The organism is Nocardioides sp. IC4_145 (assembly GCF_011250565.1).
Lineage (GTDB): Bacteria > Actinomycetota > Actinomycetes > Propionibacteriales > Nocardioidaceae > Nocardioides.
Window position 1 is genome coordinate 170,423 of the sequence record NZ_JAANMS010000002.1, and the last position, 55,361, is coordinate 225,783.

54 protein-coding genes, 1 tRNA gene and 1 pseudogene are annotated in these 55,361 nt (G+C 74.0%); 30 read left to right on the top strand and 26 right to left on the bottom strand.

Annotation, left to right across the window (positions count from 1 at the left end):
* Positions 1 to 162 precede the first annotated feature (162 nt).
* The 6 genes from G6553_RS21980 to G6553_RS02110 all read left to right on the top strand — a co-directional run bounded on the left by G6553_RS21980 (position 163) and on the right by G6553_RS02110 (position 6,197).
* The gene (locus G6553_RS21980) at positions 163 to 717 is read left to right on the top strand and encodes a VanZ family protein (protein ID WP_166188723.1); all 555 of its coding nucleotides are present in this window, start codon (positions 163 to 165) and stop codon (positions 715 to 717) included.
* Positions 718 to 727: 10 nt separating this feature from the next.
* A complete protein-coding gene (gene hisC / locus G6553_RS02090; protein ID WP_166188724.1) occupies positions 728 to 1,798 on the top strand; it encodes a histidinol-phosphate transaminase in 1,071 nt (356 codons plus the stop codon).
* Between the two features lie 78 nt (positions 1,799 to 1,876).
* Positions 1,877 to 3,562, top strand: coding sequence for a ribonuclease J (locus tag G6553_RS02095; RefSeq protein WP_347565446.1), 1,686 nt, complete (start codon positions 1,877 to 1,879; stop codon positions 3,560 to 3,562).
* 74 nt (positions 3,563 to 3,636) lie between these two features.
* Complete coding sequence (locus G6553_RS02100) at positions 3,637 to 4,659, top strand: glutathione S-transferase C-terminal domain-containing protein (protein WP_166188726.1); 1,023 nt, start codon at positions 3,637 to 3,639, stop codon at positions 4,657 to 4,659.
* 16 nt (positions 4,660 to 4,675) lie between these two features.
* The gene (locus tag G6553_RS02105) at positions 4,676 to 5,605 is read left to right on the top strand and encodes a cation diffusion facilitator family transporter (protein WP_166188728.1); all 930 of its coding nucleotides are present in this window, start codon (positions 4,676 to 4,678) and stop codon (positions 5,603 to 5,605) included.
* 76 nt (positions 5,606 to 5,681) lie between these two features.
* Positions 5,682 to 6,197, top strand: coding sequence for a DUF1360 domain-containing protein (locus G6553_RS02110; protein ID WP_166188730.1), 516 nt, complete (start codon positions 5,682 to 5,684; stop codon positions 6,195 to 6,197).
* 29 nt (positions 6,198 to 6,226) lie between these two features.
* On the opposite strand, the gene G6553_RS02115 is transcribed toward G6553_RS02110, so the two are convergent.
* Positions 6,227 to 6,700 carry an SRPBCC family protein gene (locus tag G6553_RS02115; RefSeq protein WP_242679875.1) on the bottom strand — a complete coding sequence of 158 codons (474 nt, stop codon included), beginning with the start codon at positions 6,698 to 6,700 and terminating at the stop codon, positions 6,227 to 6,229.
* 230 nt (positions 6,701 to 6,930) lie between these two features.
* On the opposite strand from G6553_RS02115, the gene pdhA reads away from it, so the two are divergent.
* From pdhA to G6553_RS02130, 3 genes are read left to right on the top strand one after another with little or no spacing between them, the layout of a single operon-like run.
* A complete protein-coding gene (pdhA, locus tag G6553_RS02120) occupies positions 6,931 to 8,058 on the top strand; it encodes a pyruvate dehydrogenase (acetyl-transferring) E1 component subunit alpha (protein ID WP_166188839.1) in 1,128 nt (375 codons plus the stop codon).
* Position 8,059: 1 nt separating this feature from the next.
* On the top strand, positions 8,060 to 9,064 hold the full coding sequence (locus tag G6553_RS02125) for an alpha-ketoacid dehydrogenase subunit beta (protein ID WP_166188731.1): 1,005 nt from the start codon (positions 8,060 to 8,062) through the stop codon (positions 9,062 to 9,064).
* Positions 9,065 to 9,073: 9 nt separating this feature from the next.
* Complete coding sequence (locus G6553_RS02130; RefSeq protein WP_166188733.1) at positions 9,074 to 10,504, top strand: dihydrolipoamide acetyltransferase family protein; 1,431 nt, start codon at positions 9,074 to 9,076, stop codon at positions 10,502 to 10,504.
* Here G6553_RS02130 and G6553_RS02135 read toward each other — a convergent pair.
* Positions 10,501 to 11,790, bottom strand: a complete 1,290-nt coding sequence (locus G6553_RS02135; protein WP_166188735.1) for an ArgE/DapE family deacylase — start codon at positions 11,788 to 11,790, stop codon at positions 10,501 to 10,503. The two genes, G6553_RS02130 and G6553_RS02135, sit on opposite strands and share 4 nt — an antisense overlap.
* 107 nt (positions 11,791 to 11,897) lie before the next feature.
* Here G6553_RS02135 and G6553_RS02140 point away from each other — a divergent pair, with 107 nt between their 5' ends.
* Positions 11,898 to 13,202, top strand: coding sequence for a serine/threonine-protein kinase (locus tag G6553_RS02140; RefSeq protein WP_166188736.1), 1,305 nt, complete (start codon positions 11,898 to 11,900; stop codon positions 13,200 to 13,202).
* Between the two features lie 18 nt (positions 13,203 to 13,220).
* Here the strand turns inward: G6553_RS02140 and G6553_RS02145 are convergent, their stop codons facing one another.
* From G6553_RS02145 to G6553_RS02160, 4 genes are all read right to left on the bottom strand, one after another.
* Positions 13,221 to 14,711 (bottom strand): carboxyl transferase domain-containing protein, encoded by a 1,491-nt coding sequence (locus G6553_RS02145; RefSeq protein ID WP_166188738.1) that lies wholly within the window; start codon positions 14,709 to 14,711, stop codon positions 13,221 to 13,223.
* 95 nt (positions 14,712 to 14,806) lie between these two features.
* Positions 14,807 to 15,805: an NAD-dependent epimerase/dehydratase family protein gene (locus G6553_RS02150; RefSeq protein ID WP_166188740.1), complete on the bottom strand. Its 999-nt coding sequence runs from the start codon at positions 15,803 to 15,805 to the stop codon at positions 14,807 to 14,809.
* A gap of 14 nt (positions 15,806 to 15,819) precedes the next feature.
* Entirely contained in the window at positions 15,820 to 17,280 is a 1,461-nt protein-coding gene (locus G6553_RS02155) for a M1 family metallopeptidase (RefSeq protein WP_166188742.1), read from the bottom strand.
* Between the two features lie 9 nt (positions 17,281 to 17,289).
* Positions 17,290 to 17,847, bottom strand: coding sequence for an RNA polymerase sigma factor (locus G6553_RS02160; protein WP_166188744.1), 558 nt, complete (start codon positions 17,845 to 17,847; stop codon positions 17,290 to 17,292).
* Between the two features lie 46 nt (positions 17,848 to 17,893).
* On the opposite strand from G6553_RS02160, the gene G6553_RS02165 reads away from it, so the two are divergent.
* A complete protein-coding gene (locus G6553_RS02165) occupies positions 17,894 to 19,375 on the top strand; it encodes a serine/threonine-protein kinase (protein WP_242679910.1) in 1,482 nt (493 codons plus the stop codon).
* Positions 19,376 to 19,390: 15 nt separating this feature from the next.
* Here G6553_RS02165 and G6553_RS02170 read toward each other — a convergent pair whose 3' ends face one another.
* Positions 19,391 to 20,044, bottom strand: coding sequence for a hypothetical protein (locus tag G6553_RS02170; RefSeq protein WP_166188747.1), 654 nt, complete (start codon positions 20,042 to 20,044; stop codon positions 19,391 to 19,393).
* Between the two features lie 47 nt (positions 20,045 to 20,091).
* Here G6553_RS02170 and G6553_RS02175 point away from each other — a divergent pair, with 47 nt between their 5' ends.
* Positions 20,092 to 21,606 carry an amidohydrolase family protein gene (locus tag G6553_RS02175; protein WP_166188749.1) on the top strand — a complete coding sequence of 505 codons (1,515 nt, stop codon included), beginning with the start codon at positions 20,092 to 20,094 and terminating at the stop codon, positions 21,604 to 21,606.
* A 12-nt stretch (positions 21,607 to 21,618) separates the two neighbouring features.
* Here G6553_RS02175 and G6553_RS02180 read toward each other — a convergent pair whose 3' ends face one another.
* The 3 genes from G6553_RS02180 to G6553_RS02190 form a co-directional block, all read right to left on the bottom strand.
* Positions 21,619 to 22,590 (bottom strand): SGNH/GDSL hydrolase family protein, encoded by a 972-nt coding sequence (locus G6553_RS02180; RefSeq protein WP_166188751.1) that lies wholly within the window; start codon positions 22,588 to 22,590, stop codon positions 21,619 to 21,621.
* A 121-nt stretch (positions 22,591 to 22,711) separates the two neighbouring features.
* The gene (locus G6553_RS02185) at positions 22,712 to 23,350 is read right to left on the bottom strand and encodes a fasciclin domain-containing protein (protein WP_166188752.1); all 639 of its coding nucleotides are present in this window, start codon (positions 23,348 to 23,350) and stop codon (positions 22,712 to 22,714) included.
* An 83-nt stretch (positions 23,351 to 23,433) separates the two neighbouring features.
* The gene (locus G6553_RS02190; protein ID WP_347565447.1) at positions 23,434 to 24,630 is read right to left on the bottom strand and encodes a helix-turn-helix domain-containing protein; all 1,197 of its coding nucleotides are present in this window, start codon (positions 24,628 to 24,630) and stop codon (positions 23,434 to 23,436) included.
* Between the two features lie 127 nt (positions 24,631 to 24,757).
* Here G6553_RS02190 and G6553_RS02195 point away from each other — a divergent pair, with 127 nt between their 5' ends.
* Both G6553_RS02195 and G6553_RS02200 read left to right on the top strand, forming a co-directional pair.
* A complete protein-coding gene (locus G6553_RS02195; protein WP_166188754.1) occupies positions 24,758 to 25,888 on the top strand; it encodes a ferredoxin reductase in 1,131 nt (376 codons plus the stop codon).
* 37 nt (positions 25,889 to 25,925) lie between these two features.
* Entirely contained in the window at positions 25,926 to 27,173 is a 1,248-nt protein-coding gene (locus tag G6553_RS02200) for an acyl-CoA desaturase (protein ID WP_166188756.1), read from the top strand.
* Here G6553_RS02200 and G6553_RS02205 read toward each other — a convergent pair.
* Positions 27,143 to 28,405, bottom strand: coding sequence for an MFS transporter (locus G6553_RS02205; RefSeq protein WP_166188758.1), 1,263 nt, complete (start codon positions 28,403 to 28,405; stop codon positions 27,143 to 27,145). The genes G6553_RS02200 and G6553_RS02205 overlap by 31 nt on opposite strands.
* A 140-nt stretch (positions 28,406 to 28,545) precedes the next feature.
* On the opposite strand from G6553_RS02205, the gene G6553_RS02210 reads away from it, so the two are divergent.
* From G6553_RS02210 to G6553_RS02225, 4 genes are all read left to right on the top strand, one after another.
* Positions 28,546 to 28,914, top strand: a complete 369-nt coding sequence (locus tag G6553_RS02210; protein ID WP_166188759.1) for a DUF1330 domain-containing protein — start codon at positions 28,546 to 28,548, stop codon at positions 28,912 to 28,914.
* Positions 28,915 to 29,016: 102 nt separating this feature from the next.
* Positions 29,017 to 29,415: a hypothetical protein gene (locus G6553_RS02215; protein WP_166188761.1), complete on the top strand. Its 399-nt coding sequence runs from the start codon at positions 29,017 to 29,019 to the stop codon at positions 29,413 to 29,415.
* 28 nt (positions 29,416 to 29,443) lie between these two features.
* Entirely contained in the window at positions 29,444 to 30,094 is a 651-nt protein-coding gene (locus G6553_RS02220; protein ID WP_166188763.1) for an AzlC family ABC transporter permease, read from the top strand.
* The gene (locus G6553_RS02225; RefSeq protein WP_166188764.1) at positions 30,091 to 30,396 is read left to right on the top strand and encodes an AzlD domain-containing protein; all 306 of its coding nucleotides are present in this window, start codon (positions 30,091 to 30,093) and stop codon (positions 30,394 to 30,396) included. Before G6553_RS02220 ends, G6553_RS02225 begins: the two co-directional genes overlap by 4 nt.
* A 285-nt stretch (positions 30,397 to 30,681) precedes the next feature.
* Here G6553_RS02225 and G6553_RS02235 read toward each other — a convergent pair whose 3' ends face one another.
* Both G6553_RS02235 and G6553_RS02240 read right to left on the bottom strand, forming a co-directional pair.
* The gene (locus tag G6553_RS02235; protein WP_166188766.1) at positions 30,682 to 32,052 is read right to left on the bottom strand and encodes an HNH endonuclease signature motif containing protein; all 1,371 of its coding nucleotides are present in this window, start codon (positions 32,050 to 32,052) and stop codon (positions 30,682 to 30,684) included.
* A gap of 78 nt (positions 32,053 to 32,130) precedes the next feature.
* Positions 32,131 to 32,475 (bottom strand): metalloregulator ArsR/SmtB family transcription factor, encoded by a 345-nt coding sequence (locus G6553_RS02240; protein ID WP_207619240.1) that lies wholly within the window; start codon positions 32,473 to 32,475, stop codon positions 32,131 to 32,133.
* An 88-nt stretch (positions 32,476 to 32,563) separates the two neighbouring features.
* On the opposite strand from G6553_RS02240, the gene arsM reads away from it, so the two are divergent.
* The 3 genes from arsM to G6553_RS02255 are packed head-to-tail and all read left to right on the top strand — an operon-like array spanning position 32,564 to position 34,937.
* Positions 32,564 to 33,382: an arsenite methyltransferase gene (arsM, locus tag G6553_RS02245; protein WP_166188768.1), complete on the top strand. Its 819-nt coding sequence runs from the start codon at positions 32,564 to 32,566 to the stop codon at positions 33,380 to 33,382.
* The gene (gene arsB, locus G6553_RS02250; RefSeq protein WP_166188770.1) at positions 33,379 to 34,473 is read left to right on the top strand and encodes an ACR3 family arsenite efflux transporter; all 1,095 of its coding nucleotides are present in this window, start codon (positions 33,379 to 33,381) and stop codon (positions 34,471 to 34,473) included. Before arsM ends, arsB begins: the two co-directional genes overlap by 4 nt.
* Before the next feature lie 35 nt (positions 34,474 to 34,508).
* Positions 34,509 to 34,937, top strand: coding sequence for a heat-shock protein HtpX (locus tag G6553_RS02255; RefSeq protein WP_166188772.1), 429 nt, complete (start codon positions 34,509 to 34,511; stop codon positions 34,935 to 34,937).
* Between the two features lie 27 nt (positions 34,938 to 34,964).
* Here G6553_RS02255 and G6553_RS02260 read toward each other — a convergent pair whose 3' ends face one another.
* Both G6553_RS02260 and pgm read right to left on the bottom strand, forming a co-directional pair.
* A complete protein-coding gene (locus G6553_RS02260; RefSeq protein ID WP_166188774.1) occupies positions 34,965 to 35,369 on the bottom strand; it encodes a VOC family protein in 405 nt (134 codons plus the stop codon).
* Positions 35,370 to 35,428: 59 nt separating this feature from the next.
* Positions 35,429 to 37,069, bottom strand: a complete 1,641-nt coding sequence (gene pgm / locus G6553_RS02265; protein WP_166188776.1) for a phosphoglucomutase (alpha-D-glucose-1,6-bisphosphate-dependent) — start codon at positions 37,067 to 37,069, stop codon at positions 35,429 to 35,431.
* A 169-nt stretch (positions 37,070 to 37,238) separates the two neighbouring features.
* Here pgm and G6553_RS02270 point away from each other — a divergent pair, with 169 nt between their 5' ends.
* Both G6553_RS02270 and G6553_RS02275 read left to right on the top strand, forming a co-directional pair.
* Positions 37,239 to 38,033 (top strand): crotonase/enoyl-CoA hydratase family protein, encoded by a 795-nt coding sequence (locus tag G6553_RS02270; RefSeq protein ID WP_166188778.1) that lies wholly within the window; start codon positions 37,239 to 37,241, stop codon positions 38,031 to 38,033.
* Positions 38,034 to 38,064: 31 nt separating this feature from the next.
* The gene (locus tag G6553_RS02275; protein ID WP_166188779.1) at positions 38,065 to 39,711 is read left to right on the top strand and encodes a hypothetical protein; all 1,647 of its coding nucleotides are present in this window, start codon (positions 38,065 to 38,067) and stop codon (positions 39,709 to 39,711) included.
* Here G6553_RS02275 and G6553_RS02280 read toward each other — a convergent pair whose 3' ends face one another.
* From G6553_RS02280 to G6553_RS02290, 3 genes are all read right to left on the bottom strand, one after another.
* A complete protein-coding gene (locus G6553_RS02280; RefSeq protein WP_166188781.1) occupies positions 39,712 to 40,374 on the bottom strand; it encodes a hypothetical protein in 663 nt (220 codons plus the stop codon).
* Between the two features lie 69 nt (positions 40,375 to 40,443).
* Positions 40,444 to 41,379: an oxidoreductase gene (locus G6553_RS02285; protein ID WP_166188783.1), complete on the bottom strand. Its 936-nt coding sequence runs from the start codon at positions 41,377 to 41,379 to the stop codon at positions 40,444 to 40,446.
* Positions 41,376 to 42,191: a maleylpyruvate isomerase family mycothiol-dependent enzyme gene (locus G6553_RS02290; protein WP_347565448.1), complete on the bottom strand. Its 816-nt coding sequence runs from the start codon at positions 42,189 to 42,191 to the stop codon at positions 41,376 to 41,378. Before G6553_RS02290 ends, G6553_RS02285 begins: the two co-directional genes overlap by 4 nt.
* Before the next feature lie 71 nt (positions 42,192 to 42,262).
* On the opposite strand from G6553_RS02290, the gene G6553_RS02295 reads away from it, so the two are divergent.
* A complete protein-coding gene (locus tag G6553_RS02295) occupies positions 42,263 to 44,020 on the top strand; it encodes a thioredoxin-like domain-containing protein (protein ID WP_166188785.1) in 1,758 nt (585 codons plus the stop codon).
* A gap of 178 nt (positions 44,021 to 44,198) precedes the next feature.
* Here G6553_RS02295 and G6553_RS02300 read toward each other — a convergent pair whose 3' ends face one another.
* On the bottom strand, positions 44,199 to 44,801 hold the full coding sequence (locus G6553_RS02300; RefSeq protein WP_166188787.1) for a LysE/ArgO family amino acid transporter: 603 nt from the start codon (positions 44,799 to 44,801) through the stop codon (positions 44,199 to 44,201).
* Positions 44,802 to 44,881: 80 nt separating this feature from the next.
* On the opposite strand from G6553_RS02300, the gene G6553_RS02305 reads away from it, so the two are divergent.
* On the top strand, positions 44,882 to 45,757 hold the full coding sequence (locus tag G6553_RS02305) for a LysR family transcriptional regulator ArgP (protein ID WP_166188789.1): 876 nt from the start codon (positions 44,882 to 44,884) through the stop codon (positions 45,755 to 45,757).
* 81 nt (positions 45,758 to 45,838) lie between these two features.
* On the opposite strand, the gene G6553_RS02310 is transcribed toward G6553_RS02305, so the two are convergent.
* The gene (locus tag G6553_RS02310) at positions 45,839 to 47,710 is read right to left on the bottom strand and encodes an acyl-CoA dehydrogenase (RefSeq protein ID WP_166188791.1); all 1,872 of its coding nucleotides are present in this window, start codon (positions 47,708 to 47,710) and stop codon (positions 45,839 to 45,841) included.
* 251 nt (positions 47,711 to 47,961) lie between these two features.
* Here G6553_RS02310 and G6553_RS02315 point away from each other — a divergent pair, with 251 nt between their 5' ends.
* The 3 genes from G6553_RS02315 to G6553_RS02325 all read left to right on the top strand — a co-directional run bounded on the left by G6553_RS02315 (position 47,962) and on the right by G6553_RS02325 (position 50,734).
* On the top strand, positions 47,962 to 48,870 hold the full coding sequence (locus tag G6553_RS02315) for a sulfite exporter TauE/SafE family protein (RefSeq protein ID WP_166188793.1): 909 nt from the start codon (positions 47,962 to 47,964) through the stop codon (positions 48,868 to 48,870).
* A gap of 95 nt (positions 48,871 to 48,965) precedes the next feature.
* Positions 48,966 to 49,424, top strand: coding sequence for an Rrf2 family transcriptional regulator (locus G6553_RS02320; RefSeq protein WP_166188794.1), 459 nt, complete (start codon positions 48,966 to 48,968; stop codon positions 49,422 to 49,424).
* Positions 49,425 to 50,284: 860 nt separating this feature from the next.
* Positions 50,285 to 50,734, top strand: coding sequence for a nuclear transport factor 2 family protein (locus tag G6553_RS02325; RefSeq protein ID WP_166188796.1), 450 nt, complete (start codon positions 50,285 to 50,287; stop codon positions 50,732 to 50,734).
* Between the two features lie 9 nt (positions 50,735 to 50,743).
* Here the strand turns inward: G6553_RS02325 and G6553_RS02330 are convergent, their stop codons facing one another.
* From G6553_RS02330 to G6553_RS02340, 3 genes are all read right to left on the bottom strand, one after another.
* Complete coding sequence (locus G6553_RS02330; protein ID WP_166188798.1) at positions 50,744 to 51,406, bottom strand: DUF2461 domain-containing protein; 663 nt, start codon at positions 51,404 to 51,406, stop codon at positions 50,744 to 50,746.
* Positions 51,406 to 51,481, bottom strand: a tRNA-Gly gene (locus G6553_RS02335). The genes G6553_RS02330 and G6553_RS02335 overlap by 1 nt, the downstream gene beginning before the upstream one ends.
* A 38-nt stretch (positions 51,482 to 51,519) precedes the next feature.
* The gene (locus tag G6553_RS02340) at positions 51,520 to 52,317 is read right to left on the bottom strand and encodes an SGNH/GDSL hydrolase family protein (RefSeq protein ID WP_166188799.1); all 798 of its coding nucleotides are present in this window, start codon (positions 52,315 to 52,317) and stop codon (positions 51,520 to 51,522) included.
* Between the two features lie 70 nt (positions 52,318 to 52,387).
* Here G6553_RS02340 and dcd point away from each other — a divergent pair, with 70 nt between their 5' ends.
* Both dcd and G6553_RS02350 read left to right on the top strand, forming a co-directional pair.
* Complete coding sequence (gene dcd / locus G6553_RS02345) at positions 52,388 to 52,963, top strand: dCTP deaminase (RefSeq protein WP_166188801.1); 576 nt, start codon at positions 52,388 to 52,390, stop codon at positions 52,961 to 52,963.
* Positions 52,964 to 53,012: 49 nt separating this feature from the next.
* Positions 53,013 to 53,963, top strand: a complete 951-nt coding sequence (locus tag G6553_RS02350) for a siderophore-interacting protein (protein WP_166188803.1) — start codon at positions 53,013 to 53,015, stop codon at positions 53,961 to 53,963.
* Between the two features lie 21 nt (positions 53,964 to 53,984).
* Here the strand turns inward: G6553_RS02350 and G6553_RS02355 are convergent, their stop codons facing one another.
* The 3 genes and pseudogenes from G6553_RS02355 to G6553_RS02365 form a co-directional block, all read right to left on the bottom strand.
* Complete coding sequence (locus G6553_RS02355; RefSeq protein WP_166188805.1) at positions 53,985 to 54,137, bottom strand: hypothetical protein; 153 nt, start codon at positions 54,135 to 54,137, stop codon at positions 53,985 to 53,987.
* Between the two features lie 40 nt (positions 54,138 to 54,177).
* A complete protein-coding gene (locus G6553_RS02360) occupies positions 54,178 to 55,017 on the bottom strand; it encodes a DUF4097 family beta strand repeat-containing protein (protein WP_166188807.1) in 840 nt (279 codons plus the stop codon).
* Positions 55,018 to 55,099: 82 nt separating this feature from the next.
* Positions 55,100 to 55,361 (bottom strand): annotated as a pseudogene (locus G6553_RS02365) (pilus assembly protein HicB); the annotation flags it as partial.

The following is a 55,361-nucleotide window of genomic DNA, read 5'->3' on the forward strand; positions in this document are numbered from 1 at the left end:
CGTTCGGCGGCGCCGGACCACCCCGCTGGACGGTCGCTGGTCGTCGTCGAACGGGAACAACCCCCGTCCGGGGCCGCATCGTCGCAGGTCGGCGTCCTCGGCGGGGCCGTTGCGCCCGTCCGTCGACGACGGGCCTCGGGTCGTCCGGCTAACGTCCCGCACGTGTTCCCGGTCGGCGGCGTGGGCGTGATGCTCCTGGGCATCCTGCTGTCCGCGGGCGCCTGCCTGCTGCTCCACCTGGCGCTGCGCGGGCGGCTCGGGTCGTTCACGTCGGGCTCGGTCGCGGCGTTCCTGTGGTCGCTGACCATCATCGGCTTCATCACGCTCATCCCCGCCAACGGCGCGCCCGGGATCGTCCCCGCCGAGGGGCGGATGGAGACCTGCTCCTGGGACATCGGCGGCCCGGCGCCCGATGGGTTCTGGATCTTCTCCGGCGGCCAGCGGCTGCTCAACACGGTGGTGTTCGTGCCCTCGGGTGCGCTGCTGGTGCTCGCCGCGGCCCGGCGCACGCGCGGCGCGTTCCTGGCCGCGCCGATCGGGCTGGCGTTCCTGGCGGCGTACTCCGTCGCCATCGAGGTCACCCAGCTCGTCCTGGCCCGCCTCGACCGCGCCTGCGACGTCACCGACGTCGTCGACAACGTGCTCGGTGCGGCGATCGGCGTCGGCATCGGGTTCCTGCTGGCGCTCGTCCTGCGGCCCTGGCGGCGGTCCGCCTAGCCTGACCCCCGTGAGCAGCCCGCAGCCCCGCCCGAACGTCGCCGACATCCCGCCGTACGTCGCCGGGAAGCCGCCGACGGTGCGGCCGGGGATGGTGTCCTACAAGCTCTCCAGCAACGAGAACCCCTACCCGCCGCTGCCGGGCGTCGTCGAGGCCGTGCAGGACGCGGTCGGCCAGATGAACCGCTACCCCGACATGGGCTCGGCCTCCCTCTACGCCAAGCTCGCGGAGACCTTCGACGTGCCGGCCGACCACCTGTCGGTGGCGACGGGGTCGGTGGGGCTGATCTACCAGCTGGTGCAGGCCTTCTGCGACCCCGGCGACGAGGTCGTCTTCGCGTGGCGCTCCTTCGAGGCCTACCCGATCGCGGTGACGGCGGCCGGCGCGACCAGCGTGCGGGTGCCGGTGCTACCCGACGGCCGCCACGACCTCGATGCGATGGCGGCCGCGGTGACGGACCGCACCAGGATCGTGCTGGTCTGCACGCCGAACAACCCGACCGGGCCGGCGGTGACCCAGGCCGAGGTCGACGCGTTCCTCGCGAAGGTGCCGGAGCACGTGCTGGTCGTCGTGGACGAGGCCTACGTGGAGTTCGTGCGGATGGCCGACCCGGTCGACGGCATCGCGACGTACCGCCGCCACGCCAACGTCGTCCTCTCCCGCACCTTCTCCAAGGCCTACGGGCTCGCCGGCTTCCGCGTGGGGTACGCCGTGGGGCCGGCGCCGATCGCCGCCGCGCTGCGGGCGGTGTCCCTGCCGTTCGGGGTCTCGACGGTGGCGCAGGCCGCTGCGATCGCGAGCCTGGAACGCCGCGAGGAGCTGCTCGAGCGGGTGGAGGCGCTGGTCGCCGAGCGGACCCGCGTGGTCGACGGCCTGCGGGAGCGCGGGTGGGCGGTGCCGGAGGCGCAGGGCAACTTCGTCTGGTTCGGGCTGGGCGCGCGTACGGCCGACTTCGCGCTGGCCGCGGACGAGCTCGGCATCGTCGTCCGCCCCTTCGCGGGGGAGGGTGCGCGGGTGTCGATCGGCGAGCCCGAGGCCAACGACCGGCTCCTCGATCTCGCGACCACGTTCCCGCACTGACACCATGGGGCCCACCATGGGACCCGCCCCACGCGTCGGTCCCGACGTGCGACACCGCAACCCGAACGGAACCACCTCGTGAGCCACCCGCACCCCGAGCTGCAGAAGCCGCCCCGCCTGCCCAAGAACGGCCTCCGCGTCGTCGGCCTCGGCGGGCTGGGCGAGATCGGTCGCAACATGACCGTCTTCGAGCACCACGGCAAGCTGCTGATCGTCGACTGCGGCGTGCTCTTCCCCGAGGAGCACCAGCCCGGCATCGACGTGATCCTCCCGGACTTCAGCTGGATCCGGGACCGGCTCGACTCGGTCGTCGGCCTGGTGCTGACCCACGGCCACGAGGACCACATCGGCGGCGTGCCGTACCTCCTGCGCGAGCGCGCGGACATCCCCGTCATCGGCTCGCGGCTGACTCTGGCGCTCATCCGGGAGAAGCTCAAGGAGCACCGGATCGTGCCGAAGCTGCACGAGGTGGCCGAGGGCGACCGGAAGCCCTACGGCCCCTTCGACCTCGAGTTCCTCGCGGTCAACCACTCGATCCCGGACGGGCTCGCGGTCGGCATCCGCACCAGCGCCGGCACGGTGCTGCACACCGGCGACTTCAAGATGGACCAGTTCCCGCTGGACCGGCGGATCACCGACCTGCGCGGCTTCGCGCGGCTCGGCGAGGAGGGCGTCGACCTCTTCCTCACCGACTCCACCAACGCCGAGGTGCCGGGCTTCACGATGTCCGAGCGCGACCTCGCGCCGGCCATCGAGCAGGTCTTCCGCACCGCGCCGCGCCGGATCATCGTCTCGAGCTTCGCCAGCCACGTGCACCGCATCCAGCAGGTGCTCGACACCTCCCACGCGCACGGCCGCAAGGTCGCGTTCGTCGGCCGCTCGATGGTCCGCAACATGGGCGTCGCCCAGGAGCTGGGCTACCTCAAGGTCCCCAAGGGCCTCATCGTGCCGCTCGACCAGCTCGAGAAGCTGCCGGCCCACAAGGCCACGCTGGTGTGCACCGGCTCCCAGGGCGAGCCGATGGCGGCGCTGGCGCGGATGGCCAACCGCGACCACAAGATCCGGGTCGGCGAGGGCGACACGATCCTCATGGCCAGCTCCGCGGTGCCCGGCAACGAGAACGCCATCTCCGGCCTCATCAACAACCTCAGCCGCTGGGGCGCCCAGGTCGTGCACAAGGGCAACGCCAAGGTGCACGTCTCCGGCCACGCCAGCGCCGGCGAGCTCGTCTACTGCTACAACATCGTCAAGCCCCGCAACGTCATGCCGGTCCACGGCGAGTGGCGCCACCTCAAGGCCAACGCCGACCTCGCGGTCGCCACCGGCGTGCCGGAGGACCACGTGGTCATCGCCGAGGACGGCGTGGTCGTCGACCTCGTCGACGGCCACGCGAAGATCGTCGGCAAGGTCCGCGCCGGCAACGTGTACGTCGACGCGCAGACGGTCGGCGGCGCCACCGAGGCGACGCTGAAGGACCGCCGCACGCTGGCCGAGGAGGGCGTCGTCACGGTCCTCGCGATCGTCGACGCCGACACCGGCACGCTGGCCGACCCGCCGGACTTCCTGGTCCGCGGCTTCGTGCACGAGCCGAACGCCTTCGACCCGGCCGTGCAGGTCATCGAGAAGACCCTGGCCCGCGCCGCCGCCGAGGGGATCGGGGACCCCCAGCAGCTCGAGCAGATGCTGAGCCGGGAGATCGGCCGCTGGGCGCACCGCGCGTTCCGGCGCAGCCCGCTGATCATCCCGCTGGTCATCGACGCCTGACCCGGGCCCGAGCCGGGCCCGGGCCGGGCCCGGCGGGGGACGGCGCTGGTTGAGCCTTCACCTACGCTGGGGGAATGGCGCCTGACGAGAACGACGCGGCCGACGACAAGCCGACGTACACCGAGAAGGGCAAGGCGTTCGACCGGGACATGTCCTACATCCCGGACCGGATCACCAAGGTCGTCGACGGCGCGCCCCGCCGACCCGAGCACGGCCCGGTCGAGGGTGAGCTGTGGCCGGTCGAGCCCGGCCGCTACCGCCTCGTCGCGGCCAAGGCCTGCCCGTGGGCGAATCGCTCGATCATCGTGCGCCGCCTGCTCGGCCTCGAGGACGTCATCTCCCTCGGCATGCCCGGCCCGACGCACGACAAGCGCAGCTGGACCTTCGACCTCGACCCCGACGGCAAGGACCCGGTGCTCGGGATCGAGCGGCTCCAGGAGGCCTACCTCACCCGCTTCCCCGACTACCCCAAGGGCATCACGGTGCCCGCGGTGGTCGAGGTCGAGAGCGGGAAGGTCGTGACCAACGACTTCCCGTGGATCACCCATGACCTGTTCTCCGAGTGGCGCGACCACCACCGCCCCGGTGCCCCCGACCTCTGGCCGGACGACGTCCGCGACGAGATGGAGGCCGTGATGAAGCGGATCTTCACCGAGGTCAACAACGGCGTCTACCGCTGCGGGTTCGCCGGCTCCCAGGAGGCGTACGACGACGCCTACGACCGGCTCTGGACCGCGATGGACTGGCTCGAGGAGCGCCTCGCCGACCGCCGCTTCCTCATGGGCGACACCGTCACCGAGGCCGACGTCCGGCTGTTCACGACGCTGGCCCGCTTCGACGCGGTCTACCACGGCCACTTCAAGTGCAACCGCAACAAGCTCAGCGAGATGCCGGTGCTGTGGGCCTATGCCCGCGACCTGTTCCAGATGCCGGGCTTCGGCGAGACGATCGACTTCGACCAGATCAAGGCGCACTACTACGTCGTCCACACCGACATCAATCCCACCGGCATCGTGCCGAAGGGGCCCGACCCGGACGCGTGGCTGACCCCGCACGGCCGTGAGGCGCTCGGCGGGGAGCCGATCCGCCCCTGGTGACCGCCCGCGGGGCAGGATGAGCCCCGTGGGACACGGGCACGCGCACGCGGCCGGCCGGGCGGAGGACCGTCGCCGGCTGCGGGTCGTGCTCGCGATCACCGCGACCGTGCTGGTCGTCGAGCTGGTCGGGGCCTGGCTGACCGGGTCGCTCGCGCTGCTGGCCGACGCGGGCCACATGGCCACCGACGCGGCCGCCGTCCTGCTCGCGCTCGGGGCGTCGTACGTCGCGGCGCGCGGCGGCGGCCCGCGGTCGACGTTCGGGCTGCACCGCGCCGAGATCCTGGCGGCCCTCCTGAACGCGCTGGTGCTGCTCGGGGTCTGCGCCTACCTGGCCTACGCCGGCATCGCCCGGCTGCTCGACGACGGCGACAGCCACCTCGAGGCCGGGCCGATGGTCGCCTTCGCGGCGGTCGGCCTGGCCGCGAACCTCGTCGCCGTGCTGGTCCTGCGCGGCTCCACCAGCGGCTCGCTCAACATGCGCGGCGCGACCAACGAGGTCCTCGCCGACACCCTCGGCTCGGTGCTCGCCCTCCTCGCCGGCGTGGTGGCCTGGGCGACCGGGTTCGACCGGGCCGACCCGATCGCGTCGCTGCTCATCGCCGTCCTCATCGCCCCGCGGTCGTGGGTGCTGCTGCGCGACAGCGTCGTGGTGCTGCTCGAGTTCGCGCCGGCCGGGCTCGACCTCGACGACGTGCGCCACCACCTCGGCCACGTGCCCGGCGTCGTCGACGTCCACGACCTGCACGCCTGGACGATCACCAGCGGCATCCCCAGCCTCTCGGCCCACGTGACCGTCACCGACGAGGCGCTCGCGGCGCGCGGCGTCGGGGCGGTGCTCGACGACCTGTGCGCCTGCATGAGCGAGCACTTCGACGTCCGCCACGCGACGTTCCAGGTCGAGCCGGTCTCCCACGGCGCGCACGAGGACCTCGGCGAGGTGCACTGAGGCCGGCGCCCGCGGGCGGCCCGGTTCACCCCGTCGGGGGCGTCTGGGACGCGCCTACGGTGGACAACGGGGACCCATGACCTCCACGCACGCGCACGCGCACCCCGTCGGCCGACTCGTCGACGGCTACGACCCCGACGGGGAGGTCGCCCTCGGCGGGTACGCCGGGAGCCTGACGACCTACGGCCTCGTCCTTGCCGGCATCGCCGCCGCCGGCTCGGCCTCGGGCCACCAGCTCGTCGAGCGCTACGACCTGGCCGACATCGCACTGGGCGGCCTGGCGGTCCACAAGTTCACCCGGCTGGTCTCGAAGTCGTCGGTGGCCGCGCCGGTGCGCGCGCCGTTCACGGAGTTCGAGGGCGCCGCGGGCTCGGGGGAGCACGTCGAGAAGGCGCGGGAGGACGGTGGCATCCGCAGCACGGTCGGCAAGCTGATCACCTGCCCGTTCTGCCTCGGCGTCTGGATCGGCACCGCCTACATCGCGGCGCTCAACCTCGCCCCGCGCCCGGCCCGCACCTGGGCCGCGCTCTTCGCCGTCACCGCCCTCTCCGACTCGCTCCAGCACGTCTACGCGCGGCTGCGCGGCGACTGAGCCGGGCCCAGCCGGCGCACGCCGGCGGGTCAGCCGGCGTCGGCCTCGGCGGCCGCCTTGAGCTTGGGCAGGGTGCCCTCGATGCCGCGGCGGTTCTTCTCCGGGACCCCGAGCCGGCGGAGCACGGTCTGGCCGAGGCCGGGGTAGTACGTCGCGTCCCAGGTCTCGGTGACGCGGGTGCCCGGGGTGCCGGCGAGGTCGACCGGCTCGAGCTCGTAGCGCCAGCGGTGCGGGCCGAGGTGCTTCCAGGCGATCAGCCGGCCCTCCTCGAACTCCACGACCTTGTTGCGGATGCGGTACGGCGCACCCATCTTCATGCTCATCCCGAACGTCGAGCCGAGCCCGAGCCGCTCCGGGCCGGAGATCGAGTCGCGCACCGTGCCTGAGCCGTCGATCCGCGGGTGCTGTCGCGGGTCGACCAGGATCGCGAAGACCGCCTCGGGTGGGGCGGCGATGAGCTCGGTGGCGGAGACGCGCATGTCGGTGTCGGCATCGGTGCTCATGGCCCGAACGTAGCCGGGAGCGCCAGCAGGGCGACCGGGTTGGCGCGGCGGCGGCCGCCCCCGGTACCTTCGGTCCCACCACGCATGTGGTCCCGGTCACAAGGCGCACCACCCCCGCGCCCGAGCGTCCGGGGACCCACCGCCCGGCGACCGGAGACCCCGGAGGCCGGTGACCACGAAGGAGTGCGCCCGTGAGCCAGACGTCCGGATTCGGCCCCGACCTCGCGGAGGTGTTCGGCCCCTCCCAGCAGGACGGCGGGCCCGAGCTCGTCCAGCTGCTGACGCCCGAGGGCGAGCGCGTCCACAACCTCCCCCCTGAATTTGCACAGTTCGACCTCGACTTCTCCGCCGAGCAGCTGCGCGGCTTCTACCGCGACATGGTGCTGACCCGGCGGATCGACACCGAGGCCACCGCCCTGCAGCGCCACGGCGAGCTCGGCATCTGGGCCCAGCTGCTCGGCCAGGAGGCCGCGCAGGTCGGCGCCGGCCGCGCGCTGCGCCCGCAGGACCACGTCTTCCCGACCTACCGCGAGCACGGCGTCGCGTGGTGCCGCGGGCTCGACCCCCTCCGGCTGCTCGGCCTCTTCCGCGGTGTCGACCAGGGCTCGTGGGACCCCGAGGAGTTCCACTTCGGGCTCTACACGATCGTCATCGGCGCGCAGACGCTCCACGCGACCGGCTACGCGATGGGCATGCAGCGCGACGGCGTCGTCGGCACCGGCGACCCCGACCGGGACGCCGCGGTCGTCGCGCACTTCGGCGACGGCGCCAGCAGCCAGGGCGACGTCAACGAAGCGTTCATCTTCGCGGCGTCGTACAACGCGCCGGTCGTCTTCTTCTGCCAGAACAACCAGTGGGCCATCTCCGAGCCGATCGAGCGGCAGACGCGGATCCCGCTCTACCAGCGCGCGCTCGGGTTCGGCTTCCCCGGCGTGCGGGTCGACGGCAACGACGTGCTCGCGACGTACGCCGTGACGCAGGCGGCGCTGCAGCGTGCGCGCGACGGCCAGGGCCCGACGTTCGTGGAGGCCTACACCTATCGGATGGGCGCGCACACCACGACCGACGACCCGACCCGCTACCGGCTCTCCGACGACGTGGAGCACTGGAAGCTCAAGGACCCGATCGCGCGGCTGGAGGTCTACCTCAAGCGCAACGGCCTCGCGGAGGGCTCGTTCTTCGGCGACATCAAGGACGAGGCCGACCAGCTCGGCGCGACGCTGCGCGAGGGCTGCAAGGCGATGCCGGACCCGCGGCCGTTGAGCATGTTCGACCACGTCTACGCGGAGCTGACCGACGAGCTCGCCGCCCAGCGCGACGGGTTCGCGGCGTACCTCGCCCAGTTCGAGGAGGCCTGAGATGAGCGCAGCGACCAGCACCCAGGGCGGCCAGAAGGTCACCCTCGCCAAGGCCCTCAACATGAGCCTGCGCGCCGCGATGGAGCACGACGACAAGGTCCTGGTCATGGGCGAGGACGTCGGCAAGCTCGGCGGCGTCTTCCGGATCACCGACGGGCTGCAGAAGGACTTCGGCGAGGACCGCGTCATCGACTCCCCGCTCGCGGAGTCCGGCATCGTCGGCACCGCCGTCGGTCTGGCGCTGCGCGGCTACCGGCCCGTGGTGGAGATCCAGTTCGACGGGTTCGTCTACCCCGCCTACGACCAGATCGTCTGCCAGGTCGCGAAGATGCACTTCCGCAGCCAGGGCCGCTCGAAGATGCCGATGGTCATCCGGATCCCGTTCGGCGGCGGCATCGGCGCGGTCGAGCACCACAGCGAGTCGCCCGAGGCGCAGTTCGCGCACACCCCGGGCCTCAAGGTGGTGGCCTGCTCGAACCCCGTCGACGGCTACTGGATGCTCCAGCAGGCCATCGCCTGCGACGACCCCGTGATCTTCCTCGAGCCCAAGCGGCAGTACCACGCCGACAAGGCCGACCTCGACGTCGACGCCACCCCCGAGCCGCTCTTCAGCTCCCGGGTCGTCCGCCGCGGCACCGACGTGACGGTGCTGGCCTACGGGCCGACGGTCAAGACCGCGCTCAAGGCGGCCGAGGCCGCCTCCAACGAGGGCCGCTCGCTCGAGGTCATCGACCTGCGCACGCTCTCGCCGCTGGACATGGGGCCGGTCTACGAGTCGGTGCGCCGCACCGGCCGCGCCGTCGTCTGCCACGAGGCGCACGTCAACCTCGGCATGGGCGCGGAGCTCGCCGCCCGGATCGCCGAGGAGTGCTTCTACTCCCTCGAGGCGCCGGTGCTGCGGGTCGGCGGGTTCGACACGCCGTACCCGCCCTCGCGCATCGAGGAGGACTTCCTGCCCGACCTCGACCGCGTCCTCGACGCCGTCGACCGCTCGCTCGCGATCTGAGGAGGACGCATGCCCGAGTACCTCCTGCCCGACGTCGGCGAGGGCCTGACCGAGGCCGAGATCGTCTCCTGGAAGGTCAAGGTCGGCGACGTCATCGACGTCAACGACGTGGTCGTCGAGATCGAGACCGCCAAGTCCCTGGTCGAGCTGCCGTCGCCGTACGCCGGCACCGTCACCGGCCTGCTCGTCCCCGAGGGCGAGACCGTGCCGGTCGGCACGCCGATCATCGTCATCGGTGACCCCTCCGAGCCGCTGCCCGACGCGGGCACCGGCCCCGGCGACATGGTCATCGACCTCTCCAACCCCGCGGCCAGCGGCAGCGGCGAGGGGGAGAGCCTCGTCGGTCGGATGAAGGCCGACCGCGGCCCGATGCGCCGCCCGCGCAAGGGGTCGGCCTCGCCGTCGACCGAGTCCGCCGCGGCGACGCAGATGCAGGTCCAGGGTGCGTTCGCCCCCGGCGGCGCCCAGTCCGACCCGGTCGTCGAGGCCGACGAGCCGGCCGTCCCGGCCACGCCCGCCCCTCCCCTCCCGGCCGACGAGCGGGTGCTCGCCAAGCCGCCGGTCCGCAAGCTGGCCAAGGAGCTCGGCGTCGACCTGGCCTCCTGCACCGCCTCCGGCCCGTACGGCACCGTCACCCGCGACGACGTCCTCGCCCAGGGCCGGCTGTCCGAGCACCGGCCGGTCGAGGAAGGCGCGCTGGCGCCTGTCTCGAGACCTGCCGCGCGACCTGCCGGCACCCGCGAGACCCGCGAACCCATCAAGGGCGTGCGCAAGATGATGGGCGCGGCGATGGTGGAGTCGGCGTTCACGATCCCGCACGTCACGGAGTGGGTGACGCTCGACGTCACCCGCACGACCGAGCTGGTCGAGCGGCTCAGGGACCACCGCGAGCTGCGCGACGTGAAGGTGTCCCCGCTGCTGGTCATCGTCCGCGCGGTGCTGCTGGCGATGCGGCGCACGCCGGAGATCAACTCCCTGTGGGACGAGGCGGCGGGCGAGGTGGTGCTCAAGCACTACGTCAACCTCGGCATCGCCGCGGCCACCCCGCGCGGGCTGGTCGTGCCGAACGTCAAGGACGCCCAGGACCTCACCCTGCGCGAGCTGGCCGAGGCGCTGGGCCAGCTCACCGCGACCGCGCGCGAGGGCCGGACGCAGCCGGCGGAGATGAGCGGCGGGACGTTCACGATCACCAACGTCGGCGTCTTCGGCGTCGACGCGGGCACGCCGATCATCAACCCGGGTGAGTCGGCGATCCTGTGCGTCGGCGCGATCTCCAAGCGGCCCTGGGTCGACGAGGTCACCGGCGAGATCGTCGCCCGCGACGTGACGACGTTGGCGCTGTCCTTCGACCACCGCCACATCGACGGGGAGAAGGGCTCGCGGTTCCTCGCCGACGTCGCCTCGATCCTCCGCGACCCGGCCTCGGCGCTGCTCTTCTAGCCGCAGGCGCGGAGCAGGGCCAGCACGAGCGTCTCGGTGACGGCGGTCAGCTCGGAGACCGGGACGGCCTCGTGCGGGCTGTGCGCGAGCCGGACGTCGCCGGGGCCGTAGTGCAGCGTGGGGGTGCCGGCGGCGGCATACAGCCGGAGGTCGGAGCCGTACGGCGCGCCCCGCTCGCGCGGCCGGGGCCCGCCGGTGACGTCGACGTGCGCGGCCGCGACCAGGTCGTGCAGGGCGCCGGCGTCCCCGGCGTACTGCCCGGCGCCGAACTGCCCGCCGGTCCACGCCACGGTCGGCGGGTGGTCGCGCAGCCACGGGTCGCGGGCGGCGGCATCGGCGACCGCCTCCTCGAGCGCGGCGCGGGCGTCGGCGGCGTCCTCGCCGAGAGCGACGCCGAGCCGGCCCTCGGCGACCAGCAGGTCGGGCACGGTGCTGGCCCAGTCGCCGGCGCGGAGCGTGCCGACGGAGATGGGGTAGGCGACCGGGTACTCCGCCATCAGCGGGTGCACGTCGGCGTTGCGGCGCCGCTCGAGGTCGGCGAGCGCGGCGTGGAGCGGGAGGTAGGCGTCGATCGCGCTGCGGCCGACGTACGCCGTGCTGCCGTGCGTCGCCGCGCCCGGCACGCGCAGCTCGAAGGTGAGCGCGCCGGCGTTGGCGGTGGTGATCGTGCCGCTGGTCGGCTCGGTGATGACGCACGCCTTCGCGCGGTGGCCGCGGGCGAGGGTCGCGAACGCGCCGAGGCCGCCGTCCTCCTCGCCGACGACGAGGTGGAGGGCGTAGGGCTTGGTGAGCTCGATGCCGGCGGCGCGGATCGCGCGGACCGCGGCCAGGTTGGCGACGACGCCCGCCTTCATGTCGCAGGCGCCGCGGCCGTGGAGGTTGCCGGCCGCGTCGACGTACGGGTGGAACGGCGCGGTGCGCCACTGCGCCGGGTCGCCCTCGGGGACGACGTCGACGTGGCCCTGGAGGACGAGCTCCGGCTCGGGGCCCTCGCCGCCCGCGACCGGGCCGCTGCCTGCGACCAGGCCCCAGGCCTCGACGCGCGGCACCTCCATGCCGGGGAAGTCCGGGTCGGCGGTGAGGGCGGGCAGGTCCAGCTGCCACAGGTCGACGTCCAGGTCGAGCTCGCGCAGCTGCTTGGCGAGCAGGTGCTGGACGTCGCACTCGGCGTCGGAGCCGACGACGCTCGGCACGGCGACGAGGTCGAGGAGGTCACGGGCCAGCTCGCGCTCGTCGACGAAGGCGAGGGCGCGCAGCTCCGTGTCGGAGAGGTCGCGGTGGGTCATGAGCAGACGCTAGGGAGGCGGGCCGCCGTCGCGCCGCCGATTTACCCGCTTGTTACCGCTGCTCCGGCGCCCGACTAGACGGGGCCGCCGGCGGGTAGACGGAACCCGTGACGGATGAGGGGCAGGACGACGGCTACCCCGAGCTGGGGGACCGGCTCGGGCCGTACAGCATCGGCGCGCGGATCGGTGCCGGCGGCATGGGCTGGGTCTTCGAGGCGCTGGACTCGCGGCTGCACCGGCAGGTCGCGATCAAGGTCATCGCGCCGCGGCTGGCCGACGACGACGACTTCCGCGCCCGGTTCGTGCGCGAGGCGCAGGCCCAGGCCTCGCTGGACTCCCCGCACGTCGTCCACGTCTACGACCACGGCGAGGCCGACGGCCGGCTCTACCTCGTCACGCAGCACGTCCCCGACGGCGACCTGGCCGAGCAGCTGCGCGCCCGCGGGGTCCCGCCGCGCGAGGCAGCGGTCGACATCGCCGCGCAGGTCGCGACGGGGCTCGCCGACGTCCACGCCGCCGGGTTCGTGCACCGCGACGTCAAGCCGTCCAACGTCCTGCTCCGGCGCCGCGACGGTGGCGTCACGGCGTACCTCGGCGACTTCGGGATCGTCCGCCCCGCCGCCGGCGACCACACCGCGACGGCGCCGGGCACGCCCGACTACATGGCGCCCGAGCTGCACAGCGGCGCCCCGGCCGACCCGCGCAGCGACGTCTACTCCCTCGGCTGCCTGCTGTGGACCACGCTCGCCGGCGCCCCGCCGTACTCCGGCTCCTCGGAGTGGGAGCTGGTCACCGCCCACCGCGAGCAGCCGGTGCCGCAGCTGACCGGCGACGGCTCGCTGGTCGAGGGCATCAACCGGGTGCTGGCGCGTGCGATGGCCAAGGACCCGGCCGAGCGGTACGCCGACGCGAGGCCGCTGCGCGACGACCTGCGCGACCTGCTGCGGCTGCCGGCCGAGGGGCACGTGGTGCCGGTCGAGGCGGTCGACCCACCTCCGGCGGCCCCCCTCCCGGCGCCGCCGCACGCCCGCCGGCGGATCGCCGTCGTCGTCGCGGCGCTGCTGGCGCTCGCCGTCGCCGGAGTCGTCCTGTGGGCGCTGACCTGGGGCGACGACGAGCCGACGGACGACCCGGCGACGGGTGCGACCGCAGTCGGGACGCTCGACCGGGCGACGGCGGTGGCGAGCGTGTCTGCGGCCTTCGCGGAGCAGGGGATCGACGACGAGGCGCTCGCGACCTGCATGGCCGAGCACTGGGTCGACGGGACCGGGATGGAGCGGATGCGCGAGGAGGGGTTCCTCGACGACGACTCGTCGTTCGTGGACCTGCCGTCCTCGGAGATGCCCGAGGAGATGCGCACCGCGTTCGGCACGGCCCTCGCCGCGTGCTCGGGCGGCGTCGTCGAGGAGTGACCCGGGCCTGACCTTGCCCTAGACGTACCGGCGGGCGCGGTCGGCCGGGCTGCCGGGGCCGCGGTCCAGCAGCGCGGCGAGCTCGTGCTCCAGCACCGCCCCGACCCGGCGGCAGAACGCCTCCGCCTCGTCGGCCGCGTCGGGCCGCTCGGCGACGATCCGGTCGACGATGCCGAGCCGGTGCAGGTCGAGCGCCCGCACCTGCTGCTTGCGCGCCATCTCCGGGGCGTGGTCGAGGTCGCGGTGCACGATCGCGCTCGCGCCCTCGGGCGGCAGCGGGGAGAGCCAGGCGTGCTGGGCTGCGACGACGCGGTCCGCGGGGAGGAGCGCCAGCGCGCCGCCGCCGTTGCCCTCGCCGAGCATCAGGCACAGGGTCGGTGCGTCGAGGGTGACCAGGTCGGCGAGCGAGCGGGCGATCTCGCCGGCGAGGCCGCCGTTCTCGGCGTCGGCCGACAGGGCCGCGCCGCGGGTGTCGATGACGGTGACCAGCGGCAGGCCGAGCTCGGAGGCGAGCCGCATGCCGCGGCGGGCCTCCCGCAGCGCGCCCGGACCCATCGGCTGCTCGGCGGTCTGGCCGCGGCGGTCCTGGCCGAGGAACACGCAGGGTGCCTCGCCGAACCGGACCAGCCCGATGAACAGCCCCGGGTCCTGCTCGCCCTGGCCGGTGCCGTTGAGCGGCACGACCTCGTCGGCGGCGTACCGCAGCAGCCGGCGCACGCCGGGCCGGTCCGGGCGCCGCGAGCGGGTGACCGCGTCCCAGGTCTCGACGTCCGGCGCGGTGCCGGGGTCGTCGTACGTCGCCTGGGCGTCGAGCGTCGTGGGCGTGATGCCGCGGCGCGGGGCGAGGATGACGGTCAGCGCGCGGTCGAGGATCTCCGCGATGTCCTCGGGGGCGACGACGGCGTCGATGATGCCGCGGGAGTAGAGGTTCTCCGCGGTCTGGACGCCCTCGGGGAACGTCTTGCCGTAGAGCGCCTCGTAGACCCGCGGTCCGAGGAAGCCGAGCAGCGCGCCCGGCTCGCCGACGGTCACGTGGCCCAGCGAGCCCCACGACGCCATCACGCCGCCGGTGGTGGGGTGGCGGAGGTAGACGAGGTACGGCAGCTCGGCTGCCTTGTGCGCGGCGACGGCCTCGCTGATGCGGACCATCTGCACGAACGCCGGCGTGCCCTCCTGCATGCGGGTGCCGCCGCTGACCGGCGCCGCGAGCAGCGGGAGACCCTCGCGGGTCGCGCGCTCGATGCCGGCCACGATCCGGTCGGCGCTGGCGCGGCCGATCGACCCGGCCAGGAAGCCGAACTCGCCCACGATGACCGCCACGCGACGCCCGCGCATCAGGCCCTCGCCGGTCAGCACCGACTCGTCGACGCCGCTCTTCTCCTCGGCGCGGGCCAGCTCGGCGGCGTACTCCTCGGAGATGCCGGCCCGCTCCGGCCGGGTGTCCCAGGAGACCCACGACCCCTCGTCGAGCACCAGGTCGATCAGCGCGGCAGCATTCGGTCGGCCCATGCTGCGAACCTAACCGCTCCTGCCGGCCACGCCCCCAGCGACCGTTGACGAAGGTTCCCCCGCCCGCGGGCAACCCCTGCCGAAGGCCCGGACGGTCAGCCGGTCAGCGAGGTGAGGACAGCGGCCTCCTCGGCGCGGGTGAGGCCGGTGACGGGGGCGTCGGGGCTGGCTCGGAGCCAGGCGAGGGTGTCGCGGGCGGTGTCCTCGACGGGGCGGAGGGTGAGGCCGGCGGCAAGGGACGGCTCGACGTCGTGGGCGAGGAGGCCGTCGTGGGCGGGGCGCGGCAGCCACAGCGGCAACGACCGGTCGCCGGCCCACGGCTGCACGTCGTGCGCCTCGAGGTCGGCCGCGGGGGTCCACCGCAGCAGGGCGTCGCCGCCGCCGGAGCCGAGCGCGACGGCGGCGAGGAGGTCGCGGATCGAGGTGGGCTCCCCGACCCCGTCGAAGTCGCCGACGGTCCGCTGCTCGGCCAGGGTGACGAGCCACGCCGCGAGGTCGCGCACGTCGACGACCTGCACGACGTCCTCCGGGTCGCCGGGCGCGAGCACGGTCGGGGCGGAGGCGACGTCGGCGAAGCGCGCCGGCCAGTAGGGGAACCGCCCCGTCGGGTCGCCCGGGCCGACGATCAGCCCCGGCCGGACGACCGCGGCGGACGCCGCGCCGTCGCGGACGATCGACTCGCAGGCGACCTTCATCGGGCCGTACGCCTCCGGGTCGGCGGCGAGGTCGGTGTCGTCCCGGAGCGGTTCGCGCAGCGGCAGGGTGCCGGGCCGTCCGCCGGGCGTCGACTCGTCGGCGTACACGTTGATCGTCGACACGAAGACCCAGTGCGCGTCCGGCACGGCGGCCACCGCGGCACGCACCCAGGACGGCTGCCGCGCGACGTCCACGACCGCGTCGTACGCCGCGCCGAGCGCCTCGGCCACCGCCTGCGGCGACGACTGCGCACGGTCGAGCTCGACGTGGGCGACCCCGTCCGGCAACGAGCCGGACGTGCCGCGGCACGCGCAGGTCACCTCGTGACCCCGGGCGACGGCCTCCTCGGCCACCGCACGCGAGAGGAACACCGAGCCGCCGAGCACGAGGAGCCGCATGCCGACAGCGTGCCTCAGGACCGCGGCGGCGTGGTGGAACCCATCAGCCACGCGTCGAAGAAGGACGTCAGCTCCAGGCCGGTGTGGTCCTCGACCCAGGCGAGGTACTCCTCGCGGTCGGCGGTGCCGTTGTCGCGCGACGCGGGCCACGCGCGGACCATCGTCCAGAACGCGTCGTCGTCCCCGTCGCGGGCGGCGAGCCGCTCGCGCAGCTCGTGCCACATGAGCATCGGGCCGTAGTAGATGTTCGACTCCCCGAACGCCCGCGGGTCGAAGGCGCCCGGCGGGCCGGCCTCGGCGCGCTCCACCACCTCGCGCTCGGCGTAGGCGTCGAGGAGCCGGTCGAGGCCGGGGCCCTCGTGCTCGGCCTGCCAGAGGACCTGGAGGTACATCGCCATGCCCTCGTTCATCCACACGTCGCGCCAGTCCTCGGGCGTGACCTGGTTGCCGTACCAGTGGTGCGCCAGCTCGTGCACGACCACCGGCGCCGAGAGCGTGTAGTCGCTGATGCCGAGCGTGATCATCGTCTGGGTCTCCATGCCGCTGAGCGACTCGACCAGCACGGCACCGGCGGTGTCGTACGGGTAGGGCCCGAGCCGCTCCTCCAGCCACGCCAGCTCGCGGGCCATGGTCCGGGCGCCGCGGCCCAGCTGCGGCCGGTCGCGCGGGACCCACCAGGTGACGGGCACGCCGCTCGCCGACGTCGCCTCGGTGCTGGTGTAGTCGCCGGTCGCGACCGTCACGAGGTATGCCGCCGCCGGCTCGGCCAGGTGCCACCGGGTGACCGTCCGGCCGTCGCGCTCCTCGCGGGAGACCAGCTCGCCGCCGGCCACCCCGGTCCAGGGGCTCGGCACGCTGACCGTGATGTCGTAGAGGGCCTTGTCGGAGGGGTGGTCGTTGACGGCGTACCAGGTGTGGGCGCCGTACGGCTCCTGCATCGTCCAGGTCCAGCCCTCGTCGGTGGTGGTCCACCCGGTCGTGCTGAAGTCGCCGCGGGTCGTGGGTGCGGCGGTGGGGCGGGGCGTGCCGGCGTACGCCACGACCACCTCGTGGCGCTGGTCCTCGACGACCTCGTGCTCGAGCACCAGGTCCTTGCCGTCGTGCCGCCACTCGACCTCCTCGCCGTCGAGGGTCACCGACCGCACCGTGAGCTCGGGGGACAGGTCGAGCTGCACGCTGTCGTCGTTCGCGGTGGCGCGGAACGTCAGCCGCTCCCGCCCGTCGAGCACCCGTCGCTCGGGGTCCCAGTCCAGCGAGAGGTCGTAGTGCAGCGCGTCGACGCCCGGGTCGCCGACCTCGGGGTAGACCGAGTCCTCCTGCGGCTCGTTGACCGCCAGGTCCAGCGCGTCCGCGGGCGCCTCGACCGGCGGCGGGTGGGCCGCCGGCTCCCGCGGCCCGTCCGGCTGGTCGGCGGTGCAGCCCGCGAGGAGCGCGGCGACCAGCAGGCCGCACCCGAGCGGCGTACGCCGCGTCACCCGCGCACCTCACTCATCGGGGCGCAGCATCGGCCGCACGAGCTTGCGGCCGTGGTGGACCTGGGCCTTGACGGTGCCCGTCGGCAGCCCGAGCAGCCCGGCGATGTCGTCGTACGCCATGCCGTAGACGTCGCGCAGCAGCAGCGGCTCGACCATCTGCGGGTGGTCGCGCTCGAGGGTCTCCATCGCCTCGAGCAGGTCCAGGCGCGTGCCGGCGATGACCGAGGTGGTGCGCGGGTCGGGCCGCTCGGCGGGCAGCACGTCGCTGGCGACGGCCTGGTTCTTCATCCGGCGGTACGTCGACCGCGCGCTGTTGACGGCAACGACGTGCATCCACGTGGTGAACCGGCCGCGGCCGCCCCACGACCCGATCTTGCTCGCGATGTTGAGCAGCGCCTCCTGGCAGGCGTCCTCGGCGTCGGCGAGGTGCGGCAGCACGCCGCGGCACACGTTGAGCGCCCGCGGACGCACGGCCGTCAGCAGGTCCTCGAGCGCGTCGCGGTCGCCGGCCTGCGCCCGCCGCGCGAGCTCGTCGATGTCGTCCGGTGTGGGCGTCTCGGTGGCCATGCCTGGTGTCCTCCCCCGTCGGCTGCAACATAATGCCGGGGTGTCCATGCCCGCCCGTCTCGGTCGCTACGCCGTGCGCCGACGTCTCGGCTCCGGGGGCTTCGCGACGGTCTGGCTGGCCTACGACGAGCAGCTCGACAGCCCGGTCGCGGTCAAGGTGCTGGCCGACAACTGGACCGGGGACTCCCACGTCCTGCGCCGGTTCGTCGAGGAGGGCCGCTACCTGCGACGGGTCGAGTCCCCGCACGTCGTCCCCGTGTACGACGCCGGCGAGCTCGACGACGGCCGGCCCTACCTGGTCATGGCGTACGCCGACCAGGGCACGCTCGCGGACCGGCTGGCCGCCGACGGCTCGGACGTCCCCGGGCTGACCGTGTCGCAGGCGGTCGAGGTGGTCCGCCAGGTCGGCGCCGGGCTGACCGCGCTGCACGCCCGCGGCATCCTGCACCGGGACGTGAAGCCGGCCAACGTGCTCTTCCGGACCGTCGACGGCACGGTCCGCGCGATGCTCGGCGACCTCGGGCTGGGCAAGGCGCTCGACGTGTCCTCGCGGCTGACGATGGTCGCGGGCACGCCCACCTTCGTCTCGCCGGAGCAGGCGCAGGCCGAGCCGCTGGACGCGCGCGCGGACCAGTACTCCCTCGGCGCGCTGGCCTACCTGCTGCTGGCCGGCCGGGCGCCGTACACCCACACGACCCTGGGCGCCGCCGCCGCGCCGGCCCCGCCCCCGCCGCTGTCGACGCCGGAGCGGCCGTTCCCGGACGCCACCGACGCGGTCGTGCGCCGGGCGCTGGCGGTCGACCGCGAGGAGCGGTACCCGGACGTCGCGGCGTTCGTCGAGGCGCTCGAGGCGACCCTCGACTGCGTGGCCGCCGCCCCCGCCCCGTGGCTGCCGCTCGACCCCGAGCTGACCCAGCCCGGCGCCCGGCCGGCCCCGGCTCCGGCCGGCGAGCCGCCGGCCGCCGGGCCGCTGCCCCGGCCGAGCACGCCGGCGGGGCCCTCGCGCCCCCGCTGGACCGTCGCGGCGGTCCTGGCCGCGGGCGCGCTGGTGGCCGGTACCGTGGCCGGCTACGCCTGGCAGGCCGACCGCGACGGGGAGGTCCGGCTGACCGACGACGACGGCAGCCTGAGCGTCGCGGTCCCGGGGGACTGGGAGCGCTCCGTCGCGACCGACGGCTGGACGCCGCCGACCGGCGACGCGGCGTACCCCGCTCTCTCCGTCGGCACCCGCACCGACTGGAACGACCCGGCGACGCCGGCCGAGGGGGTCTTCCTCGGGCTCTTCCCCGGCACCCGGCTGCCGACGACGATGCCGCAGCACCCCGAGTGCGGGGAGGCGCAGGAGCCGGTCACCGAGACCTCCGGTGACCCCTCGACGACCGTCGTGCACACCGGCTGCCCCGACGGCGTCACCGTCGAGCGGGTCGTCCAGGTCGCCGACAACCGGCTGCTGTGGGTGCAGGTGCGCAGCGACGACCGGGCGACCGCCAACCGGGTGCTCGACAGCGTCGAGACCCACGGCATCTGAGCCCCGGGGAGCCCGTCAGGAGCTGGTGGCCTGGCGCATGATCCGCTCCGCCAGGTCGGCCATCCCGAGCCGGTCGCGCTCGCGCCCGACGACCGCGACGGTCGCGTAGGCGGTGCGGCCGTCGAGGGAGAGGAACCGCTCCATCGCCACGCGGCGGTGCCGGGCGGTCACGTACGTCGCGGTGAACCCGTCCCGGGTCTGCGCCTCGACCACCAGGTCCTCCACGTCGGAGGCACCCTCGAGGGCGTCGAGCCGGTCCTGCAGCGCGGACTCGCGGGTCTGGAACCCGGTGACGAGCCGCACGCGCAGGAAGTAGGCGTGGTCGGTGGGCTGCCCCGGCGGGAACCACTTCCACTCGCCCTGCGAGGAGTTGCTCCGCAGCCACCCGGCCGGCACCGGCAGCCGCAGGCCGAACGGCGGGATGCCGAGCTCGACCGGCCGCAGCGGCACGCCCGGCTCGAGCTTGGGGGTGTCGGGGTCGGGCTCGACGAGCGGCGGCGGGTCGACCGGGTACGACGGCGAGACGGCCGGCACCGGCGCGGCCGTCGCCGACGTGCGCGGCTCCTCGCGCGTCAGCACGCCGACCAGCGCCCCGCCCGCGAGCCCGACCGCCCCGGCGACCACGACGACGACCGCGAGGACCGCGGCCCCCGGACGTCGCGTGCTCATGGCGCCCGAGGGTAGACGGGTTCGACCGCGCCGCTACGTTCTGCCCCATGACCAGCCTGCTGCTGCGGAACGCCCGCGTGGTGCCGCTCCGCCCCGAGGACGCCGCGGTCGTCGGCCCGGACCCGGTGGACGTGCTCGTCGAGGGCGGAGCGGTCGCCGCCGTCGGCCCCGGCCTGGCCCGGCCCGACGGCGTCGAGGAGGTCGACGCGGCCGGCCGCTGGCTGGCCCCCGGCCTGTGGGACCAGCACGTCCACATGGCGCAGTGGACGCTCGCCTCGCAGCGGCTCGACCTCGGCGCGACCCGGACCCCCGAGGACGTCACCCGCGCCGTCGCCGAGCGCGTCGCCGAGCAGCCCGACCACCCCGTCATCGGCTGGGGCCACCGCTCCGGCGGCTGGGACCGCGAGGTCACCGTCTCCGAGCTCGACGCGGTCTCCGGGCACACCCCCGTCGTCCTCATCAGCGGCGACGGCCACCACGCCTGGCTCAACACCACCGCGTTGCTCCACCTCGCGATGCCGGTCCGCGACTCCGTGGTCCGCGAGACCGAGTGGTTCGCGGTCTACCCGCGCCTCGTCACGCTCGTCGGCAACGACGGCACCTCGCCCGAGGCCTACCGCCGCTCGCTCGAGGCCGCCGCCGCCCTCGGCGTCGTCGGCATCGTCGACTACGAGTTCGGCCGCGGCCCGCTGGAGTGGGTCGAGCGGTGGAACGGCGGCGCCGACCTGCTGCGCGTGCGCGCGGCGTCGTACGTCGAGACGCTCGAGGAGGTGCTCGCCGCCGGCCTCCGCACCGGCGACCCGCTCCCCGGTGGCGGCCCGCGGCTGACGATGGGCTCCTTGAAGATCATCAGCGACGGCTCGCTCAATACCCGCACCGCGTGGTGCTGCGAGCCCTACGGCGACGCGCACCGCCTCGAGTACCCCGCCGGCCAGCCCAACCTCTCCGGCGACGAGCTGCGCGAGCACCTCGCCCGCGCCCACGCGGCCGGCCTCGAGGTCGCCACCCACGCCATCGGCGACGCCGCCGTGGCCGAGGCGCTGGCGTCGTACGCCGCCACCGGCGCGCGCGGCTCCATCGAGCACGCCCAGATGGTCGGCCGCGACGACGTGCGCCGCATGGCCGAGCTCGGCATCCGCGCCAGCGTCCAGCCCGCCCACCTGCTCGACGACCGCGACATCACCGAGCGGATCTGGGGCGAGCGGTCCGCGCGGTGCTTCGCGTTCCGCTGGATGCTCGACGACGGCGTGGAGCTCGCGCTCGGCTCCGACGCGCCCGTCTCGCCGCTCGACCCGTGGCTGGCGATCGCCGCGGCCGTCCACCGCAGCGCCGACGAGCGCGGCCCGTGGCACGGCGAGCAGGGGATCACTGCCCAGGAGGCCCTCGCCGCCTCCGTCGACGGTCAGCCCACCGTCGCCGTCGGCTCCCGCGGCGACCTCGTCCTCCTCGAGGCCGATCCCCTCGCCGACCACCCCACCACCGCCGACGCCGGGGCCGCCCTCCGCTCGATGTCCGTCGCCCTCACCGTCGTCGACGGGGTCGTCGTCCACCGGGACCTCTGACGACGGCGACGCTCAACCGGCCGAGGCGAGCTTCTCCAGCACCAGGCCGGCGACGGCCTCCTGCTCGACCTTGAGCGGGTGGTAGGCGAGGGCCGTGGCGGCACTGGTGACCCGGCCGTTGACCCAGGGGTCCTCGGAGCAGACGTCGTGGCCGTCGCTGGCGGCGTAGGTGTCGACGTACGCCACGTCGGCCCGCTCCGCCGCGCGCTCCTGCACCTGAGCGAGCAGGCGGGCCATCCGGGCGGCGAAGGGGTGGTCGCCCTCGGCGAGCGGCAGCAGCTCGGGGCAGGTGGCGTCGGCGGGAACGATCTCGGGATAGCCGACGACGACCACCTCGGCCTCCGGCGCACGCTGGCGCACGCCCTCGACGACGGCGACGAGCCGGTCGCCGACGGTGCGGATGTTCGCCTCGAGCTCGACGACGCCGTCGCGGCCGAGCGCGTCGCGGCAGGGTGAGCCGTCGCGGTCCTGGGCGGCGGCGCGGGGACAGGTGCCGGTGAGGGTGCTGTAGATGCCGAAGTCGTTGCCGCCGATGCCGATCGTCACCAGGCTGGTGTCGGGCTGCAGCGCGTCGAGCTGGGGCGGCACGACGCCGCCGCCGAGCACCCGCTGGCTGCCGATGAGGCTCGCGGTGTCGGCACCGGTGCAGCTGACGTCGGTGAGCTCAGCGCCGAGCGCCTCGGCGACCTGCGCGGGGTAGTTCTGCGCGGAGCGGAGGCAGCGCTGGTCGGCGGTCGGCCCGGCGAGCGGGGCGGCGGTGAAGGAGTCGCCGATGGCGACGTACGTCGGGTAGCGGCCGGGCTCCGGGGTGGCCAGCGGGCTCGGGCCGTCGCTGCGCGGGATGCTCGACGAGGGGGTGACCGGGCTCGCGTCGGGCTCGGCACCCGTGTCGTCGCTCCCGGCGCAGCCGGCGGTGAGGGCTGCGAGCAGCACGGTCGGCAGCAGGGCGGTCCGCAGTCGGCGGGCCGTCGTCGTGGGGGTCACGGGGTCTCCAGGCGTCGGGCGGTGTGCGCGTTCGGTGCCCGAACGGGGCCGGTCCCACGAGCGCGACCGGGCGGGACGGACGTCACGTCCGTCCCGCCCGGGGCGCTGGAGGGGAGTCGGCTCAAAGGTCGACGGGGCGCAGGACGCGGTCGATGGCGTGGGCGACCTGCTTGTTGCCCTTGTTGATGTCGAGCACGACGACGCGCGGGTTGCGGTCGTTCTTGTCGGCGTCGAGCAGGGTGACCTTGCCCTTGACGACGTGGACCTTGATGCTGCCGCCCTGGGCGGTCCGGACGCGCTTGCCCTCGGCCGCGAGGACCTTGGGGGAGGTCAGCGTCTTGCCGGCGACGACGTGGTAGAGCAGCACGGTCTCGATGGTGTCGACGCCGAGCTTGGCAACCTGCTTGAGGGTCTTGGCCTCGGTCTTGGGAGCGAACCCCTTGAGGTCCTTGACCAGCAGGCGGAAGGCCTGGTCAGTCGGGATGAAGGCGGTGGCGCGCTGGTCGCCCTGGGTGAGCAGGCCGACGGGGCTGTCCGGCTTGGCGTCGAGGACGGCGAGGACGGCGGCCTCGGTGAGGTCAAAGTCCTTCCAGTTCTTGTCGAGCTCGGTGCCGTCGGCGCCGAGGACAGCGGCGAGGCTCGTGTCACCGGCCTTCGCGGCGGGCGCAGCGGGCGCGGCGGAGGCGGGAGCGACGGCTCCGGCGAGAGCGGTCGAGGCGGCCAGGGCGGCGACGGCGGCAGTGGCGATGCGGTGCTTCATGGGTCTCCCTCTCGAGTGGTGGGTCGGGCTCGGTGCGAGAGGGATTCGCCGCGCGGATCTGGCCGGATTGGGTGAATCTTCTATCAGTTCTCGGATACCGGTTCGGGCTCGGCGACGCCCAGCGCGAGCGTGAGGTCGAGGACCGTCCGCGGGTCCTCCAGCCGGTCGCCGTACGCCTCGCGCAGCTGCCCGAGGCGGTAGCGCACGGTCTGCGGGTGCACGAAGAGGTCCGCCGCGACGTCCTCGCGGCGTCCCTGGTGCAGCAGCCAGGAGCGCAGCGTCTCGGTCAGCTTCTCGGCGGTCGCGGGGCGGAGGTCGGCCAGCGGCGCGAGCGCCCGGGCGCGCAGGTCGGCGAGCGCCTCGGGGTCGGCGGTCAGCACGAGCGTGGGCAGGTGCGCCTCGGTGTCGTCGCGCAGCCCCAGCGCGTGCGCCCGCCGGGCCCGGACGTACGAGGTCCGCACCTCCAGCCACGGACGGGACGGGCCGACCACGGCTCCGCGGCCCCGCAGCGTGCGCAGCAGCGCGCCGCGGGAGCGACCGTGAGCGTCGGGCACGAGCAGCACGCCGACCTCGTCGGCGCCGCTCGTCTCCCCGGCCTCGAGCGTCGCCGGCGGGACCAGGCCGAGCACCGGCCGGACCTGCGAGCGGGGGACCAGCACCGCGGTCAGCGTCGTCGGCGGCGGCCAGTCGGCGCGCTCGGCGGCCTCGAGCACGGCGTCCTCCGGTGAGCCGTCGAGCAGCGCGCGGGCCACCCGCTCGAGCAGCCGGGTGCGGACGCGGCCGGTCGTGGCCAGCTCGTCCTCGTGGCCGGCGACGCTCGCCGCGGACAGCTCGTCGATGTAGGCGAAGACCAGCTCCGCGAAGGCGGCCAGCGTCTGCCCGTCCAGCCCCGCGTCGACCGCCCGCGTGGACATCTCACGCCACGACACCCGCGCGCCGATGCGGTACGCCGCGAGCAGGGCGTCGGTGGTCCGCCCGCTGCGGGCCTCGCCCCGGCCGAGCTGGTAGGCGCCCTCCATCGCCGGTGCGGGCGTCCGCAGGTCGACGCCGCGGCGGCCGGACGCGAGGGTCAGGAAGCCGCCGAGGGCCAGCTGCACGGCGTTGCGGATCGTCTCGCCCATCGACCCGTCGAAGGCGGCGACGTAGCTGGGCACCTCCTCGACGATCGTCTGCACCACCCGCTCGGCGACGACGGGCAGGTCCTCGCGCATGGCGGCGACCGCCTCGGGGGACAGGTGCAGGGCCGGGGTGGGAAGCTGGCGCGGCTCGCGTCGTACCACCGGGGCGCCTCCTGCTGCCGTGACGGGCTCGATCTCGGCCTAGTTTGTCACCTGCGAACAACAAGCGCAGCCCGGTTCACGTCGCTCGCACAGGAGTTTGGCCCTCCCGTGCAGGACACTGGAAGGCATGACCACCGCTGCCGCACCGCTGACCCCCGGTGGTGGCCGCACGCTCCGGAGCGCCCTGCGTCGCTTCGCCGAGTCCGCGGTCACCCCGCTGGAGCTCGACGACGTCCTCGACGTCTTCCATCCGCTGCGCGCGGGCGCCGAGCTGCGGGGCCGGATCGTCCAGGTCCTGCCCGAGACCGCCGAGTCCGCGACCATCGTCCTCAAGCCGGGGCGCGACTGGACCGGCCACGTGCCGGGCCAGTACGTCCGGGTCGGCGTCGACGTCGAGGGCGTGCGCCTGTGGCGCACCTACTCCCTGACCCACGGCCCGCGCGCCGACGGCTGCATCAGCATCACCGTCAAGGCGATCCCGGGCGGCGTCGTCAGCAACCACCTCGTCCACCGCGCGCGCAAGGGGCAGATGCTCCAGCTGGCGCAGCCCGAGGGCGAGTTCGTGCTGCCGCAGCCGCTGCCCCGCAAGCTGCTGCTCGTCACGGGCGGCTCGGGCATCACGCCGGTCATCGGCATGCTCCGCAACCTGCACTCCAAGGCCACCGCGCCGGCGACCGACATCGTGCTCGTGCACGTCAACGCCTCGGAGTCGGCCGCGATCTTTCGCGGCGAGCTGCGGGCGCTCCACGCCTCCGGGCGGATCTCGCTGGTCGAGCGCTTCGACGACACCCACGGCGTGCTCGACGTGGCGCTGCTCGCCGAGCTCGTGCCGGACCTCGACGAGCGGCTCACCTATGCCTGCGGCCCGGCCGGCCTCCTCGACGCGCTCGAGCAGCACCACGCCGACCGCGGCCTCGAGCTGACCACCGAGCGGTTCCGCCCGGTCGTCGTCACCCCTGCCGACGGCGAGGGCGGCGGCACCGTGACGCTGACCGGCGCCACCGGCGGCGGCACCGAGCTCGAGCTCGACGCCACCACCCCGATCCTCGACGCCGCCGAGCAGGCCGGCGTCCTCATGCCGAGCGGGTGCCGGATGGGCATCTGCATGGCCTGCGTCCTGCCGATGCGTGAGGGCGCCGTGCGCGACCTGCGCAACGGCGCGCTGACCGTCGCCGTCCCCGGTGAGACCGGTCCGCAGGGCGTCCCGATCCAGACCTGCATCAGCGCCGCCGCCGGCGCGTGCTCCATCGACCACTGACGTCCGCTCCATCGCACCCTGACCGAAGGAGATCCCCATGGCGACGATCACCCGCAAGCCCGAGAACCCCACCGCGCACCTGACGCCCGAGGACATCGAGCAGATCGGCATCGAGCTCGACGCGATCCGTCAGGACGTCATCGACAGCCGCGGCGAGAGCGACGCGGCGTACATCCGTCGGATCGTGAACATCCAGCGTCGCCTGGAGCTCGCCTCCCGCGCGACGCTGCTGGTCAGCGTCTTCCCGCCGGCGTGGGTCGCGGGCACCGTCGGCCTCTCCGTCGCGAAGATCCTCGAGAACATGGAGATCGGCCACAACGTCATGCACGGCCAGTGGGACTGGATGCGTGACCCGAAGATCCACTCGACCACCTGGGAGTGGGACAACGCGTCGACCGCCGAGGGCTGGAAGCACAGCCACAACGAGGTCCACCACACCTACACCAACATCGTCGGCAAGGACAACGACCTCGGCTACGGCATCATGCGCGTCGACGAGGACCAGCGCTGGCACCCGATGTACCTCGGCCAGCCGCTGTGGAACTTCATCAACGCCTGCTTCTTCGAGTACGGCATCGCCGCCTACGACCTCGAGCTCGGCAAGAACCTCTCGGTGCCGAAGGAGAAGCGCAGCGAGACGTTCAAGCGCAACGCGAAGAACACCCTGCGCAAGATCCGCAAGCAGGCCACCAAGGACTACGTCGTCAACCCGGCGCTCGCGCTGCCGACCGGCTCGTTCCTGCCGACGCTGGCCGCGAACTTCACCGCCAACCTGGTGCGCAACCTGTGGTCGCACTCGGTGATCATGTGCGGCCACTTCCCCGAGGGCGTCGAGACCTTCGAGAAGAAGTCGATCCCCGAGAACGAGACGCGCGGCGAGTGGTACGTGCGCCAGATGCTCGGCTCGGCGAACATCTCCGGCTCGAAGCTGATGCACCTGATGACCGGCAACCTGTCGCACCAGATCGAGCACCACCTCTTCCCGGACCTGCCCTCGAACCGGTACGCCGAGGTCGCGCCCAAGGTGAAGGCGCTGTTCGAGAAGTACGGCCTGAACTACCACGAGGCGCCGCTGCCGCAGCAGGTCGCCAGCGCCTGGCACAAGGTCGTCCGGCTCTCGCTGCCCAACGGCTGGCTCGAGACCACGACGCCCGCGAACGCGCCGCAGCAGCTCGCGCTGCTGTGGACGATGGCGACCGGCGACCGGCGTACCCGCCGTGCCGCCCAGGCCCGCCTCGAGCAGCTCGCCCGCCGTCAGCGCACCGAGGTCGCCGCCGCGGCCTGATCGCGCTCGCGCTCTCCGGCCAGGGCCGTCTGCACCGCACGGTGCAGGCGGCCCTGCTGCGTCGTCATCAGGGTGACGGCGAGGACGGTCGCGCCGACGGTGACGCCGAACGCGGCGGTCGCGCCGCTGCCGTCGGCCAGCCGGCCGGCCACGCTCGACCCGAGCGCGTAGCCCAGGCCGGTGGAGCTGGCGAGGGTCGTCATCGCGGCGCCGACGCGGGCCAACGGGACGACCCTCTCGGCGAGGGAGAAGATCGCGATCATGTAGGGCGCGACGGCGAACCCGAGCAGCAGCACGGTGAGGAACGCGCCGGTCAGCGAGTCGACCAGCAGCAGCGGCAGGGACAGCGCCAGCAGGGTGCCGGCCGCTGCGAGCGCGCGCCGCTCGTGGCCGAACCGCTCGGGGAGGTACGCCGTCGCGATGCCGGCCACCGCGCTGCCGACGCCCAGCGTCGCGTGCACGAGGCCCGCCATCCCGGGCCGGCCGGCGTCGTTGGCGAGCACGGTCGCGCCGGTCTGGGTCGCGCCGAAGAGCATCCCGATCGACACCTGCGCCAGCGCGAGCACCACGAACACCGCGGTCACGAGCGGGCCGGTCGCCAGCGGCGCGCTGCCGTTGCGGCGGGTCAGCCGCGCGGACGGGTCGAGCGCGAAGGCCGTGCCGAAGACCGCGAGCAGGCCGGCCGCGAGCAGCAGCGCCCCGCCGGGGGAGACCACCGCGACCGCGACGCCGACCAGCGCCGGGCCGATGGCGAACGACGCCTCGTCGGCGGCGCCCTCGTAGGAGAACGCAGCGTCGACCAGGCGCCGCTGGTGCGACCCGGTGCCGTGCGTGAGCGGGCGCCAGCGCACGCGCGCGAGCGGGCCGACCTGCGGCAGGACGAGGCCGGTCAGCGCCGCGGTCGCGACCACGAACGGCGCGGTCGCGTCGGCGTGCACGACCGCGACCAGCGAGGCGAGGCCGGCCGCGCCGAGGAGCGACTGGACCAGCACGACGGGGCGCTGGCCGGTGCGGTCCGCGACCGCGCCGGCGACGGGCGCGCCGAGGGCGTTGGCGACCGCGAGCGCACCGGCACTGAGGCCTCCGAGCCCGTAGCTGTCGGTCGCGGTCGAGACGAGCAGGAGCGTGCCGAGCTGGCTCATGGCCAGCGGGAGGCGGCCGAGGAACGCCACGACGACGTACGTCGGTCCGGCGATCGCCAGGAGTCGGCGGTAGGAGGCGAGCGGGGTCATGCGGGAGGGCCTTTCGGGTGCGCCGGGACGACGCGCGCCGTACCCGCCTCCAAGAACGCGCTGAACCCTGTGCGTCCGCCATTCTAGGACCGGACGGGCACCGGGCCCGGAATCGGCGGAGCGAGGGTCGAGGAGCAACGATGGCGGTCGATCCCACGGGAGCAGCGCTGCAGCAGCTGTTGGCGGAGGACCCGGGCGGGCCGGTGGTGATGCTGAACCTGCTGCGGTTCGACCCGGCCGGCGGCGGCGACTACGCGGCGTACTCCCGCAAGGTCGGGACCGACATCCTCCCGCGGTACGGCGCCGAGCTCGTCTACTACGGCCAGGGCTCCACCGCGCTGGTCGCCGAGGACGGCCAGGCGTGGGACGCGGTGATGCTGGTGCGCTACCCCTCGCGGCAGGCGTTCTCGGAGATGCTGGCCGACCCGGAGTTCCAGGCGGTCGCGTCGCTGCGGTCCGAGGCGCTCACCGAGGCGGTGCTTCAGGCGACCGTCCCGCTGGCCCCCTGAGGCCGCAGCCCGGCCAGCGCGGCGGCCCGTTCCACAGCCGGCGGCAGGTGGCGTGGCTGCGGTCGACGTTGGGGGACAGACTGGCCCCGTGAGGCAGATCAAGTGAGGTTCACCGAGCACGAGCTGACCGCCGCCCTGACCGGCGCCGCGAAGACGGTCTTCGCCGCGCAGGACAAGGACGTGCGCCGTGGCAAGCGCGACGTCGACGAGGCGTGGCAGGCGTTGACGACGATCCAGCGGTTCCGCTACCTCGACGCCCTCGGCGACCAGGTGCTGCCCGTGCTCGTCGCGCTGCCCGACGTCGAGGTCGAGCCCGGCACCCGCCCGACGTACTCCGACGAGGACGTCACCCGTGTCGTCGAGGAGAAGGTCGGCGACAGCGTCGGCCGGGTGCGCCGCGCGCTCGTCGTGAAGGGCCGCGTCGCCCTCGTCCAGGCCGCGCTCGCCGCGCTGCCGCCGCGGCAGGACCCCGACGCGCTGATCGTCCCCGACCACCTCTGAGGCCGCGGCCGGCCCGTAGGTTGGGCCGGTGAGCGAGTCGTTCCGTCGGGGGCTGCGGGCGGGCGTGCCCTTCTCGTTCGTCGGGTTCCTGCTCGCGATGTCGTTCGGCGTGCTGGCGGTGCAGGCCGGGTTCAGTGCGGTGCAGGCGATCGTGATGTCGGCGGTGGTCCACGCCGGCTCGGCGCAGTTCGCCGCCACGGCGATCCTGGGCGCAGGTGGCGGCGTGGTGCCGAGCGTCCTGGCGGGCAGCCTGATGAACGCCCGGTTCCTCGCCATGGGCATCGCGGTGGCCCCGTCGCTGGGAGGCGGCCCGGGCCGCCGCGCCCTCCAGGGGCAGACGGTGGTGGACCCGTCGTGGGCGCTCGCCAACAACGGGGACGGCTCGTTCGACCGGCACCTGATGATGGGCGCGACCGTGCCGCAGTACGTCGGTTGGGTCTCCGGCACCGTGGCCGGGGCGTTCCTCGGCGACGTGGCGGGCGACCCCGGCCGGTTCGGCCTCGACGTGGTGTTCCCGGTCTTCTTCCTGGCCCTGCTGGCCGCGGAGCTGCGCGACCCCCGGTCGCGCGGGGTGGCGCTCGCCGGCGCACTGATCGCCCTCGCCCTGGTGCCGTTCACCCCGCCCGGGGTGCCGGTCCTCGCTGCCGGGACCGCCGCGCTCGTGGGTCTGGCGCGATGACCGCCTGGCTGATGATCAGCGCGCTCGCGGTGACGACGGCCCTCATCAAGGCCTTCGGCCCCGTGCTCGTCGGCGGCCGGGAGCTGCCACCGACCGCTGTGAAGGTGATCGCGCTGCTGCCGCCGGTGCTCCTGGCCGCCCTCGTGGTCACCTCCACCCTCAGCGAGGGCCAGCGGCTCCAGGTCGACGCCAGCGCCGCCGGGGTCGCGGTCGCGGCGGTGATGATCTGGCGGCGCCTGCCGTTGCTGGTCGTGGTACTGACCGCCGTCGCGGTGACCGCCACGCTCCGTGCCCTGACCTGACCTGTCCTGACCTGACTCGGTCAGCCCGGGGACCAGGCGACGTAGCGCCGCTGCCAGGGCGTCTCGACGACCCGGCGGTCGTAGCCCCGGCGCACGAACCCGACGGCTTCCTGTGCCGGCACCCCGTCGAGCACGGCCAGGCACGCGAGCGCGGTGCCGGCCCGGCCGCTGCCAACGCACGGCCGCGCACGGCACGGCCGCTCGGCAGCGCCAGGACTCCTGGGGTCGCCGGGTCCCACACCGTTGCCACGGCACGACGGTAGTGCGGCCGGATTGGGCGGCGGATCAGCTGGGAGTAGTGGCGGCGGTGGCCTCGGGCGTGATCTCGGTGGTGCCGGTGGGTCCGCGGAGGTAGTGGCGGCCGTGGGGGTCGGTCCAGAGGTGGACGCCGGGGTCGATGACGGGGTCGAGGGGTCGGTAGTGCCAGCCGGTGTGGGTCTTGAGGCGGTGGTGTCGGCGGCACAGGGGTGCGAGGTTGTGGGGGCAGGTCGGGCCGCCGATGGCGTGGGTCTGGGTGTGGTCGCAGTCGCAGGAGCGGGCGGGGCGGGCGCACCAGGGGAAGACGCATGGGGGTTCGCGGTGGGCGACCTGGTCGCGGAGCCGGTCGGGGACCTCGTACTGCTCGGCGTGGGCGTGCTCGGCGAGGTCGAGGACGGGCTGGACGGTCAGGTGGGTGTCGGTGCGGCCGCACCAGGAGCGGATGACCTGCTCGAGCTCGGGGCGGCCGGCGGTCTCGTTGCGGCCGACGGGCTCGAGGCCCCAGAGGCCGGCCTCGGTGAGGTGGAGGTGGAGCACGGTGCGGGTGCTGGGTCGGGTGGGCCGGTCGCCATGGAGGAGGGCGTCGGCTGCGGCGGGGTCGGCGAGGACGCCGACGGCCATGGAGCGGCGGACGTCGAGGGACTGCCCGTGCCCGGCCTGACCGTCCTGCCCCAGCACGGTGGCGAGGCGGGTGATGGTCTGGTCGACGTCGTGGAGGTCCTTCCAGTCGCCGCGCACGACGAGCTCGGCGATGCCGGTGTGGTTGAGGGTGCGCTCGTCGAGACGGACGAAGCGTCGGTCGAGGGCGGCGAGCTGGGTGAGCTCGCGTTCCTCGGCGTGCAGGCGCAGCATCGCCTCGTCGATGATCCGGTCGAGACGGGTGACGCCGATGGCGCCGGCGACGGGGGCGACGTGGTCGTCGACGTACGTCGTGACGTCGTCAGGCCGGCCCAGGACGGCCTGAGCGATGCGGCGGGCCCGCCAGGCGGCGACCTCGCCGGCCAGCGTGCGGCCCCAGACCCTGGGCAGGCGGTGGCGCAGCACCAACGCGTCGCGGATCAGCGCCTGCCCGGCCTCGGTGGACATGGCGTTGGCCGCGGCGAACGCGGCCGGTGCGTCCCAGCGCACCAGCGGGATCCCGGACAGCTCGTCACCGGCCACGTCGGCGTCCGGGTCGTCGTCGGTCCCCGAGGCCCTCGGGGGTGAGCCGGGCACACCCCACGCCTGCTGGCCGTCCAGCACCGGGTGCGCGTGCGCCCACTCGACCGCCAGGACCAGCAGCTCCACCTCGGCGGCGTCCGCCGCCCTCCTCGCCGCGCGCACCCGGTCCAGCAGGGCGCCGGGCGTGACGGCGTCGTCTGCCAGGTCGGCCACGGGGGCGAGGGTGGAGGTGGTCATGGGTTCATGATATACGAACACGCGTTCGACGACAATGGTTGCCGAGAACCTGGGGAGCGAGTCGCAGGGTCCCTCGGGCTACGGCTCGAGTGCGCTGCTGAGTGCCGCGAGCGTGTCGTCGACGACGCGGTAGAACGCCCAGCGCCCGCGCTGCTCGCGGGTGACCAGGCCGGCGTCGACCAGCTGCTTCATGTGGTGCGAGACGGTCGGCTGCGCGAGCCCGACCGGCTCGGTCAGGTCGCAGATGCACGCCTCGCGATCGGGCTGCGCGGCGATCAGCGAGAGCAGACGCACCCGGGTCGGGTCGCCGAGCGCCTTGAACATCCGTGCCAGCCTGCCGGCCTCGTCGGCGTCGAGCACGCCGCCGGTGACCGTCGAGCAGCACGCGGTGGTGTCGAGGACGGGGAGACTTCTGGCCGGCATGGGTCCAGCCTGACATACGCATTGACATCCGTCGATAGATGGACGACGCTCGACCCATCGACAGGCCCCGATGGATGAGAGCAGGGCGATGACCAGCACGAGCGAATCCCGCACGACCGACGACCAGCTCCGCGAGCAGGTCCGCGCCCGCTACGCCGAAACCGCCAGCGCCGTGGCCGGCGGCGCCACCAACCTCGAGCTGAACCACGCGCTGCAGGTGGCCGGAGACGCCGACTGCGGCTCGTGCTGCGGCGGCGACGTGGCGGTCGACGAGTCGTTCGGCGCCGTGCTCTACAGCGACGACGACCAGCAGGGCCTGCCCGCCGAGGCGGTCGCGGCCAGCCTGGGCTGCGGCAACCCGACGGCGGTCGCGGACCTGCGGGCGGGGGAGCGGGTCCTCGACCTGGGGTCCGGCGGCGGCATCGACGTGCTCCTCTCGGCCCGCCGCGTCGGTCCGACCGGCTTCGTGCACGGCGTCGACATGACCGACGAGATGCTCGAGCTCGCGCGCGCCAACGCGGCCAGGGCCGGCGCGACCAACGTCGAGTTCCTCCGGGGCACCATCGAGGACGTGCCGCTCCCCGACGCCTCTGTGGACGTGGTCATCTCCAACTGCGTCATCAACCTGTCCGTCGACAAGCCCCAGGTCATCTCCGAGATGCACCGCGTCCTCGTCCCCGGCGGGCGGATCGGCATCTCCGACGTGGTGGCGGAGGACCACCTGACCCCCGGGGACCGCGCCGAGCGTGGGTCGTACGTCGGCTGCATCGCCGGCGCCCTCTCCCGCACGGAGTACGTCGACGCCCTCACGGCCGCCGGGTTCGTCGACGCCGAGGTCGACTTCACCCACGAGGCCGTCCCCGGCATGCACGGCGCGATCATCCGCGCGACGAAGCCGGGCGCATGACGAGCGCGCCGTCGACCGCCGGCACTCGAGAGACGCAGGCGGTCCCGCGGCTCTCGACGCTGGACCGCTACCTCCCGCTGTGGATCGGCCTCGCGATGGTCGCCGGCCTGCTCGCAGGCCGGTGGGTGCCCGGCATCGCCGACGCCCTCGACGCGGTCACCGTCGGCTCGGTCTCGCTGCCGATCGCCCTCGGCTTGCTGGTGATGATGTACCCGGTGCTGGCCAAGGTCCGGTACGACGAGGTCGGCCTGGTCGCGCGCGACCGCCGGATGATGGCGCTCTCGCTGGTCCTCAACTGGGTCCTCGGCCCGGCGCTGATGTTCGCCCTGGCCTGGCTGTTCCTGCCCGACCTCCCGGAGTACCGCACCGGGCTGATCATCGTCGGGCTCGCCCGTTGCATCGCCATGGTCATCATCTGGAACGACCTCGCCTGCGGCGACCGCGAGGCCGCCGCCGTGCTGGTGGCGGTCAACTCCGTCTTCCAGGTGCTCGCGTTCGCCGTGCTCGGCTGGTTCTACCTCGACCTGCTGCCCGGCTGGCTCGGGCTGTCCACCACCGGGCTCGACGTCTCGCCGTGGGAGATCGCCGGCAGCGTCGTCGTCTTCCTCGGGGTCCCGCTCGTCGCCGGGTACCTCACCCGCCGCCTCGGCGAGGCGAGGCGCGGCCGCGACTGGTACGAGCAGCGCCTCCTGCCCCGGATCGGTCCGTGGGCGCTCTACGGCCTGCTGTTCACCATCGTCGTCCTCTTCGCACTCCAGGGCGAGGCGATCACCGGCAAGCCGCTCGACGTCGCCCGCATCGCGGTGCCGCTCGTCCTCTACTTCGTGCTGATGTGGGCCGGGTCCCTGCTGCTGGCGCGTCAGGTCGGGCTCGGGTACGCCCGGTCGACCACCGTCGCCTTCACCGCGGCCGGGAACAACTTCGAGCTCGCCATCGCGGTGGCGATCGCGGTCTTCGGCGTCACCAGCGGCCAGGCCCTCGCCGGCGTCGTCGGCCCGCTCATCGAGGTCCCCGTGCTCGTCGGCCTCGTGTACGTCAGCCTCTGGGCGCGTCGCTTCTTCCCCGGCCCCCGAGCGGGGGCCGCCTCGTGACCGCCGCGCCGTCGGACCGGTCCGCGGGAGGCCGCGTGCCGCAGGTGGTCTTCGCGTGCGTCCGCAACGGCGGCCGGTCCGTGGTCGCGCGGCTGCTGACCGAGCACTACGCCCAGGGACGGGTCGTCGCGCTCTCCGCCGGCACGCAGCCCGGCGAGCACGTCCACCCCGAGGTCGCCGGCGCGCTCGAGCGGCTTGGGCTGGACACCTCGCGTGAGCACCCGAAGCGCCTCACCCCGGACATGGTCGCCGCCAGCGACCTCGCCATCACGCTCGGCTGCGGCGAGGAGTGCCCCTACGTCCCGGGCGTCGTCTACCGCGACTGGCCCGTCGACGACCCCGGCGGGCAGGACCCGGCCGTCGTGCGCCGGATCATCGGCGACCTCGACACGCGGGTGCGCGACCTGCTGCGCGAGCTCGCGCCGGGCCTCGACCTGGCGCCGAGCGTGTGCGGCGACCGCTGACCGAAGAGTCCGGACGGTCCGGACAGGTCAGGACGACGGCGGGTGCTCTCCGAGGCAGAAGAGGTTGCCCTCGGGGTCCGCGAGCGTCGTCCAGCGCACCCACGGCACCTCCTCCAGCACGTCCCACTTCCACTCCGCGCCGGCCGCGACGAGCCGCTCGACCTCGGCCTCACGGCTGCCCCAGGGCACGGTGAGGTCGAGGTGGAGCCGGTTGCCCTCCTCGTCCGAGCGCTGCATGAACATCATCCCGAAGCCTCCGGGTGCGGGCTGGAGGATCACCAGGCCCGGCATCGGTGTCGTGGCGGGGACGCCGAGGACCGCGGACCAGAAGGCCCCCAGCCGTTCGGGGTCGTCGGCGGCGACGTTGACGGCGCCGAGGCTGATCGCCGTCGGGGACGTGGTGGGCGAGGGGACATCCGGTGAGCTCGTCATGACGGCACGCTAGGACCGCCCGCCGACAGTCGCCAGGCCTCGCGGGTCGGCTCGCCCGGTCAACCCAGCGCCGCGCTGACGAGCGCCTGCGCCTCCTCCTGGACCTGCGCGAGGTGCTCGGGGCCGCGGAACGACTCGGCGTACACCTTGTAGACGTCCTCGGTGCCGGACGGGCGGGCGGCGAACCAGGCCGACTCCGTCGTGACCTTGAGCCCGCCGATCGCCGCGCCGTTGCCGGGCGCCTCGGTGAGCGTGGCGGTGATCGGCTCGCCGGCGAGCTCGGTGGCGGTGACGTCGGCGGCGGACAGCTTCGACAGCGCGGCCTTCTGCTCGCGGGTGGCGGGGGCGTCGATCCGGGCGTACGCCGGCTCGCCGTGCGCGGCGACGAGGTCGGCGTAGTGCGCCGAGGGGGAGCGACCGGTGTGCGCGACGATCTCCGAGGCCAGCAGCGCGAGGATGATCCCGTCCTTGTCGGTGGTCCACACGCTGCCGTCCCGGCGCAGGAACGACGCGCCCGCCGACTCCTCGCCGCCGAAGCCGAACGACCCGTCGACCAGCCCCGGCACGAACCACTTGAACCCGACCGGCACCTCGACCATCGGCCGGCCCAGCGACGCCGCGACGCGGTCGATCATCGAGGACGACACCAGCGTCTTGCCGATCCGCGCCCCCTCCGGCCACCCCGGCCGGGCACCGCCGAACAGGTGCTGGATGGCGACGGCGAGGAAGTGGTTGGGGTTCATCAGCCCGGCGTCCGGCGTGACGATGCCGTGCCGGTCGGCGTCGGCGTCGTTGCCGGTGGCGATGTCGTGATCGGCCCGCCGCTCGATGAGCGAGGCCATCGCGTGCGGGGAGGAGCAGTCCATCCGGATCTTCCCGTCCCAGTCCAGCGTCATGAACCGCCAGGTCGGGTCGACGAGCGGGTTGACGACGGTGAGGTCGAGGCCGTGCCGGTCGGCGATCTCCGACCAGTACGCCACGGACGCGCCGCCGAGCGGGTCGGCGCCGATCCGCACGCCGGCGGCCCGGATCGCCTCGACATCGACCACGGAGGGCAGGTCGTCGACGTAGGTGCCGAGGAAGTCGTAGGAGCCGGCGGTGGCCCGGGCCCGCGCGAACGGGACGCGGCGCACGTCGGCGAGGCCACCGGCGATCAGGGCGTTGGCCCGCGCGGCGATCGCCGAGGTGGCGTCGCTGCCGGCGGGGCCGCCGTGGGGCGGGTTGTACTTGAAGCCGCCGTCGGTCGGCGGGTTGTGCGACGGGGTGACGACGATGCCGTCGGCGAGCCCGGAGCCGGTGGTGCGCGCGCCGTTCGCGCGCAGGATCGCGTGGGAGACGGCCGGCGTCGGGGTGTAGCCGTCGCGGGAGTCGACCAGCACGGTCACGTCGTTGGCGACGAGCACCTCCAGCGCCGAGGCCCAGGCCGGCTCCGACAGCGCGTGGGTGTCGCGGCCGAGGAAGAGCGGGCCGTCGTACCCCTGCTCGCGCCGGTGGTCGCAGATCGCCTGCGTCGTGGCGAGGATGTGGGTCTCGTTGAACGAGGTCGACAGCGACGTCCCGCGGTGGCCGCTGGTGCCGAACGCGACCTGCTGCGCGACGTCCTCGGGGTCGGGCACCCCGGTGTAGTAGGCGGTGACGAGGTGCGCCACGTCGACGAGGTCCCGGGGTTCCGCGGGCTGTCCCGCGCGCTGGTCGGCCACGTCGGGATCATTGCCCACCAGGCCCGTAAATGAGTCACGGCCGCTGGTGGTTTCCTCGCACGTGGGGGGACGACGAGGAGCACCAGCGGCCGGACGAGCACCAATCTACCCGTACGCCGTCCGCTCGGCCACACCTGGTGCCGGCGAGTCCGCTCCCTAGGATTCGCGCATGACCGTGACCTGCACGATCGACGACGGCATCGCCCAGGTGCGGCTCGCCCGCCCGGAGAAGCTGAACGCGCTGACCCTGCCGATCCTCGCCGAGCTGGCCGCGACCGGGCACCGGCTGCGGCGCGACCGCACCGTCCGCGCGGTCGTCATCGCCGGCGAGGGCGACGCGTTCTGCGCCGGCCTCGACTTCGCGGACGTCCTGCGCAAGCCGGCCGCGATCGTGCCGGCGTTCCTGCCGGTGCCCTGGCGCGGCACCAACACCTTCCAGGAGGCGTGCTGGGCCTGGCGCCGCCTGCCGGTGCCGGTGGTCGCGGCGGTCCACGGCCACTGTCTCGGCGGCGGCCTGCAGATCGCGCTCGCGGCCGACTTCCGGATCGCCTCGCCCGACTCGCGGTGGTCGGTGCTCGAGGGCAAGTGGGGGATCATCCCCGACATGACCGGCATCCGGTCGCTGACCGAGCTGGTCGGCCCGGACACCGCGAAGCTGCTGACGATGACCGCCGACGTCGTCTCCGGCACGGAGGCGCACGACCTCGGGCTGGTCACCGAGCTGGCGTCGGACCCGGTGGAGGCCGCCACCGCGCTCGCCCGCCGCCTGGCCACCCGCTCGCCGGACCAGCTGGCCGCGGCCAAGCGGCTGCTGGAGGGCGCGACGAGCCGCAGTGCGCGGCGCACGTTCGCGCTCGAGCGGCTCGAGCAGGCACAGCTGCTGTTCCTGCGCAACACCGCGACGGCACGCAAGGCGGCGTTCAAGGGCGCCACCGCGGCGTTCGGCCCGCGCGTCCGTCGCTGAGCAGCGGCGCACGCCCCTAGGCTCGGCCCCCGTGAGAGGCGCCGGGAAGAGCCGTGCGGCCGGGCTGAGGTTCCCGCGCACGATCGTCCTCGTCGCGCTGGCGGCGGCCACCTGGGCGCTCGGGCCGCTCGTGGTGCTGGTCGCGCTGCTCACCCTGGCCGTGCCGCGGGTCCGCCGCTGGTGGCGACCGACCTGGCGCGTGATTGCCGGCTGGGTGGTCGGCGTGCTCGCGGTGGTCGGCGTCGTCGTGGCCCTGCCCGACGGCGCCCTGCCGATCCCGCCGGGCGCCGGGGCGGTGGTGACGCCGGGCTACACCGGCCGGCCGTTCACCGCACAGCCGGTCGAGCTCGACGTGCCGCAGCACCCGTTCCTCGCCCCGAACGGCCTCAGCTCGATGCACCACGACGCGTGGGCCACCGACGCCACCGTCCACCCCGGCCCGCTCGGCGAGTCCCCGCGGGTCGAGACCGCGTGGTACGGCCTCGAGGAGTGCGCCACGCTCGCCTTCGACCGCCACGAGCGGCTCGTCGCGCTCTGCGGCGACCTCCAGGGGCCGCGCATGCACGTGCTCGACCCGGAGTCGATGCGGCCGCTGGTCAGCAAGGACCTCCCCGACCGACCCGACGTCGAGGGCAAGCAGCCGTGGGAGAACCTCTGCGCCGGCGCGTACTTCTACCTCGACGCCGAGGACCGCGCGGTCGTCGCCACCACCGACCGCCGCGTCCTCGTCGTCGCCACCTCCGACGCCGACGGCGACGCGGACCTGACCACCGAGGCGACCTACGACCTGTCCGCGGAGGTGCCGGCCGACGACTGCCTGATCGCGGTGCTCCCGGACTGGCAGGGCCGGATCTGGTTCGTCAGCCAGGACGGCCGCACCGGCTTCGTCGAGCCCGGGTCGGGCGACGTCGCCGCGCTCGAGCTCGACGAGGAGATCGCGAACTCCTTCGCCACCGACACCGACGGCGCCGTGTACGTCGTCACCACCGCCGCGCTCTACCGGCTCGAGGTGTCGCCGGCCGGGCTCCCGCGGGTGCGGTGGCGCACGCCGTACGACCGCGGCTCGCGGCAGAAGTCCGGTCAGGTCTCCCAGGGCAGCGGCACCACGCCGACGATCCTGCCCGGCGGCGTCGTCGCGATCACCGACAACGCCAGCCCGCGCATGCACGTCCAGATGTACGGCACCCGCCGCGGGCGGATGATCTGCCAGGTGGCGGTCTTCGGCGACGACGCGAGCGCCACCGACAACTCCCTCGTCTCGGTCGGCACCGGCGTGGTCGTCGAGAACAACGCCGGCTACACCGGTCCCTGGCGCACGGTGCTCGGCCGCACGACGCCCGGCGGCTTCGCGCGCGTGGACCTCGTGACCGGCGAGGACGGCGAGCGCACCTGCGAGACCGTGTGGACCTCGGAGGTCTCCGCGCCCACGTCGGTCCCGAAGCTGTCGCTCGCCACCGGCCTGCTCTACGCCTACGAGAAGCGGTCGAGCGTCTGGGGCGCGAACGCGTGGTACCTCGTCGCGCTCGACGTCCGCACCGGCCGCACGGCGTACCGCGTCCGCACCGGGATCGGCACGCTGTTCAACAACCACTACTCGGCCGTCACGCTCGCTCCCGACGGATCGGCGTACGTCGCCACGCTGGCCGGCATGGTCCGCGTCCGCGACCGCAAGGACTGATCAGTCCCGCTCCTGCTCCTCCCTCGCCTGCTCGTCGCGCTTGCGGCGGCGGTTCACCTCGCCGCGGGCGAGGAGGAAGGCGAGGGCGACCGGCCAGACGTAGCCGAGCACGTCGGTCACGCGGCGGACCCAGCCGGGCACCTCGAGGTCGAAGCGCGGGATCGGCAGGTCGATGTCCGGCCACGGGATCGACGGCAGGTCGATGTCGGGCCACGGGATCGAGGGCAGGTCCGGCCACGGGACATCGATGTCGGGCAGGAACCGCGAGAGCAGCCCGAGCAGCACCGGCACGGCGATGATCGCGATCGCGATGCCGGCCTTCTGGGCGGCGTACCGGTTCGGGTGGGCGAGCAGCCGCTCCTCGTGCTGCGCGGCGGGCGAGCCCGCCTCGGGCACCAGGTCGGTGCCGCCGACGCCGACGAGCGCGCCGGCGAGGTCGTCGTGCACGCTGGCACGCCGTGGCGCCCCGAGCACGCTGAACTTGACCTTGACCGCGCCGAGGTCGGGGTGGTCGTCGCCGGAGTCGATCTCGACGGTGTCCTCGGCGGAGCGCTTCTCGGCGACCAGCTCGCCGTCGACGTACCACCGCAGCGAGCGTCGCACCGACCCCTCGGCCTCCACCCGGTGGTGGCGGCCGGCGACGGTGCGCTCCCAGACCTGCATGCGCCCGACGTTAGGCGCGCCGACCGGCGGGCGCATCGGCCGGGGGTCGGCGCCCCGGGCGACCTTGGTCTAGGGGTAGCTGACCCCCGTCACCTCTTCGCTGATCTCCCACAGCCGCCGCTGGGCGACCTCGTCGTGGGAGAGCCGGTTGCTCGCGACGACGCGCGGCGGGCCGGAGGCCTCCTGGAGCCCGCCGGGGCCGCAGTACGTCGCACCGGGCAGGTCGGCGGTCGCCGCCATGAGCGTCGGCTCGGCGCCGGCCGCGGCGGACTGGGAGACCGCGCGGATGGCCGCGTCGAGGATGCTGGCGATGCCGCCCGAGGAACGGCCGTACTGCCCGTTCGCCGCCAGGTGCGTGCCCGCGAAGCCCGGGTGCGCGGCCAGCGCCTTGACCGGCAGCTCCGCGCGGCGCAGCCGCCGGTCGAGCTCGTAGGTGAACAGCAGGTTCGCGAGCTTGGTCTGGCCATAAGTCGGCCACCGCGAGTAGCGGCCCTGCTGCGCCCGGGGGTCGCCGAGCGGGGCGCTGCGGGCGACACGGTGGAACTGCGAGCTCACCGCCACGACGCGGCCGTCCTCGCTCGCGACCAGCTGCGGCAGCAGCAGTCCGGTCAGCAGGAACGGGCCGAAGTGGTTGGTCGCCATCTGCAGCTCGAGGCCGTCGGCGGTGCGGGAGTACGGCGTGCCCATCACGCCCGCGTTGTTGACCAGCAGGTCGATCGGCCCGAGCCCCGCCGCCTCGGCCGCGCCGCGGCGTACCGAGGAGAGGTCGGCCAGGTCGACGACCAGCTTCTCCAGCGAGGCGTGCGGCACCTCGTCGAGGATGGTCCGCTCGGTGGTGTCGAGCTTGTCCTGGGTGCGGCCGGCGAGGACCACGCGCGCGCCGCGCCGGGCCAGCTCGAGCGCGGTGTGGTGGCCGAGGCCGCCGACGCTGGTGCCGGTGACCAGCGCGGTGCGGCCGGCCTGGTCCGGGATGTCGGCGAGCGTCCAGGCGTCGGTCGCGGTCACGGGGTGGTCGCCATCTGTGCGAGGACCTGCTGCGCGAGGGCCTCGTCGCCCGCGACCACCACCGCGGCCGCGGCGTCGGGGCGACGGCCGCCGGCGAGCACCACGAACGTCTCGCGGTCCATCCGCAGCGTCGCGTCGGCCTGCTCGGGCGCGGTCGGGAGCCGCTCGCCGCGGCCCTGCTCGTTGACGGTGAACGCCGCCGGGGCGCTGCCCTCGACCTCGACCAGCAGCGTGGTGCCGGCCGGGGCGCCGACCCGCTTGGCCAGCACGAAGCCCATGCTCTCGAGGAGGTAGTCGGCCGTGTGCTGGGCCGCCGGGGTGTCCATCCCCCCGGGGCGGCCGACCGCGCGGCGTACGTCCTGCTCGTGCATCCACACGTCCAGCGGCCGGTTGCGCAGCAGCGTCTCCCAGCTCCACGGCACGCCGCCGAAGATCCGCTCGGGCTTCGCGGACCCGTCGGTCGGCGGGTCGGCCAGCAGGGCGGTGTGCCGGGCCGTGGCCGCCTCGCGGATCTCGATGATCAGCTCGTCGGGCGTGGCGGTACGCCGGTTGGCCGGGCCGATCTCTGTGTAGAGCCCCATCATCGACGTCACGTGCGGCGGCTCGCCGACCTCGGCGTGCTCCTCGGCGCCGGTCGCCAGCACCTTCTCCAGGTGAGCGACGTGCGCCACGACCGCGCGGACGTCCCAGCCCGCGAGGTCGGTCGGCGTGGACCACTCCTCCTCGGGCAGCTTCTCCAGCAGCGAGGTGAGGGCGTCGACCGCCTGCCACCAGACCTCGACGTACCCCGCCAGCCGTTCCTGATCGCTCACGCCCCGGAGCCTACTGATCGCCGCAGGCCGCTGGTCGCCCGTGCCGAGGGGCGGTGGGTGAGGATGGGCGCATGCGCGTGCGTGCTCCCGAGCTGGTCGGTCGCGGCTGGCTCAACACCGACGGCCCCCTCCACCTGGCGGACCTCCGCGGCCGCTTCGTCCTGCTCGACTTCTGGACCTTCTGCTGCATCAACTGCCTGCACGTCCTCGACGAGCTCAAGCCGGTCGAGGAGAAGCACGCCGGCGAGCTGGTCGTCATCGGTGTGCACTCGCCCAAGTTCGTCCACGAGGCCGACCCGGACGCGCTGCGCGCCGCCGTCGAGCGCTACTCGGTCACCCACCCCGTCCTCGACGACCCCGAGCTGGTCACCTGGCAGGCCTACACCGCCCGCGCCTGGCCGACGCTCGTGCTGGTCGACCCGGAGGGCTACGTCGTCGGGCAGTACGCCGGCGAGGGCCACGCCCACGCGATCGACGCGCTGCTGACTGAGCTGGTCGCGGAGCACCGGGCGAAGGGCACGCTCCAGCCCGGCGACTCGCCGTACGTCCCGCCCGTCGTCGAGCCCACCGACCTCCGCTTCCCCGCCTCGGCCGTGCCGCTGCCCGACGGGCGGGTGCTCGTCGCCGACGCCGGCCACGACGAGGTCGTCGAGCTCGGTGCCGGCGGTGGGGTGCTGCGCCGGTTCGGTGGCTTCCGGGAGCCCAACGGCCTCTGCCTGCTGCCCGAGGACGTCGCCGCCGAGGTGGGGTACGACGTCGTGGTCGCCGACACCGTCGGCCACCGGCTCCACGGGCTGGCGCTCGCCGACGGCTCGACCCGCGTGCTCGCCGGCGACGGCCAGCAGCTGATGCCGGGCGACGGCAGCGACCGGCTCTCCAGCCCGTGGGACGTCGCCTGGTGGCGCGACCGGGTCTGGGTCGCGATGGCCGGCATCCACCAGCTGTGGACGTTCGACCCGCGCACCGGGGTCGTCGAGGTCGCGGTCGGCACCGGCAACGAGGGGCTGCTCGACGGCCCGGCCCCCGAGGCGTGGCTGGCCCAGACCTCGCGGCTCGCGCCCGACGGCGACCGGCTGTGGCTGGCCGACAGCGAGACCTCGTCGGTCCGCTGGCTCGACGCCTCCGGACCCTCTCTCGAGGTGCGGACCGCGGTCGGCACCGGCCTGTTCGACTTCGGCTTCCGCGACGGCCCGGCCGACCAGGCGCTGCTCCAGCACCCGCTCGGCGTGACGGTCCTGCCCGACGGCTCGGTCGCGGTCTGCGACACCTACAACGGGGCGGTCCGCCGGCTCGCCGTCACCGCCGGGGAGCCGGGCGAGGTCACCACGCTCGCCACCGGCCTCGCCGAGCCGTCCGCGGCGTACGTCGACGGGCCGGACCTGGTGGTCGTCGAGTCCGGCGCGCACCGGCTGGCCCGGGTGCCGCTCGGCAGCGCAGGCACGCGCACCGAGGGTTTCGCCCACTCCACGCAGCGGCCGGTCACCGAGGTGCCGGCGACGCTCGAGCTGGTCGTGTCGTTCACCCCGCCGCCGGGACAGAAGGTCGACGACCGGTTCGGCCCGCCGGCGCAGCTGATGGTCGAGGCGACCCCGCCCCAGCTCGTCCGCGAGGGCGGCGGCCGCGGCACCGACCTGACCCGGACGATCGTGCTGGACCCGCACGTCGGCGACGGCGTGCTCCACGTGGCCGCCCGGGCCGCGTCGTGCGACGCCGACGGCGGCGAGGGCGCCGCCTGCCACCTGCACCAGCAGGACTGGGGCGTCCCCGTCCGGGTTGTCGCCGGCGCGGACGGGCGGCTCGTGCTGCCGCTGGGCGGGGTCGAGGCGTAGCCGCCGGGCCCTGTAGGGGTCCCCGGTTCACCGGGGACCCCCTCGCTTCCCACGGCAGATCTCCCGTGGCGAGCGAGGGATTGCCCCGGTATGTGGTGGCCGTGGGGCCGGTGGGACGCCGCCCACCGGGCCGGCCAGCCAGCCCTCGACGAGCGAGCCGGCGACCAGCCCGCGGGCCCTACCCGCCCGTCGCCAGCCGGACCGCGATCGCCAGCATCACGACGCCGATCAGCACGTCCAGCACCTGCCAGGCGCGCGGGCTCGCGAGGAACCGCGCGAGCAGCCGAGCGCCGTAGCCCAGCCCGCTGAACCACAGCACGCTCGCCAGGCACGCCCCGACCGCGAACCACCACCGTCCGCCGGACCCGTGCGTCGCCGCCACCGAGCCGAGCAGCAGGACCGTGTCGAGGTAGACGTGGGGGTTGAGCCAGGTGAGCGCGAGCGCCCGCAGCGCCGCCGACCGGCGCGAGAGCCGGGCGCCCCCGGCGGCCGCCAGGGCGTCGGGCCGCCGCGCGCGGAGCAGCGACGAGACGCCGTACCAGGTCAGGAAGGCGACGCCGAGCCAGCGCACCACGTCGATCGCGGCTGGCGCGCGCTCGACGATCGTGCCGATGCCCGCGACGCCGGCGAGGATCAGCACTAGGTCGGAGACCGCGCAGATCGCCACGACCAGGCCGACGTGGTCGCGGGCGAGCCCCTGGCGCAGGACGTAGGCGTTCTGCGCGCCGATCGCGACGATGAGCGCGAGGCCGGTCGCCGTGCCGGTCAGGAAGTGGTCCACGCCGGGAACGCTACGGTCGCGCCGACCTGCGCGCCAACGAAGGTTCCTGCAGATCCTGAAGTGCTGCTTAAGTGGGCAACGTGCACCTCGATCCCGCCTGGCTCGCCGCGCTGACCGCGATCGCCGACCACGGCACGTTCGACGCCGCGGCCCGCCACCTCCACCTCACCCCGAGCGCGGTCAGCCAGCGCATCCGTGCGCTGGAGTCCGAGGTCGGCCAGGTCGTCGTCCGCCGCACGGTGCCGGCCGAGCCGACCGCTGCCGGTGAGGCGCTGCTCCGCCTCGCGCGGCAGACGACGCTCCTGCACGAGGAGGCGCTGCGCGAGCTCGGCGGCCACGAGGGCGGCGTCGCCCGGCTGCCGGTCGCGGTCAACGCCGACTCGCTGGCGACCTGGTTCCACGACGTCCTCGGCGCGGTCGCGCACCGTGGGGACGTCGCGCTCCAGCTGCACGTGCTCGACCAGGCCTGGTCGGCCGACCTGCTGCGCGCCGGCACCGTGCTCGCCGCGGTCACCAGCGACCCGGTGGCCGTCCAGGGCTGCTCGGTCGAGCCCCTCGGCACCCTGCGGTACGCCGCCGCGGCGGCGCCGTCGTTGACCGAGCGGTTCCGCCGGGGTCGTGGCGTCGACTGGTCGGCGATGCCGGTCGTGGTCTTCGACGACAAGGACGCGCTGCAGCACGAGCTGCTCGGCGGCCGCGGCCTGGGGCTGCCGCCGGTGGTGCACCGGGTGCCGACGTCGGCCGACTTCCTCGAGGCGGTCCGGGTCGGGCTCGGCTGGGGCGCGCTGCCCGAGCCGCAGCTGCTGCCCGACCTCGACACGGGCCGCTTGGTCCGGCTCGACGCGCGCCGGCACCTCGACGTACCCCTCCACTGGCAGCGCTGGCGGCTGCGCTCGTCGCTGCTCGACACCCTCTCCGACGACGTGCGCCGGGCGGCCCGCCGGGTCCTGCGCTGAGGCAGGCCGGAACGGCGACGCCCCCGGGCTCCTTGCGGAGACCGGGGGCGTCGTACGTCGTGCGGTGCCGTCAGACGAGGATCAGAACGCGCTCTCGTCGAGGTCCATCAGCGACAGGTCGGTCGCCTCGGCGATCGCCCGCTCGGCGCTGACGCGCGGCAGGTTGGTGGCGGCGAAGAACTGCGCCGCCGCGACCTTGCCCTCGTAGAACGCCTGGTCCTTGCCGGCGTCGCCGCCGAGCTTCTCCAGGGCGACCTCGGCCTGGCGCAGCAGCAGCCACGCGCAGACGACGTCACCGAGCGCCATGAGCAGGCGCGTGGTGTTGAGGCCGACCTTGTAGATGTTGCGCAGCTCGTCCTGGGCCGACATCAGGTCGTTGATGAGGTGGCCGACCATCGCGTTGGCGTCGTCGAGCGCGGTGGCGAGCAGCTGGCGCTCGTTCTTGAGGCGCCCGTTGCCGGCCTCGCTGTCGATGAACGCCTGGATCTCGCCCGCGATGTGGCCCAGGGCGCGGCCCTGGTCCTTGACGATCTTGCGGAAGAAGAAGTCCTGGCCCTGGATCGCCGTGGTGCCCTCGTAGAGGGTGTCGATCTTGGCGTCGCGGACGTACTGCTCGATCGGGTACTCCTGCAGGAAGCCGGAGCCGCCGAAGGTCTGCAGCGACTCGGTGCCCAGCAGCACCCACGAGCGCTCCGAGCCGTAGCCCTTGACGATCGGGAGCAGCAGGTCGTTGACGGCCTCGGCGAGCTTGGTCTCGTCGGTGTCCATCGCGCCGTTGTGCTGGGCGAGCTGGACCTTGTCCTGCCAGCTGGCGGTGTAGAGCACCAGCGAGCGCATGGCCTCGGCGAAGGACTTCTGCACCATCAGCGAGCGGCGCACGTCGGGGTGGTGGGTGATCGTGACGCGCGGCGCGGTCTTGTCCGAGGCCTGGGTGAGGTCGGCGCCCTGGACGCGGGACTTGGCGTAGTCGAGCGCGTTGAGGTAGCCGGTCGACAGGGTCGCGATCGCCTTGGTGCCGACGAGCATGCGGGCGTTCTCGATGACCTGGAACATCTGCGCGATGCCGTCGTGGACCTCGCCGAGCAGCCAGCCGCGGGCCGGCTCGCCGCCACCGACGGAGGTGTCACCGAAGGTGACCTCGCAGGTGTTGGAGACCTTGATGCCCATCTTGTGCTCGACGTTGGTGACGTAGACGCCGTTGCGCTCGCCGGTCAGCTCGCCGGTCTCCACGTCGAAGTGGTGCTTGGGCACGAGGAAGAGGGACAGGCCCTTGGTGCCCGGGCCGCCCGCACCCTCGACGCCCACGGGGCGCGCGAGCGTGAGGTGCATGATGTTCTCGCTCATGTCGTGCTCGCCGGACGTGATGAAGCGCTTGACGCCCTCGATGTTCCACGTGCCGTCGTCGTTCGGGGTGGCCTTGGTGCGGCCGGCGCCGACGTCGGAGCCCGCGTCGGGCTCGGTCAGCACCATCGTGGCGCCCCACTGGCGCTCGATCATGTGCGAGGCGATCTTCTTGTCGCGCTCGTTGCCGTTGCGGTGGACGATGTCGGCGAACGACGGGCCGGCGGCGTACATCCACACCGGGGCGTTCGCGCCGAGCACCATCTCGCCGAGCGCCCAGACCAGGCTGGAGGGTGCCGGCGTCCCGCCGAGCTCCTCGCTGATCTGCAGGCGCCAGTACTCGGAGTCCATCCAGGCCTGGTAGCTCTTCTGGAACGACTCCGGCACGGGAGCGGTGTGCGTGGCCGGGTCGAAGACCGGCGGGTTGCGGTCGCTGTCCTCGAAGGACGCCGCCAGGTCCTCGCGGGCGAGCCGGTCGACCTCGGCGAGGATCGCGCGGGCCGTCTCGGAGTCCACCTCGGCGAACGGGCCGGTGCCGAGGACCTCGTCGCGGCCCAGCACCTCGAAGAGGTTGAACTCGATGTCGCGGAGGTTGCTCTTGTAGTGGCTCACTGCTCCACCTTCATCTCGTGAATGTGTGTCCGGGGCCTGCCAGCACACGTCTACTACTGGTCAGTAACTTCAATGGTAAGCGGGCGCCCGGGGGCGTGCAAGCGGCCGGGGTCGGCGGCGCGCGGTGGTCCAGCGCCACGCCGAGTGGATCGGCTAAGTCGACTGAACTAGGCAATTAACGTGTTACGGTCCTCCATGTCCAGCTCAGTCGGTGGCGGTGCAGCCATCGAACGCAGATCAGGGGTCCACCCATGCGCAAGCTCATCGTCCTCGGTTTCGTAGGACTTCTCGCCCAGCTCATCGACGGTTCGCTCGGGATGGCGTACGGCGTCACGTCGTCGACCCTCCTGCTGGCCGCCGGCATCGCCCCGGCCGCCGCCTCGGCCGCCGTCCACTTCTCCGAGATCGGGACCTCGCTGGTCTCCGGCTTCTCCCACCACAAGCTCGGCAACGTCGACTGGCGGACCGTCTCGATCCTGGCGCTGCCGGGCTTCGTCGGCGCCTTCGCCGGCGCGACGTTCCTCTCCAACCTCGACGGCGACTCGGCGAAGCCGTGGGTCGCGGGCATCCTGCTCGGCCTCGGCATCTACGTGATCTGGCGGTTCCTGGTGCTCGGCGGTCGCCGACCCACCTTCAAGAGCCGGCCCTCCGCGCGGATGCTCGCCCCGATGGGCCTCGTCGGCGGCGCGCTCGACGCCGTCGGCGGTGGCGGCTGGGGCCCGGTGGGCACCACCACGCTGCTCTCCTCCGGCCGCCTCGAGCCCCGCAAGGTCGTCGGCTCGATCGACACCTCGGAGTTCGTCGTCGCCGTGGGTGGCTCGCTGGGCTTCATCCTCGCGCTGGGCTCGCAGGGCATCGAGTGGGAGATCGCCGGTGCGCTGCTCGCGGGCGGCGTGATCGCCGCCCCGATCGCCGCCTGGCTGGTCAAGAAGCTGGCGGCCCGGGTCCTCGGCGTCGCGGCCGGTGGCCTGATCGTGCTGACCAACACCAAGACGATCGGCGAGTCCTTCGGCGCCTCGGGCACGACCGTCGCCGTCATCGCCGCCGTCCTCTTCGTCGCCTGGGTGACCGGCATCGTGTGGGCGGTCAAGCAGGAACGCCTCGCCCGCGCCCTCGAGGCGGCGCAGGACCGCGAGCCCGAGCTCGCACCCGTCGGGTGACGCCCGTGCCCGGATCGGTCGTCGGCCGCGGGGTCGGCGGGGCGGTTGGGCGGGAGTCGAGTGTCCCGATCGACTTCTCTGCCAGACTGGGCGCCATGCGCGTCTCCGCCAAGTCCGACTACGCCCTGCGTGCGCTGATCGAGATGGCCGGCCGTGCGGACGGCAAGGCGGTGAGCGCCGAGGAGCTCGGCCGGCTGCAGGAGATCCCGCACGGCTTCCTCCAGGCGATCCTGGCCGACCTCCGGCGCGCCGGCGTGGTGATCTCCCAGCGCGGCCAGTCCGGCGGCTGGCGGATGGGGCGCCCCGCCGCCGAGGTCTCGGTCGCCGACGTCATCCGGGCGGTCGACGGCCCGCTCGTCTCGGTCTACGGCCTGCGGCCCGAGGCCGTCACCTACAACGACTCGGCCGAGGTGCTCCAGCACGTGTGGATCGCCGCCCGCCGGTCCCTGCGCGACGTCTTCGAGCAGACCTCCATCCAGGCGCTCGCCGACGGCAAGCTGCCCAAGGCGGTCACCTCCCGCACGGCCGACGAGGACGCCTGGCAGCCGCACTGACCTTCGTCGCCCGGGGCCTCGGGCGGGGTGCCGGGCAGCAGGTCGGCCGGCTCGCCGTGCACCCGCACGCCGGACACGGCCAGCGCGCGGACCCAGGAGAGGGCCAGCGCGGTGCGCCGGGCGCGCTCCCCGTCGTCGACCGTCGGGTCGACCGTCTGGTCGACCGACGCGGGCGGCCGGCCCATCGCGCGGGGCGCTGTCGGAGGCAGGGCGACGCCGACCAGGTCGGCGAGCGCTCGTCGGACCGTCTCGCCCGCGCACCGGCAGCCCGGCAGCACCACGACGTGGACCCGCCCCGGGTCGCGGAGCGCCGGGACCCACCGGTCCAGCACGTCGACCAGGTCGGTCGCCGGGTCACCGGCGCGGCACTGCCCGTCCGGGGCGGTCACGGTGAGCACCAGGCGCGGCCGCATCCCTGCGAGCTGGTCGAGCAGCAGGTCGACCGCAGGCCGGTCGAGCGCCGCGAGCATCCGCTCGGACACGACCACCGCCCGGGTGGAGCGGCGCTGGCGGCGTGCCTCCCGGCACACCTCCGCCCAGGCGCCCTCCACGTCGCGGCGCCGGAAGCCCCAGGCGCGGTGGTCCCACGCGAGCTCCACGGCGGCGCGGAAGACGCCCTCGGGCGTCCCCGCGCGGCGTACTCCCCGCACGGCGAGGGTGTCGGCGTGCTCGGTGAGCACGTCCTCGACCAGGTCCGTGCCCAGGCGGGAGGGGCCGAGGTGGAGGAACACGTCGCGGCGGGCCATGCCGTCACGGTCGCCCACCGCCTCGACGCGCCGCCGTCATCGGGTTGAACGGACGGCGACGGCTCGGTCACGCGAGGACTAGAACGCGTTCTCGTTCCGCGCTACGTTGCGCGGATGATCACCTCCGACGCCATCGTCTGGAACGCGCCGAACGACCCGCACCCGGCCCGCGCGGCCTCGCAGCGGTCCTACTCCGCGGTGGCCGAGGGCGACCTGGCCGAGTGGCTGACGGTGTACGCCGAGGACGCGGTGCTCGAGGACCCGGTCGGTCCGTCGATGTTCGACCCCGAGGGGCGCGGCCACCACGGCCACGCCGGCATCTCGGCGTTCTGGGAGAAGGCGATCGCGCCGATCGACCGCTTCGAGTTCACCATCGAGCAGTCCATGGCCAACGGCAACACCTGCGCCAACGTCGGCCGGATCCGGACGTCGTTCGCGGACGGCAGCCACACGACCACCGAGCTGGTGATGGTGTACGTCGTGCACGAGGACGGCCGGGTCGCCTCGATGAAGGCCTACTGGGAGCCCGAGCGCACGATGGCGAGCTTCACGCCCGCCTCCTGACCCCGCGGGTCAGACGGTGGTGTGGCGGGCGACCCACTCCACCAGCGGCCGCAGCGCGCACCAGTCCTCGCGGACCACGTCGAGCAGCTCGGGGGTGTGGATCACCGGCTCGAAGCCGATGACGTGCCCGAGGCTCAGCGACCGGTGCCGCAGCAGGTCGATGCGCGGGTGGTCCGCGTCGTACCCCCGCGGCGAGGTCTTGAGGCGGTCGCCGCCGCGCTCCCAGCCGGCCGCCTCCAGCCCGCCGACGATCTCCTCGAGCTCGGCGCCGAGCTGGTCGTGGTCGACGGCGCCGCGGTACGCCGCCAGCCGGCCCGCGCTCGCCTCGTAGAACCCGCCGCCGGTCCGCACCCCGCGCGGCGACACCTCGACGTACCACCCGGTCGACTCCGCGGCCCGCACGAACGCGCCCTGGTGGGTCTTGAAGGGCGTCTTGTCCTTGGCGAACCGGACGTCGCGGTGCGGCCGGAACACCTTGGCCGCCCCGAACTCCGGCTCCAGCGCCGCGCACAACGCCTCCACCGGCGCCCGCACCTGGGTCAGGTAGGTGTCCTTGTGCTTCTCCCAGAACGAGCGGGTGTTGTCGACCTCGAGGTCGTCGTAGAAGTCCAGGGCGGCGACGGGGATGCCCGCGAACGGGGGCTGCGCCGGTGATGGGGAGGACGGTGACATGGAGCGGATGACGAGACTCGAACTCGCGACATCGACCTTGGGAAGGTCGCGCTCTACCAACTGAGCTACATCCGCATGCCGGGGTGTGACCCGACGGCGTGGAGTCTAGGGGATCACTCGCCGCCGGGTGAGACGACCCGGCCGATCGTGGGGAACTTCGGCTCGACGAGGTCGCCGGAGGAGCGCCCGGTGAGGCGGCGCTGGATCCACGGCGCCAGGTAGCCCCGGGCCCACGCAGCGTCGGCGCGGAGCCGCTCGCGCCGGGTGAGCGTCGGCAGGTCCGGCAGGGGGAGCGGCTCGAGGTCGTGCTCGACGCCGAGCGCGTCGAGGACCATCATCGCGGTGACCTGGTGGCCGGCGGGGCCGAGGTGCATCCGGTCGACGTCCCACAGGCGCGGGTCGTGGGCGGCGACGTCGTACGGCAGCCGCTGCGCGACCCGCCACGAGTCGGCGATGGTGGCGCCGTGGCGGTCGGCGATCGAGCGCACGTGCTCGTTGTAGAGGGCGAACCGCCCGCGGATCGGCGCGTAGATGCCGCCGCTGCCGGGGTCGAAGGCGGTGAAGAGCACGATCCGGGCGCCGGAGGCGGCGAGCTTGCCGACGGCGACGTCGTACTCCTCGGCGAGCGCGTCGAGGTCGACCTTGGGTCGGACGATGTCGTTGGCGCCGGCGTACAGCGTGACCAGGTCGGGCTCGAGCGCGAGGGCGGGCTCGACCTGCTCGCGGAGGATAGCGTCGAGCTTGCGGCCGCGGATGGCCAGGTTGGCGTAGCCGAAGTCGGGCTCCTTCGCCGCGAGCACCTCCGCGACCCGGTCGGCCCAGCCGCGCAGGCCGTTGGGACGGGTGGGGTCGGGGTCACCGACCCCCTCGGTGAACGAGTCGCCGAGGGCGACGTACCGCGAGAACGCCATGGGCACCATTGTCCGCCCGGGCCGTCCCGAGGAGCGGGCGGGGGCCCGCGGTGGCCGGTAGGTTGACGCCGTGCTGCTCTCTGACCGCGACATCGTCGCCGAGCTCGACGCAGGACGGGTCGCGCTCGACCCCTGGGACCCCGCGATGCTGCAGCCGTCGTCGGTCGACGTGCGGCTCGACCGGTACTTCCGGGTCTTCGAGAACCACCGCTACCCGCACATCGACCCGGCGGCCGACCAGTCGGACCTGACCCGGATGGTGGAGCCGGAGGGCGACGAGCCGTTCATCCTGCACCCGGGTGAGTTCGTGCTGGGCTCGACGTACGAGGTCGTCAGCCTCCCCGACGACATCGCCGCGCGCGTCGAGGGCAAGTCCAGCCTCGGCCGGCTCGGGCTGCTCACCCACGCGACCGCCGGCTTCGTCGACCCCGGGTTCTCCGGCCACGTGACCCTCGAGCTGGCCAACGTCGCGACGCTGCCGATCAAGCTCTACCCGGGCATGAAGATCGGGCAGTTCTGCTTCTTCCGGCTGACGTCGCCCTCGCAGCACCCGTACGGCTCGGAGAAGTACGGCTCGCGCTACCAGGGCCAGCGCGGCCCCACCCCGTCCCGCTCGTTCCAGTCGTTCCACCGCACACCCATCTGAGCGCATGTAAGGTGAGCCTAAGTAAGGCCACCCTCGCGATCGGACCCCGATGACCACGCTCAGCTCGCCCGCCCTCCCGCTCCTGCTGGAGGAGGTCGAGGTCGTCTCCGTGCAGCGGCTCTCGCCGAGCTTCGTCCGGGTCGAGCTCGGGTCGCCCGCGCTGGCCGAGTTCGGTGTCGACCAGCCGCTCTACGACCAGCGGATCAAGCTGATCTTCCCGCCGGCCGGCGGTGCGCTGGAGTCCTTCGCCGGGGCCGACGAGGGCTGGATGCAGGCGTGGTACGCCCGTCCGGCCGAGGAGCGCGGCCACATGCGCACCTACACGATCCGCGACGTGCGCGGCGAGGGCGCCGAGACCCGGATCGTCGTCGACATGGTGCTCCACGACGCCGACGGCCACGCCGGTCCGGGCGGCACCTGGGCCGCGCGGGCGAGCGTGGGCGACCGGATCGCGCTGATGTGCCCGCGGCGCGGGATGCCCTTCGGTGGCATCGAGTTCGTCCCCGGCGCGGCCACCCGGGTGGTGCTCGTCGCCGACGAGACCGCCGTGCCCGCGGCGTGCGCGACGCTCGCGCTGCTGCCGAACGACGCGCAGGGTGCGGCGTTCCTCGAGGTGCCGCTGTCGGCCGACGTGCAGACCGTCCAGCACCCCGAGGGCGTCACCGTCACCTGGCTGCCGCGCGACGGCGCCGAGCTCGGCTCCCTCCTGGCCCCCGCGGTGCTGGAGCACCTCGGCGCCCCGGCGGTCGTCGCGGAGGTCGCCGACGACGAGGTCGACCCGGACCTGTGGGAGACCCCGATGTACTCCTCCTCCGGCGAGATCGAGGCGCCGCTGGAGGCCGCGCCCGAGGCAGGCACCGACGGCGTCTACGCCTGGATCGCGGGGGAGTCCAAGGTCGTCACCTCGCTGCGCCGCGCGCTCGTCAACGAGCTCGGCATGGACCGCCGGCAGGTGTCGTTCATGGGCTACTGGCGCCGCGGCGTCGCGATGAGGTCCTGACGCCCTCGGAGGAGGCCGGCCTCAGCCGTCCAGCCGGTCGGCGAACCGGCGCAGGCTCGTCGCCAGCTGGTGGCGTCGCGAGGACCGCGACCGCGGCTCGGTGACGCGGGCGAGGCGCTCGGTGGTCCGGTGCCGGACCTCGGCCTCGAGGAGGTAGTGGTGGTCGCCGTTCACGGGATGGCTCCTGCTCGCTCGTGGGGTGCTCGGGGAGAAGTCAGGCCGGGGCGAGCAGCACGTCGCCGCTGACCGTGCGGGCGCGGACCTCGACGTGGTCCTGGCCCGGCTCGGGCGCGCCGGTGCTCGGCACCTCCGAGCGCACCGACCCGGTGACGGAGGTGATGTCGGCCCACACCGGCGTACCGTCGCGGACGCCGATCCGGACGTCACCCGACGCGCCCTTGGCGGTCACGCGGCCGCGCAGCGCCGAGCCGATCCGCAGGTCGCCGCTGCCGGTGGCGAGCGAGACGTCGGTGCGGGCCTCGGTGACGACGAGGTCGCCCGAGCCGGTCTTCACGGCGACCGGCCCGTCGTTGCTGTCGACCACGACGGTCCCCGAGCCGGTCGAGACGGCCAGGGCCGCGGCGGCGTGCCCGACGCAGACCTCACCGGACCCGCTCTTCACCCGCAGCTCGCCGCCGGACTCGCCGACGACGACGGCACCCGAACCGGTCTCGACGGTCGCCGGGCCGCCCAGCTCCTCGACGCGTACGTCGCCGGAGCCGGTGCGCAGCTGCGTGCGACCGACCCGGCCGGTGACCGTGACGTCCGCGCTGCCGGTGCGCACGACGACGCGGCTGTCGGTGGGGGCCTCGACCTCGACGACCAGCGACCGGTCGCCGGTGAGGAAGCCGGCCCGCCGTCGGGGGCCGATGACCGAGACCTGCTCGGTCCCGAGCTCGAGGTGGACGGCGTCGGCGTCGTGGCCGGTGACCCGCACCGACGTCTCGCCGGTCGTGGTCGCGGTGACGCGCACCGCGCCGTCGGTGACCTCCACGTAGAGGTCGACCGGGCCGGCGGCCGGGTGGCGGTGCTCAGTGGTGCGTGGTGCGTTCACGGGTGCTCCTCGAGGGTGTGGTCGGCCGCGGGGCCGGCCGTTCGCCGGTCCCGAGGTCGGGGAGTGGGAAGGGGTGAGGCGGCTAGAGCCAGCCGTTGAGCCGGCGGTTGCCGCGGCGGCCGAGCGGGTCGCCCCCGCCGAGGAAGGGGATGCTCGAGAGGTCGATGTCGACGCTGATCGCGCCCTCGCGGGTGGCGCCGCGGACGACGTTCACCAACCAGGTGTTCAGGGACTGGCCCGACCGGCCGGCCAGCTCCTCGGCGCGGGTCTTGACCGACTCGGGCAGCCGGAGGGTGATCCGGGTGACGGCGTCGTCCTCCGGGTCGGCCTCGGAGGCGGGCGGC

Bases quoted from the DNA above. Each gene is read 5' to 3' on its own strand.
- G6553_RS02100 (WP_166188726.1), top strand. From the start codon at position 3,637: ATGGCGCCTGACGAGAACGACGCGGCCGACGACAAGCCGACGTACACC.
- G6553_RS02105 (WP_166188728.1), top strand. From the start codon at position 4,676: ATGAGCCCCGTGGGACACGGGCACGCGCACGCGGCCGGCCGGGCGGAG.
- G6553_RS02110 (WP_166188730.1), top strand. From the start codon at position 5,682: ATGACCTCCACGCACGCGCACGCGCACCCCGTCGGCCGACTCGTCGAC.
- G6553_RS02115 (WP_242679875.1), bottom strand. From the start codon at position 6,700: ATGAGCACCGATGCCGACACCGACATGCGCGTCTCCGCCACCGAGCTC.
- G6553_RS02125 (WP_166188731.1), top strand. From the start codon at position 8,060: ATGAGCGCAGCGACCAGCACCCAGGGCGGCCAGAAGGTCACCCTCGCC.
- G6553_RS02130 (WP_166188733.1), top strand. From the start codon at position 9,074: ATGCCCGAGTACCTCCTGCCCGACGTCGGCGAGGGCCTGACCGAGGCC.
- G6553_RS02135 (WP_166188735.1), bottom strand. From the start codon at position 11,790: ATGACCCACCGCGACCTCTCCGACACGGAGCTGCGCGCCCTCGCCTTC.
- G6553_RS02145 (WP_166188738.1), bottom strand. From the start codon at position 14,711: ATGGGCCGACCGAATGCTGCCGCGCTGATCGACCTGGTGCTCGACGAG.
- G6553_RS02150 (WP_166188740.1), bottom strand. From the start codon at position 15,805: ATGCGGCTCCTCGTGCTCGGCGGCTCGGTGTTCCTCTCGCGTGCGGTG.
- G6553_RS02160 (WP_166188744.1), bottom strand. From the start codon at position 17,847: ATGGCCACCGAGACGCCCACACCGGACGACATCGACGAGCTCGCGCGG.
- G6553_RS02165 (WP_242679910.1), top strand. From the start codon at position 17,894: ATGCCCGCCCGTCTCGGTCGCTACGCCGTGCGCCGACGTCTCGGCTCC.
- G6553_RS02170 (WP_166188747.1), bottom strand. From the start codon at position 20,044: ATGAGCACGCGACGTCCGGGGGCCGCGGTCCTCGCGGTCGTCGTCGTG.
- G6553_RS02175 (WP_166188749.1), top strand. From the start codon at position 20,092: ATGACCAGCCTGCTGCTGCGGAACGCCCGCGTGGTGCCGCTCCGCCCC.
- G6553_RS02185 (WP_166188752.1), bottom strand. From the start codon at position 23,350: ATGAAGCACCGCATCGCCACTGCCGCCGTCGCCGCCCTGGCCGCCTCG.
- G6553_RS02195 (WP_166188754.1), top strand. From the start codon at position 24,758: ATGACCACCGCTGCCGCACCGCTGACCCCCGGTGGTGGCCGCACGCTC.
- G6553_RS02200 (WP_166188756.1), top strand. From the start codon at position 25,926: ATGGCGACGATCACCCGCAAGCCCGAGAACCCCACCGCGCACCTGACG.
- G6553_RS02205 (WP_166188758.1), bottom strand. From the start codon at position 28,405: ATGACCCCGCTCGCCTCCTACCGCCGACTCCTGGCGATCGCCGGACCG.
- G6553_RS02210 (WP_166188759.1), top strand. From the start codon at position 28,546: ATGGCGGTCGATCCCACGGGAGCAGCGCTGCAGCAGCTGTTGGCGGAG.
- G6553_RS02225 (WP_166188764.1), top strand. From the start codon at position 30,091: ATGACCGCCTGGCTGATGATCAGCGCGCTCGCGGTGACGACGGCCCTC.
- G6553_RS02235 (WP_166188766.1), bottom strand. From the start codon at position 32,052: ATGACCACCTCCACCCTCGCCCCCGTGGCCGACCTGGCAGACGACGCC.
- G6553_RS02240 (WP_207619240.1), bottom strand. From the start codon at position 32,475: ATGCCGGCCAGAAGTCTCCCCGTCCTCGACACCACCGCGTGCTGCTCG.
- arsM (WP_166188768.1), top strand. From the start codon at position 32,564: ATGACCAGCACGAGCGAATCCCGCACGACCGACGACCAGCTCCGCGAG.
- arsB (WP_166188770.1), top strand. From the start codon at position 33,379: ATGACGAGCGCGCCGTCGACCGCCGGCACTCGAGAGACGCAGGCGGTC.
- G6553_RS02260 (WP_166188774.1), bottom strand. From the start codon at position 35,369: ATGACGAGCTCACCGGATGTCCCCTCGCCCACCACGTCCCCGACGGCG.
- G6553_RS02270 (WP_166188778.1), top strand. From the start codon at position 37,239: ATGACCGTGACCTGCACGATCGACGACGGCATCGCCCAGGTGCGGCTC.
- G6553_RS02280 (WP_166188781.1), bottom strand. From the start codon at position 40,374: ATGCAGGTCTGGGAGCGCACCGTCGCCGGCCGCCACCACCGGGTGGAG.
- G6553_RS02295 (WP_166188785.1), top strand. From the start codon at position 42,263: ATGCGCGTGCGTGCTCCCGAGCTGGTCGGTCGCGGCTGGCTCAACACC.
- G6553_RS02315 (WP_166188793.1), top strand. From the start codon at position 47,962: ATGCGCAAGCTCATCGTCCTCGGTTTCGTAGGACTTCTCGCCCAGCTC.
- G6553_RS02320 (WP_166188794.1), top strand. From the start codon at position 48,966: ATGCGCGTCTCCGCCAAGTCCGACTACGCCCTGCGTGCGCTGATCGAG.
- G6553_RS02325 (WP_166188796.1), top strand. From the start codon at position 50,285: ATGATCACCTCCGACGCCATCGTCTGGAACGCGCCGAACGACCCGCAC.
- G6553_RS02330 (WP_166188798.1), bottom strand. From the start codon at position 51,406: ATGTCACCGTCCTCCCCATCACCGGCGCAGCCCCCGTTCGCGGGCATC.
- G6553_RS02340 (WP_166188799.1), bottom strand. From the start codon at position 52,317: ATGGCGTTCTCGCGGTACGTCGCCCTCGGCGACTCGTTCACCGAGGGG.
- G6553_RS02350 (WP_166188803.1), top strand. From the start codon at position 53,013: ATGACCACGCTCAGCTCGCCCGCCCTCCCGCTCCTGCTGGAGGAGGTC.